We start from the raw sequence: 56792 nt of genomic DNA, 5'->3' as shown, positions 1-56792 counted from the left end.
CTACTTCCACCGCTACCGCGCGGTACACGCGCAGGTTGAGGCGAAAGGGTTCTGGGCGCTGCAGTACGACATGCCCACCAACTTCTCGCATGAGATCAACGCGCTGTACGACGCCTTCCACGAATCCGTAGCGGCTGTGGCCGTCGCCGACAAGCTTAGCGGACATGGCCAGCCGCCAATGCCCGTCGTGCCGGGTCTGGATCGATTCAACCACTTCGCGCAGCGTGTGCGCCCATTTTATGTAGTCGCTCGCAAGATCTGGCACGTGAGTGGCCTGTCATGGCTTAATGCTAGGTTGCGCCACCGGAAGTGACCTCATTACTACACGGACTACGGGTATGGACATGAATTCGTTCGTCAGGGTTGGAAACTCCGGCTTGAAGCTGTCGAGCCTCACCTTCGGCAGTGCATTGACAATTGGCACCGAAAAGACCGATGTCGGGTTCGCCCGGGAAATGGTCGATGCGGCTTGGGATCTGGGGATGCGCTCTTTCGACACGTCCAACAACTATGGAATGGGCAAGGCCGAATCCCTGCTGGGGCAGGCATTGGAAAGATACCCCAGGGAAGAATTTGTCTTGGCGACCAAAGGCTCCTGGCCGATCGGCCCTCATGTCTACCACAAGGGGCTGAGCCGAAAGCACATCCGCTGGGCCTTCGAGCAATCGATCGCCCGGCTCGGCGTCGAGTATGTGGATATTTACTACGCTCATCGCTACGATCCTGAAGTTCCAATGGAGGAGGTGGTCAGGACGTATGACCGCCTGATCGATTCCGGGCGGATCTTGTACTGGGCCACTTCCGAATGGCCCATTGAGGCGCTGCTGGAATGCCATGAAGTGTGTGATCGCCTCGGCATGGAGAAGCCGATCCTGGAACAGTTCATTTTCTCGTATGCGATCAACAGAATTGATGCCAACGGCGTCAGGGCTTTCTGTGAGACAAATGGGGTGGGAATGCTTGGTTTTTCGCCACTGGCGCAAGGCCTGTTGACCGGTAAGTACCGCGATGGCGTCCCCTCCGGATCCCGTATCTCGAAAAGCGAGCAGATTGGCTACGACAAGACGGAGAAGATCTACGAGCAGAACAAGGCCCGGATCGATCACTTCGTCAGTGCGTGCCAAGAGTTCGATGTGAAAGGAAGTCATGCGGCGCTGCAGTGGGTGCTCAGGGGAGGCGTCCTTCCCGTGCTGGGGGCAAGCAGTCCCGCTCAACTGGAGGAAAACGTGCGCGCCTTGGAAACTGCCATTCCGGACGAGTTCTGGGTGCGCGTGGATTCTCCATCTGAGGAATGTAGATGAAGCTCGCAGCGTCCAATATCGGATGGGGATCAGAAGATGACCAAGCTGTTTTCGAGAAGCTGAGGGCCGAGGGCTTCTCCGGGCTGGAGATTGCGCCAACCCGGCTCGTTCCGGTGAATCCGTACGAGCCGTACAGCCGGCGCCTGGCGGCATCGATGGTCGCGGAATTCCGCAGCGCATGGGGCTTGGAGACATGCTCCATGCAGTCGGTCTGGTATGGGTTGAGCGAGCGGATCTTCGGGTCGGAAGATGAGCGCGATTTCCTGCTGCGATACACCCATTCGGCAATTGATTTTGCTGTGGAGGTCGGCGTGCCTCATATCGTTTTCGGATGTCCTAAAAACCGGGTCATCGAAAATGCGGGGCAGTATCCGATAGGGATTCGATTCTTCTCGGACTGTGCGGCCTACGCCGAGCGGAAGGGCGTGGTGATCGGGATGGAGGCTAATCCGACGCTTTACGGCACCAACTACCTCAACACCACACCCGAGGCGTTGGCACTGGTGCGGCTCATCGACTCCCCGTCCTTGAGGCTGAACCTGGACGTGGGCACGATCATCGCCAACCAGGAGCCCATCGCCTCGGTGGCTGCGGCCATTCCCTATGCCAGCCATGTGCAGATCAGCGAGCCGGCCCTGGTGAAGATCGTCAACCGCTCTGAACACGCCGAGCTGGCCCGACTGCTGAAGTCGGAAGGCTACGAAGGGTGGGTTTCGCTCGAAATGAAGAATCTTGGCCTGGCGGACCTGTTCGACTCGCTGGAAGTCGTGGCGCAAGCGTTCGGAAAGAACTGACTTCCAACCTCATATTCAATAGTTTTTTCTTGGGTGCCAGCACATGATTGCTCCAGTAAAAACCGTCTTCCGGCTCAAGGACGCCTTGCAGCGGATCGCCGTCTCGAACATCTATCTCTACGTGTTCTCGCGCTGGGTGGTCGGCCGCCTGCCGTTCATGCTGCCGCACGACGCGGACTTCCATGGCCTGAGCAAGCTGGCGAATGATCGCGACCTGATGCTGGACGTGGGCGCCAACGACGGGCTCTCCGCTCGGTCGATGCATCACCTTCGGCCGCAGAAGTCGATTTTCTCGATCGAGCCCAATCCCGCGCACGAGGCGTCGCTTGCCGCGCTTCGCGCGAAGGGCTGGCCCTTCGACTTCCGCATGGTCGGCGCTGGCCGCGGTGCGGCGTCCTTCACGCTCTTCACCCCGGTGTACCGGGGTTTCGCGCTCACGAACTATGCGTCGATGAACCCCGAGGCGGTGCGTGCCAACCTCGAGAAGCACATGAATATCGACGGCCTTTCCCGGCATGTCCAGCTGGTCGAGAACGTGGTGCAGGTGATTCCGCTCGACGAGCTGAACCTCCAGGTAGACGTCGTGAAGATCGACGTGGAAGGACTCGAGGACTCCGTGGTGGCCGGGCTGGCCAACACCATCGACAGGTGCCGACCGGCTTTCATGGTCGAGCACAATCCCCTCAGCTATCCGAATCTTGCCGAGTTCTTCGCCGGCCGGAACTACCGGGTTTGCCGTTACCTGAAGCAATCCGATTCCTTCGTGGATTTCGACGGCGGTCCGATCCTCAACGTCTTCTTCATTCCCGTTGAGCGCCTGCCCGGGGTCGGGAGATGAGAATCGCCCGATTCAACGTCGACGGTCCGCGCATGCTCGATGCGCTGGCGGACTGGCTTGTGCGCGCCGCAGGCGCGGCGGCAGGCGCCATCGACAGAAACCGAGCGTTCTTCCTCGCGGCCGCGGTGACCTTGCTCTTCTACTATCCGGCGCTGAGGCATGGCTCGCTTGACGCCGGCGGCATCCTCTATGGCGGGGATGTGCTCGGCCTCTACTGGCCCTCCATGATGAAGACGCATTCCCTGCTCGCGGGAATGCACTTCAGTGCGCTGGATTTTTCGCAGTACAACGGCAGCTCCGACTATTTCCTTGCGCCGAACTTCTTCGTGCTGCACCCGCTCTTCGTCCTCTATTGCCTGCTGTCCTCACCGGAAGGCACGGCAATGCAGGACTACGGCCGGATCCTGGTCTGGCTTGTTGCCCTTCATTCGTTCATTGCCTGCTATTTCTCGTTGAGGCTGCTGACGCGCTTCTTCGGCTTCGCGATTGCGGCCTTCGCGGCCACCGCCTTCACGTTCAGCGTGAACATGATCGGCGCGACCACGCAGCCGCAGTTCATCTTCTGCATATCGGTGTTGCCGTGGGCGGCCTACATGGCGTTGTCCTTCGCGGCCGGGCCGACGGTCGGACGGCTGTTCGCCGCGGCTCTGCCGGTGATCTTCGGCTTTCTCGGCGGCTATGTCCCCATCGGCGTCACGAGCATCGGGCTGTCGGTCGTCGTGGTCGCCGCAACGCTTCTGGTGCTGGCCGACGATGACGTCACGCTGCGGATGCGCGTTCGGCGCGTCGTGCTGGCGATGTTGCCCTACGGGGTGGCATCGGTAATCGTGATGCCTTACCTGCTCGCCATCTACCGGCACCTGAAGGCGACGATCAGCGCCGATACCCCGTCGCTGTTCTATAGCGCTCACCAGCTTGCCCAGGCGCCCCAGGGCCTGCTCCGGCTGCTTTCCACGCGGCTGGAGGTGCCGGGGCCGTTCTACGAGTTCTCGTCGCAGGCGGGCCTGATCGCGGTCGTCATCTTCTGCCTGTTTGTCTTCGGACGCGATCCGATCAAGGCGGTCACACCAAGGGAGTGGCGGGCGATCGTGGGCTGCCTGGCGATCTGGATGCTCGTCACGCTGTCGACTTTCGGCGAGTTCAGTGTCGTCAGCGACCTCGTCTACTACTTCGTGCCCCAGGTCGGGGGCATGCATATCTATCAGCGGTTCCTGCTGCCGGTGCACCTCCTGTTCGCGGTAGTCATCGCCATCATGCTGCGGGCCGTGGTCGAGACCCGGCCGGTGCTCGCCACCAAGCTCGCGCTGCTGGTCGTGGGGCTGCTCGTGCTGGTCGGGGCCTTCCTGGTGGCACGAAGCCCTGGCGTGTCGGGCAGTCTCGGCTTGAACAACTACGTGCTGTTTGAACTGGTCCTTGCGTTCGCCTTCATCGTGGCATTGCTGGTGCCGGTGAGGGGCATTGCGTACAGCGCGGCCATCGCCCTGTCCCTTCTGCCCGCACTCGACGTGATGTACGACTTCTCGCACGGGCGGAATACCTACGAGGCCCGGTCCAGGACGGACGTGATGTCGCTTGATGCGGGCGAGAAGCATCGCTTTGCCGAGTATCTCAAGCAGCGGTTCTCCGACAAGGCCGTGCTCAAGTATGTCGACCTCACCCTGCTGTGGAGCAAGGTGGGGCGGGAGCCATTTCCCAAGTCGTTCCCTTACCTCGTCCTCAACGAGCTGAAGCTCTCCTCCTACCATGGCTTCGATTTCCGCATGGGTCCGCGTGCGGATTACCTGCAGAAGATGCCGATGGCGGTCAGGGATGAAACCTGGGTGCTGAATCCTGACTGGGACTTGGTCACGCGTTCGAGCGCGGACTTCTTCGTGGCCTATGAGTCCGACCTGTCCGCCGTGGGCGCCCTGGCGGAATTCGCCGCGGGCGTGGCGCCCGACGACATCTACCACCTGCCGAACGGCATCGTCGCGGTGCCTTTGCGGGCCACGGCATCGGCAAATCCACCGGCCGACTCCACCGTGGTGGACAATGGCTTCTTCAGGATCGGGCCAACGCGTCCTGAGCCGGTGAATATCGCCAGGGGCAAGGCGGCGACGCAGAGCGGGACCATCGATGGCCGCGAGGCGCGCCTCGCCGTCGATGGCAATACGAACGGGGATCTCGAGGCCGGATCGATTTCCCACACCAACCAGGATCTCAACGCGTGGCTTGATATCGACCTTGGCAGTGCGCAGGCGATCGACCGCATCGGCATCTGGAACGTGAAGAGGTACGAGTTCAGGCTGCACGACTACTGGGTCTTCGTCTCCAGGACGCCTTTCGGGCCCGCCGACACCGCGGACACCCTGAAGGCCCGGCCGGGGACCTGGGCGCGGCAGCTGCCCGGGCGCACGCAGCATGACGTCGTCCGGGTCGGCGGTGTGCAGGGTCGCTATGTACGTGTGCAGCTTGGCGGCGCGAGCGCGCCGGAGGAAGCCTATCTTCACCTGGCCGAGGTCGAGGTATTCGGTGGCCCGGCACCGGCACCGGCTGCGGGAGCGGTCACCGACGTCTCGCCGAAGCTGCTGGATTTCGAAACCAACTTCGCCAATTACACCCGGGTGGCATGGCAGTCGGACGCGCCGACGACCGTGCAGTACCTGTTCTCCGATAATCCCAACCTGCGCTACACGCTCAATGGCAAGCGGATCAAGCCGAGGCCGCGCGAGGGACTGATCACCATCGACGCGGCGGCGGGCCGCAACGTGCTGGAGCTGCGCTACAGGAACTGGCCATTGCTGGCTTTCTGGGTCATGTTCGCCCTGTACGGCGTGCTTGCCGCGCTGGCGTGGCTGGTCCCTGCCGTCAGGTCGCTGCGAAGGGTCGATAGAAATTGAATTACTCCATGTTGAACAGGACCGTACAGCGATACCGGCAGGTGTTGACCTTTGGATTGGTCGGCGTCGTCTCCAGCCTTACCTATCTGCTGGTGATCGCCCTGTGTGCTTCCTGGCTTGGCTGGCGCAATACCCCTTCGGTGATCGTGGGCTATGCGGTTGGGACCATCGTTTCCTACGTCGGCTCAGGGGTCTTTGCGTTCCGCAGGAAAATGAGTGGCGCGAGCCTGGTGAAATTCCTGATCGTGGTCGGGCTGTCGTTTGGCATGAATGTGCTGGTCTCCGAGGTGCTGTCCCCGATGGGCGTGGATGCGGTCATGGTCGGGGTGGTCAATGTCGTCCTGGTCGGGGTGTTCAATTTCCTCTGCCATAAGTTCTGGACCTTCCGGGAATAAGATGAACAGGGCTATCGTCATTGGCGGCGGCTTCTTCGGCGCGTGCATCGCCGAGCACCTGGCGCGGAAGGGTGCCAAGGTGCACCTATTCGAGAAGGAAGATACCCTGATGACCCGGGCCTCGTTCAACAACCAGGCGCGCGTCCATAACGGATACCACTATCCGCGCAGTGTGTTGACCGCACTGCGTTCGCGCCTGTCGTTCCCGCGGTTCGTGAGCGAATTTCGCGACTGCGTGGATGCCTCCTTCGAAATGCAGTACCTGATCGGCAAGCCGCTGGGAAAGGTCACCGGTCGGCAGTTCCAGAAGTTCTGCGACCGCGTGGGCGCGCGCTGCGTGCCCGCGTCGCATGCCATGCAGAAGCTCGTCAACCCGGGCCTGATCGAGGCCTGCTTCTCCGTCACCGAATACGCGTTCGACGCGGTCGCGTTGAGGGAAAAGATGATGGGCAGGCTGGCGGACGCCGGCGTGCAACTGCATTTCGGCACTTCGGCGCGACGCATCCGGCGCGAGGGCCCGGGCCTGGTCGTGGAGGTTGGCAGGGAGGGGGGCGATGACTGGATCGAGATGCCTGCCAGCGTCGTCTTCAACTGCGCCTACTCCCGGATCAACTACCTCAACGCCAACTCCGGCCTTGAGCTCATACCGCTCAAGCACGAAGTGACCGAGATGTGCCTTGTCGAGGTTCCCCATGAGCTTCGGGACGTGGGTATCACGGTGATGTGCGGCCCGTTCTTCTCGGTCATGCCCTTCCCGTCGGCCGGGCTGCACTCCTTCAGCCATGTCCGCTATACGCCGCGACTGGAGTGGTCCGACGAGCAGGGCGGCCAGTACGCCGACAGCCAGCGCGTGCTGGATGAGCACGGCCGCGCGTCGGCTTGGCGCCACATGCGCAAGGATGCCGCCAGATACATTCCGCTGCTGGACGGGTGCGTCTACATGCGTTCCCTGTGGGAGACCAAGACGGTCCTGCCGCGCAGCGAGTCGGACGACTCCAGGCCGATCCTGTTGAAAGCCAACCATTCGCTGGAGGGCTTTCACTGCGTCATGGGCGGGAAGATCGACAATGTTTATGACGCGATTGACGCGATCGAAACCAAGGGACTGGCGGAGTTCGGGGGGAGGGGCTGAGTGAAAAGCGATTCTTTTGTTTCGGTGGTGTACGTCGTGGAGGCGGGATCCCCGCTGCGCTACGAGGAAATCTCCGCCATGCAGGGCGAGCTGAATGCCCGCTACTCGGATTACGAGATCGTGGTGATCGGGCAGGGCGCGATCATGCATTCCAGCGCCAGCAGGGACATCTCCGAGATGCTCAAGCACCTGCCCAGCGTGCGCTACATCCAGCTGGTGGGCACGGTCAGCCTGGACGTGGCCTGGGCGGCAGGCCTGGAGAATGCCATCGGCGACTTCGTCGTGCTGTTCAACCACGAGATGGATCCCATCTCGGTGGTCCCGGACGTCGTGGAGCTCTGCAGGTCCGGGTATGACGTCGTCGTCGGCACGGCCGAGCGGCGCAAAACGCCCGCCTATGCGGCCTTCAGGTATTTCGCCGACCGCCTCCTGCGCGCGATCGACTACCAGTTGCCGAAGAACGCGACCAGCCTGCGATGCCTGAGCCGGCGCGCCGTTAACGCGGTCACGAGCACTGGCCGGTTCCACCACCAGTTCTACCTGCGGATCCAGAAGACCGGCTATCCCTCGGTTGCGTACAGGTACCAGAGCACGTCGCCACTGGCGGGGGAGAAATCCCTGGTGCAGGGCATCTACCGGCTCGTGCGGCTGATGGTGTTCAATTCGCTCAGTCCGCTGCGCTGGATGTCCGTGCTCGGCTTCCTGGGTGCGCTCGCCGCGTTCGTGCTGGCCACGTACAGCGTGCTGATCCACCTGGTAAGCAACAACATCGTCCCGGGCTGGACGACGGTCGTGCTCTCGATGTCCGTGCTCTTCATGTTCCAGTTCATCATGATGGCGTTCTTCGGCGAATACCTGGGCAGGCTCCTCAACGACAGGAGCGACCGGGGCGATTACTCCATCGCGTTCGAGAAGAACAGCGTGGTCATGGTCGATCAGGATCGGGTCAACGTGCTGTAGGGTTCCGCGTTCGCGCGGACGGGAATGGCTAGACGGGAATTACGAGATGAAGAAGCTGATTTCGATCATTGGTCCGATGTACAACGAGGAGGCGCTGGTTTCGACCTTCTGCGAGGAAACGCTGAAGGCGCTGGCGCCGATCGCGGATCGCTACGACATCGAGCTGCTTCTGGTGGAAGACGGGTCCCGGGACGGGACCCATGAGCAGATGAAGGCGGTTCGCGCCCGGTTCCCGGATACGATCAGCGTGCTGCGTCTGACGAGGAACTTCGGCCTGGAGGCCGCGATCCAGGAAGGCCTTCGCGCGGCGGCCGGCGATGCCGTCGTGGTGATGGACGCCGACCTGCAGGATCCGCCGGCGGTCATTCTGGAGATGATCCGGGCCTGGGAGAACGGTGCCGACATCGTCGTGGGTTCACGCTCCGGGCGCCCGAGCGACAGCTTCTTCAAGCGTGCGACGGCGAACGCCTTCTACACCGTCATGGACTCGCTTTCCGGCAAGCTCAAGCTGGAGGAAAGTGCCGCGAACTTCCGCCTGCTGGACCGGAAGGCGGTGACGAAGCTGCTGGAACTGCCCGAGGTCAACGGCGTTTTCCGGGTGCTGGTCCCCTATCTGGGGATGAACACCAGCGTGGTCGCCTACGAGCGGGACCGGCGCTTTGCCGGGGAAACCAAATACAAACTGATGTCGATGATCCGCTATGCGCTCGACAGCCTGACGGGGATCTCGATCGAGCCGCTGAGGAAGATCGGCCTGGCAGGCGCTGTTTCCGCGCTTTGTACCGTGGCGTGTATCGGCGCGGTATTCTTCGCGCCCCCGGGCTGGACGGCCCCTCTGGTGGTATGCGCCGTGCTGTCGTTGCAGTTTGCGTTGCTGTTTTTCGTCCTCGCCATCATGGGCGAGTATCTTGGCCAGGTGCATATCGAGTCCAAGCGGCGTCCGATCGCCCTGCCGTATGAGTTCCAGTCCAGTGGCTCGGCGGCGCGACGGAAATCGGCCGGGCAGTCGTGACCACGCGCTCCACGAAGGGCCCGCGCCGGCGCTTCGCGCCCGCACGGGCGGGCGCGTCCCCTCGGGGGGGGGCGGCCCTTCTGGGCGGGCATCCCGCGCCTGGCGCGGTATCGTGCCGGCAGCGCCCGTGTTCCGGCCGCGAGGCGTCATGTCGTGAGTAGTGCCGGTCGCGACCCACCGCGCAGGACCAGGCGGCTGTTACTGGTGTCCTTCTACCCGCCCGAGCATGGCACCGGCGGCGGATTGCGCCTGCTGGACATGTATCGCCTGCTCGCCGAGCGGGTCGAGGGCGTGTCGCTCACGTTGGTGACCTGCAGTCATGGCGAGGCACTCGATCCGGAGCTGGGCGCGATCTTCGAATGTATCGTCCTGCTGCCGGTCGAGCACTTCAACGAGGCTGGCATCGTCGCCACTGGCGTGCTGGAAGACGGGTTTGACGCGGTCGATCTCCAGTTCCTGCAGGCTGCCGACCTGGCGAGCTTCTTCCGCCGCAACGGCGTGCCGCGGGTCGTCGTGTCGCCGATGGAGTCGCATGTCCGCGCCACCGCGCTGGCGCTGCGGCACCAGAGCGTGCCTTTCGTGCCGAGCAGGCATTGGCTGTTGTGGGAGCTGCGGGTCGCGCTGCGTGAACTGCTTGGCGTTTGGCGCGCCGACCGCGTGATGTGCGTGTCCGAGGCGGATGCGCGGGTCCTGCGCATGTTCAGGTTCTGGGGCGGCGTGGAGGCGGTGGAAACCGGAATTTCCGTCGCCGAGTTCGCCCAGTCCCTGCGCGCCTTGCCGGAGCGGCCGTTGCGGGGGGCGCCTACCGTGGTGTTCCTGGCCTATTTTGGCTCGCAGACCAACTTGGACGCGCTGGACTGGTACCTGCGGGAGGTCCATCCGCAGGTGAAGGCCGCCCATCCCGGCTACCGGCTGCGCGTGGCTGGACGGGGCCTTGCGCGTCTACCGGACCACGCCGACGAGAACGTGTACCTGGTGGGCGAGGTGGACTCACTGGAGGAGGAACTGGCGCACGCCTGGGTTGGCATCGCGCCGGCACTGGGGGGCGCCGGATTGCGTGGTAAAATCAATCAGTACGCGATTGCGGGAGTTCCCTGCGTCGCGTCGACGCTTGCCGGGAAGGGGTTTGCCTACGAGCCCGGACGCAGTATCCGCCTGGCGGCCAACGCCCCCCAGTTCGCGCGCGCCTGCATCGAGCTACTCGCAGATCCCGCACTGAACCGGGAAATGGGACGATTGGCGCGGGAAGTCTGTCTGCAGGAATACTCCTGGGACAGCCGGTTGCCTGCGTTGAGAAGGATTTTTTCCCTGTGATTCTGACAATCCATCGACTGAGGTTTAGGAAGTAATGAGTAAGGTTGCCTTGATTACGGGTGTGACGGGCCAGGATGGTTCGTATCTCGCCGAGTTCCTGCTGGGTAAGGGCTATATCGTCCACGGTATCAAGCGGCGCAGCTCGCTGTTCAATACCGATCGCATCGATCACCTGTACCAGGATCCGCACGTCAAGGACCGCCGCTTCATCCTGCACCATGGCGACATGACGGATTCGAGCAGCATGATCCGCATCATCCAGCAGACCCAGCCGGATGAGATCTACAACCTGGCCGCGCAGAGCCACGTGGCCGTGTCGTTCCAGGAGCCGGAATACACCGCCAACTCCGACGCGCTGGGCCCGCTGCGCGTGCTCGAGGCGATCCGGATCCTGGGCCTGGAGAAGAAGACGCGTTTCTACCAGGCCTCGACCTCGGAGCTGTACGGCCTGGTCCAGGAGATCCCGCAGAAGGAAACCACGCCCTTCTACCCGCGTTCGCCCTATGCGGTGGCCAAGCTCTACGCCTACTGGATCACGGTGAACTACCGCGAGTCCTATGGCATGTACGCCTGCAACGGCATCCTGTTCAACCACGAATCGCCGGTGCGCGGCGAAACCTTCGTCACCCGCAAGATCACCCGCGCTCTGGCGCGGATCAAGCTGGGCCTGCAGAGCTGCCTGTATTTGGGCAACATGGATGCGCTGCGTGACTGGGGCCATGCCAAGGACTATGTCGAGATGCAGTGGCTGATGCTGCAGCAGGAGCAGCCGGAAGACTTCGTGATCGCCACCGGCGTGCAGTTCAGCGTACGCGATTTCGTGAATGCCGCTGCCGCCGAACTCGGCATGAACATCCGCTGGGAAGGCAACGGGGTCGACGAAAAGGGCTACGACGACAAGGGCAATTGCGTGGTTGCGGTCGACCCATTGTATTTCCGTCCCGCCGAAGTGGAGACGCTCTTGGGCGACGCAAGCAAGGCCAAGCAGAAGCTGGGCTGGGAGCCCAAGATCACGTTCAAGGAACTCGTGGCCGAGATGGTGCGCGAGGATCTCAAGTCCGCCGAACGCGACGAGTTGGTGAAGCGTCACGGCTATAGCGCCTTCGACTTCCACGAGTAATCGATCGAACAAGTCGCAAGGTAGTAAGGAAGGGGTCCGTCAAGCGGGCCCTTTCCATTTGGGAGAGGCAGGGGGCGTATGAAGATTCTGGTTTGCGGCGGTGCCCGTTACATCGGGTCGCATATGGTGCGTCGCTGCTGACCAGCCGTAGGGAGTGGTCGCGTATGACAACCTGTCCACAGGCCACTGAGAAGCCTTGCCCGACGTAGCGCTGGTCGCAGGCGATCTGTGCGACGGCGAGGCGCTTGCCCGCACTATCGCGACGCACCGGATCGGCGCCGTGTTGCGTTTTGGCCGTGTTGCATTTTGCGTTCCTCTCGCTAGTCGGCGAGTTGGTCGCGCTGCCGCTGGACTACTGCGCCCAGTTCGCATTGCCTCGGTCACGACAGGCGTGCCCGCCTGGCTTGGTCTTGCGATAGACCGTACCGCCAAATGTGCCATACGACTTGCTGGTATCCACCGGGATGGTGCCAGCGGCTTCGTAGAGGCCTGTCGCTTCTACTGCGGCGGTGAGTATTCGCGGGTCCGGCCAGTCAACACGTGTAGTAGTCATGACTACGTCGGGAGAGCAGCGAATCAACTCGGCTTTAAGGCGTTCTCCATCCAGTCCCAGTTGAATGAGTTCAGCACTGAGGTTGCTCAATTCGCCGGATGGAGGAAGTGTGCCTGAAAGCGGATATAGCGAAAACATGAAGCCGCTGACACTCACGGTTCCCGCGGGCGGGGTGGTGGCCTGGATCAGGCGTGCAGCCATCAGGTAGTTCGATTGGTTAACGATCTCGGCTGGCCATCCGCTGCGCGCTACGCGGTATGCTTCCCTGGTGGCATAGGGCAGCGTCTTCAAGGCGTCTTTGATCTGTGGGGCAATCATCAAGGCCGTCGCAGCGGCGAAGAGAGATGCTGCGGCGTGTGCTTGGCGAGGTGGCCGGCCTTGGATCAACACGCGCCATCCCTGGGCGCACAATCCCGCCAAGCCAAGGAGGCAGACAGCAAAGTGGTAAGGAAAGCCGATTTTCGTCGTAGGTTCTATCAACGCAGTAAGCGTAATGCCTAGCCACAACGTGGCCTTAGGGAGTTCGCATGCATTGCGTCGCATCCATTGGCGCAACACTATTATCAGAAGGCTGGCCGTTGCAAGAATCAATGGCAGCCGCGCAGTGGCAAAAAAGCCGCTCAGGGCGTTGTTGAAGTACTCTTGACGCTGGTTCTCAAGTGCGCGATATAAAAGTCCAGCGCTTTTATAGCCGGCTGCCACTCCTTCGAAATCGCCTCGCCAAAGTGCGATAAGTGCAAGCAACGAGAGTCCCGCGGCTGCGCCACCGGCACAGAAATGCAATGTGCTCCTGAAGCCGCGGCTGATCCAGATGGCGGCGACGGCAAAAACAACGAATGGAGCCAGTGTCTCTCTGAGCAAAACGCCGAGTGCGACTAGTGCGCCGATGCTTGCGTAGCGTCGCGCCGAAAGCGGCCCGTCTTTCCCTGACAGCAATAGTGCCGCGAGTAGTGGAACATAGGCAGCGAAAAAACTGTTCTTGAAGCCGTATTGTACGAACACGGCGGCATTCATCGTCAGAAGGAAGAGCGACGAGATGGCTGCAGCGGCCAAGACGCTGCGTGATTCCTTGAGCAACACGAAAAATAAAAGTCCACCCGCCACGGATGCCACGACGAGATCCGCGATGCGCAGCAGAACGCTGTGATTGCCAGGAAGTTCGAATATCCAAGATAGCAGCATGGGGTACAGCATCAGCGGGCCGTCATCTGGCAGTCGCCCATGACTGGACACCGATGCCGCGATCTTCATCGCGAAATAGGCCATGTAGCCTTCATCGGTGGAAGGGGGGGCGGATATGTTCGCGACACGCGGTAGCACGGTTGTCGCTAACACAACGAGCAGCATGGTGACAAACTTGATCCAAAGCACGCTGCGCACGTCCGCTCTCATCTGTACAGCCCCATGCATGCCACCCCAGCGAATACCATGGCGGCGCCGACCCAAAAGCGGGGTAGCAGTCGTTCCTTGAACAATATTGTTGCCAGCAAGGGCACCGCTAGGTAGGCAAGTGCGGCAAAAGGCACAAGCAGTGATAGCGGAAGTGTCTGTAGCGCCTGTACAACCAGCAATACAGAAGCAAGCTGCAACGCGACGGCGGATAGAAGGAGGACGGCCTGGCGTGGTCTGGGCGCGGACAGGGTTGCGGCTTTGATTGACAGCTGTGAGCTCACGCTGCAGCCAACCGACGCCACGCAGAGCACCGTCTCATAGGCATTCATCGGTTCTCGCGCTTCCGTTGGTAATGAATAGACCGACGACGATCAGCGCTATGCCCAGCCAGAATCCAAGACTCAGCGTTTCATGGAACAGTACGATTCCTGCCAATGGAGTCAGTAGATAAATCAAAGCGGTCCAGGGGTATGCACTGGCCAGCGGCATACGTCGTAGCGTCAGGAACCAAGCCGCAAAGCCGGCAGTAGAAGCGACAAGTCCCAGCCAAAGCCATGGATTGAAAACTATGGTGTGGATCCATCCCAAGTGAGCCGCCGCATAAAGGCCGGCCTGTTTAAGCATGATCTGAGAGGCCGCCATGCAGCCGATCATCAATGCCAGATAAGGCCAGGGGCGGGACGTCGTCATGGTCTAGCGACGATGACGCTCTGTCCGCATGCGATGTCGCGCATCAACGGCGTATGTTCCACCAATGGCTCGACTAGTCGAAGCGCGCGTGCGGCAGCATCGGGACAAAAGAATGGCACCAGGTTGATGAGAGAAGAAGACGAGATGCGAAAGCCTGCCGATTGCAGCCAGCGGCGGATCAGTGAAGGTGCGAAGGAGCGCTCCTCGTGTTCGACATGATAGGTGGAGTAGCGCTCCAGCAACTTCAGCACGGGGTTGAGGCCATTCGGTTCCACGATCAGAATCGAGCCCTTGAATCCTGCCATGCCGGCAATGGCGCGGGCGGGGTCCGGCAGATGGTGAAGCACGCCTCGCAACACGATGCAGTCGAATCGATCCTCTCTAAGATAGGGCGACATCTCATAGATATTGCCGACCTCGAACTGCACTGCCGATTCCAGTGCGTATGCCGAAGCCTTGGCACGTGCGGCATCGATAGCTGCGCTGGCAGGATCTACGCCCAGTACGTGCGATGCACCCAATGAAGGGAACTCAAGGGTGTAGGAGCCATCGCCACAGCCAAGGTCGAGAACGCGCTTGCCGGAAAAGTGAAACGCAGTGGCGACCGCCCGGCTGATACGCGCGTTTGCCAAATTGGCCGACAAGCGATCCGTGGTGTAGCGGTAGGATCCTGTGGTACGAACGTCTTCGTCGAACTGTGCTACGTTCTTCTTGATCTGGTTTGAGTTGCTTTGCTTCATTGGGGATCTCTCGCTGGCTTAACGCCAATGGCCATGATGTTGCCTACCCGCAAGGGCAGCAATGAGCCGGATATTCCGATCAGATCGAGCACCCGCAACAACGCCGCCTTGACGCCGGCAGGCAAGGGGGTCAGGCGCAACCAGTACCGCAATGGGTAGGCGTTGCGTATCGCTTTGACCGTCACGTCTTGAAAGCCGTTGGACGACAGTAAGGCGCGGGCCGCGCGATGGCTAAAAAGCTGCAGGTGTTCCACGTCGATGATGGGGGACCGCAGTCCAAGCGCTCGATTCAATGGCGCGCGCCAGTTGTGCACCACCACGGCGAGCATGCCGCCGGGTTCCAGAAGCGTGTACGCGGAACGGACCAACTCGCCCGGATTGGCTACGTGTTCGAGCGTCATGAATGAACAAATCAGCGACACGCGCTGCCCCTTCAGCATTTTCGGATCGAACATGCCTTCGATCAGTAGCGCCTTTACCGCTTCGGGTGCGGCGTTGATCGCCGCACGCGAGGGTTCCACCCCGACGACGGATTTGAAGCCGAAACGTTGCAGATATGGCAGCAATGGACCACTTCCTGCGCCAACGTCCACGGCTCCCGATAGATCCGAAAGTTGCTTGATATGTGGGGCCAATGCTTGCGCATAGCTAGCTGCCGCAGCAGCGGCTTCCGGCGTGGAATCGTAAGCCGCCTCCGAGTAAGCCTGCGACAGAAAGATATCTTCAGGTGGGCGCGGCGCGAACACCAGATCACAAGCAGCGCAGCGCACCAGTCGCAGGCACATGAACTCCGGCGTCTTGCGCGAGGCATAGGTGAAGTCGCTGACCTTATTTGGATCGATACGCTCGTCCGCGAAATGTTCGACCTCGCGACCAGCGCAGCCGGGACACGCGCGGTCGGAGGCAGGGTGCAGTCGTGCCTGCCGCTTCATGGCGCGGTTCCCGTGGGTGGTAGTCGAATCTCGCCATGGATGATTAAGTTGCGGCGGATGAAGGCAGGGCGTGCCTTCGCTTCCTCAAAAATCTTGCCGATGTATTCGCCTAGAAGCCCGATGCCGAAAATAGTCATCGATCCGAAAAACATCACCAGCAATGAAATGAAGGTGATCCCTTTCGGTACGGATTCGGGATGGAGAAGTCTCAATGCAATACTAAGCGTCGCCAACAGTATGGTCAGTAAGCATGCACCGCCGCCAAGGGCGGTAAGCAGATGCAGGGGCATGCGGGAGAAAGAAAAGATGCCCTTCTTCGCCCAGCCGATGTTGCGTATCCAGTTGTTGGTGCTCGTGCCAAACATGCGTTCCGGACGCAAGTAGTCGACGCCAACCTGGCGAAAGCCGACAAACGCACGAAGCCCGCGCAGGAAGGCGTCGCGCTCATTGCATTGAAGCATCCAGTAAACAACTGTGCGATCCAATAGCGAAAAATCGCCGGCATCCTTGGGCACTGGGACTTCGCTCATGGCAGAGAACAATCGGTAGAAGGTGCGATAGCAGGTTTCGAGCAGGAAGGGCATCTCCCGTTTCACGCGGCGGCCGTAGACAACCTCGGCGCCATTTCGCCATTCGCGAACGAAATCGGCGATCAACTCGGGCGGGTCCTGGAGGTCGCCGTCCAACAGGACGCAGGCCTCTTTGCTGGCGTATTCCATGCCGCTACGGAAGGCGGCCTGCGAACCGAAATTGCGCGAGTGGGTGATGCCGATCACGTGCGGGTCCGACGCGCTGAGTGCGCGGATTGTTTCGGCAGAATCGTCGGGCGAACAGTCGTTGACGAAGATGATTTCGTAGTCGATGCCAAGCTGTTGAAACACCTCGGTCAATCGTTGGTGCATTACCGGAATCGCTTGCTCATCCTTATAGCAGGCGATGATGGCTGATACAGAGTTGCGTTTCGCTTGTTCGGGAGATTTCTTAGTCAGGTCGCTGAAGTTTGCAAGCGTCAGTTGCGATTTCCACCATTCTGAGGTGAGGCGAAGGCCGTCGGTTAGGTCTGTCGTGGCTTTCCATCCGAGCAGCCGCGCCGCCTTGTCGGGATTGGCGAACCAGTCGCTCACGTCCCACGCGCGCCCTGCGGAAGCGCTGAACTGCGGCGTTTCATCGATCCCGAACAACGATCGTGCCATCTCTGCAAGGGCATCCAGGCGTGTGGGAACGCCTGAGCCGATATTGAACGATTCGCCGGCAATCTGCGGCCTCATTCGCGCGGCAGCAGAGACGAACGCCAATACGACGTCGTCTATGTGCACAAAATCACGAGAGACATCCGCATGTGCAAACATCGGCAAATGTCCGCGCAGTCCGCGCTCGCACAGTGCCGGGATCAGGCGCGAGCTGTCCTCATAGGGGCCATAGACAGAATACAGTCGCAGGTTCACGATCGGGAACTGCCTGATCTTGCCGTAATACGCGATCGCCTGACTCGCTGCGGCTTTGCTCACGGCGTAATGGCTGTTAGGCATCAGCGGAGCATCTTCATCCGGTCCCGAGGCATTGATCCCGTATTCGGATGAGGAGCCCGCGCGCACGTAGGCGGCCAGTCGTGATTCCTTCAGCTGCTCTAGTATTCCGATGAAGCTGAGGTAGTTCGTTGCATGGATGCGTTGGAAATCGTCTTCGAAGGAATACGCTCCGAAGGAGGAGCAGTCGAACACTGTCCGTGGGGCAATACGGTGGAGCAGCGTCTTGACCGAAATCGCGTCGGTAAGATTGAGAAACGCCAAATTGGCAGCGGCAATGCCATGCAGGCGCCAGGAGTCGCCGGAGAACGTGGTACCTATGACGTCGCTACGTTGTGCCAAACAGGCACGAAGCAGATTTGCGCCGATAAAGCCGCTGGCACCGATTACCAGGATCGGTCCTTCCAAAGCCTTGATCATGTGCTCCATGTTCATGCCTGAAACGCCAGGATCATGGCGCGAATGCCGTGAGCATCAATGCCGCTTTCGCGACGGTGGAAATTTTGTGAGCCGAACAGGCCGGAGGGATAACGTAGCGCTGGGCGGTGGACAAAGTGCCGCACCGCACGGCCCTGTTGCAGGGCGGCCATAGCGGCATGCATGCCGAGTCCTCCTTCTCTGACATGTTCTTCCACCACGAACAGCGGGCCTTCCGACAGCTGCTGCCACAGAGCTTCAGGGATGCATCCGAAATCGAACTCGGTTACTGCCCATACCGCCGGGCGACTCTCGGCAGAAACGTTGATCAGCGCCGACCACGCGACGCCGGCCAAGGGCCCCAGCGCAAGTAGCGCACCGCGGTTGCCGCTTAGCAGTTGTCGCCAGGGTGCATAGGCTGGCACCTGGGCGCCTTGTGGACGCATGTCGTAGCCCAGGCGAAGATAGGTGGGGCCATTCAGATCGGCCAGGAGATGCGGTAGGTCATCGTCGAATGCGGGGACCTTGACGCGCATGCCCAGTGCGTTCATCGCAGCGCAATCTTCCAAGGCATGGTGGGTTGGACCCATGTGTCCATACGCGAAGCCACCGCCGTTTCCAACCAGGCAGACCGGTAGTCCGGGCAGACACACATCGTTGCGAACTTGTTCGAAGGGCCGCGCATAGCAAAACGGCGCAATGCTGTAGGCAAACACGATATTTCCCTCGCGCGCCAGCCCCGCGGCAACGCCGATCATGTTCTGCTCCGCCACACCGGCATTGATGAAGCGCTGACCGAAAGCGTCTCGCACCTCTTCCAAGGCCATGAAGCCCAGATCTCCTGTCAGAAAGAAATGCCGTTGTGTATTGCATCCGGCGACGACGGCAGCGGCAAACGCCTTTCTCATGGAGTCTCGTTGGCCAGTTGAGCCTTGGCCTGATCGTACTGGTTCTGGGTCAAGGGCAAATAGTGCGATTCAAGCAGGCCGGCATAATGCGCACCTCGCCCCTTGACGGTATCCATCACCAGCACGGTCGGGGCGCCGCTCAGGCGTGTCATCAATGCGCTCTGCAGCGCTTGTGTGTCGTGCCCGTCGACGCGCACCACATGGGCCCCGAAGGCAAGGAGGCGAGGACTCAGATCGGAGCAGGAAATCACTTCCTGGGTGGTGCCGAATCCCTGGAGGCCATTCTGGTCCACCATGATCGTCAGGTTATCCAGGCGCTGATGTACCGCAAAGGTCAGCGCCTCCCAGCAACTTCCTTCCTGCCATTCGCCATCCGAGCACAGGCAGTACACCCTTCTTTGCGAATCCTGCATGCGCGCCGCCAGCGCCAGGCCAGCGGCCAACGATGGTCCATGGCCCAGCGATCCGGTGGAAAACAACAGCCCGGGAATGCCGGTGCCGCTGGGGTGGCCGGGCAGACGACTGGCATCCTGACCAAAGGTCAGAAGGTCGTCGTCAGTCAGCAGGCCGAGGCTCCAGAGGGTGACATAAAGCGCTCCGGCAGCATGCCCTTTCGAAAGGATGAAACGGTCTTGCGCTTGCAAGACACGGTGATGCAGCACCAGAAGCGCATCCAGGCAAGAAAGGTTTCCCCCAACATGGCCGGATCGTGTTTCGAAGTGCATGCGCAACAGGCGCGCGCGGGCATCGGCGATTAGCGTATCGAGGCTGTCCACTGCCGATGGCTCTCTGTTCATCGCGGCTAGTATAGGTGCGCATGTGACAGGGCGTCACCAAGGGTGACGCGCATATAGGGCCGCGAGGCGCCCACTGTATCGGGCGCCAAGGCAGTAGACCTCTACAGAGCGGCTTCCAGCTCCGGCAACAGCGTGAACAAGTCACCCACCAACCCGATATCCGCGATCTCGAAGATCGGCGATTCCGGATCCTTGTTGATCGCCACGATGGTGCCGGCGTCCTTGATCCCGGTCAGGTGCTGGATCGCGCCGGAGATGCCGATGGCCACGTACAGGTCCGGGGCGATGATCTTGCCGGTCTGGCCGACCTGCAGTTCGTTGGGCACGTAACCGGCATCCACCGCCGCGCGCGAGGCGCCCACCGCGGCGCCGAGCTTGTCGGCCAGGCTGTAGATGTGCTTGAAGTTGTCCGCCGAACCCACGCCGCGGCCGCCGGAGACCACGCGCTTGGCGCTCTGCAGGTCGGGGCGGTCGGACGTGCCTGCGGCCAGGCCGACGAAGCGGGTATGGGTGGGCAGCGTGGCGGTGACGCTGGCCGCTTCGATCGCCGCGTTGCCGCCCTGGGCCGCTTCCGGCCAGGAGGCGCTGCGCACGGTGGCGACCACGGTCTGGTCGGCCGGCGCCTGGACGCTGATGATCGCGTTGCCGGCGTAGATCGGGCGCTTGAAGGCGTAGTCGCCATCGACCGCCATCAGGTCGGAGATCTGGTTGACGCCGAGCAGTGCGGCGACCACCGGCATCAGGTCCTTGCCGAAGGTGGTGGACGGGCCGAACACATGGCTGTAGCCCTGCGCCAGCTGCGCGATCTGTGGCCCCAGCACCTGCGCGATGGCGTGTTCGTTGGCCGGGTCGGCGACGGTGAGCACGCGGCCGACGCCGGCGATCTGCGCGGCTTGGGCGGCGACGGTGGCCGGGTCGGCGGCCAGCACCACGATGTCGATGGACTCCGGCGACAGCGCCTGCGCGGCGCTGACGGTCTTGGCGGTGGCCGCGTTGAGCTGGCCGTTCAGGTGTTCGGCGACGACGAGGATCTTGGCCATTACAACAACCCCTTCTGCTTGAGTGCGGCCACCAGTTCGGCGGCGTCCTTGACCATCACGCCGCGGCTGCGCTTGGGCGGCGGGGCGTAGTGGGTGGTGGTCAGGCTGTCGTTGGATTCCACGCCCAGGTCGGCGAAGGCCAGGGTCTGCAGCGGCTTGCTCTTGGCCTTCATGATGTCCGGCAGCTTGATGAAGCGCGGTTCGTTCAGGCGCAGGTCGGTGGTCACCACCGCCGGCAGGTCCACTTCCAGCGTTTCCAGGCCGGCGTCGACCTCGCGGGTCACCGTGGCCTTGCCGCCGGCGACGGCCAGCTTGCCGGCGAACGTGGCCTGCGGGCGGCCCCACAGCGTGGCCAGCATCTGCCCGGTCTGGTTGGCGTCGTCGTCGATCGCCTGCTTGCCCAGGATCACCAGGTCCGGCTGTTCCTGCTCGACCAGCTTGAGCAGGGCGCGGGCGGCGGTCAGCGGCGCGATCGGCTGCTCGCTGACCACGTGGATGGCGCGGTTGGCGCCCATCGCCAGGCCGTTGCGCAGGTGCGCCTGGGCGTCGGCGGGGGCGATGGTGGCGACCACCACCTCGGTGGCGATGCCCTGGTCGCGCAGGCGCAGCGCCTCTTCCAGGGCGATTTCGTCGAACGGGTTGGGCGACAGTTTGACGCCCTCGGTGACCACGCCGGAGCCATCCGGCTTGACCTGGATGCGGACGTTGTAGTCCACCACGCGCTTGTAGGCGACGAGGATTTTCATCGGTTTGGCAGATCCTTCAGGTATTGCGGGAAGGCCCGGCCGCGGCGGCTGGCACGGGGCAGAACGCTGATTCTAACGGGGCCGGGGCGTCCATGCGAGAGCGTATGGTGCTTTGCGCGCATTGGCGGAGCACGTCGGGTGTCGGTCGAGTTGGGTTTGGTTAGGGCAGCAGGGGCGTAAACGAATATCCTTACCTGCTGCGCGAAGCCAGATCCCGCGGGTCTTGGCGCGTTCCTCATGGAGAGCTTGTTGTGCCAACCTGGCTAGTCACCGGCGGCGCCGGTTTCATCGGCGGCAATTTCGTACTCGACGCGGTGCGCCGCGGTATTCGCGTGGTCAACCTGGACGTGTTGACCTACGCCGGCAACCTGCGCACCTTGGCTTCTTTGCGGGACAACCCCGACCACGTGTTCGTGCACGGCGACATCGGCGACCGTGAGCTCGTCAGCCAGCTGCTGGGCGAGCATCGCCCCGACGCGGTGATCAACTTCGCCGCCGAGAGCCATGTCGACCGCTCGATCGATGGCCCTGGCGCCTTCATCCAGACTAACGTCGTGGGCACGCTGGGGCTGCTGGAAGCGGTGCGCGACTACTGGAAAGCGCTCGCCGACGAGCAGGGCGCCGCGTTCCGCTTCCTGCATGTGTCCACCGACGAGGTGTACGGCACGCTCGGCGAGACCGGCAAGTTTTCCGAAACCACGCCGTATGCGCCGAACTCGCCTTACGCGGCGTCGAAAGCTGCGTCCGATCACCTGGTCCGCGCCTTCCACCACACCTACGGCCTGCCGGTGCTGACCACCAACTGCTCGAACAACTACGGGCCGTATCATTTCCCGGAGAAGCTCATTCCGCTGGTCATCGCCAAGGCGCTGGCTGGCGAGCCGCTGCCGGTCTATGGCGACGGCAGGCAGGTTCGCGACTGGCTGTTCGTGCTCGATCACTGCGAGGCCATCCGTATCGTGCTGGCCAAGGGCCGCGTGGGCGAGACCTACAACGTCGGCGGCAATTCAGAGCGCGAGAACATCGAGGTGGTGAAGACCATCTGCCGGTTGCTGGACGAACGCCGTCCGCGTGCCGACGGCCAATCGCGGTCCAGCCAGATCACCTTCGTCGCCGACCGTCCCGGCCATGACCGACGCTATGCGATCGATGCGTCCAAGCTCAAGAACGAACTGGGCTGGGAGCCCAGGTACACATTCGAACAGGGGATCGCGATCACGGTCGACTGGTATCTGGATAACCAGGAGTGGGTGTGGCAGGTACTGGACGGCAGCTATCGCCTGGAACGCATCGGCACGCCGGCATAACGCGAGTCCCTCGCAAGAACTCGCACATCATGTGTGGAGTTCAAAGGAAGCATCCCATGACGCAACGCAAAGGCATCATCCTGGCCGGCGGATCCGGCACCCGGCTCTATCCGATCACCAAAGGCGTCAGCAAGCAGTTGCTGCCGGTGTACGACAAGCCGATGATCTACTACCCGCTAAGCGTGCTGATGCTGGCGGGCATCCGCGAAGTGCTGATCATCAATACGCCGCACGAGCAGGCGCTGTTCCAGTCGCTGCTCGGCGATGGTTCGCAGTGGGGGATGCAGATCGAATACGCTGTGCAGCCGAGCCCGGACGGACTCGCGCAGGCATATCTGATCGGCCGCGATTTCGTCGGCGGCAAGCCCAGCTGCCTTGTGCTTGGCGACAATATCTTCTACGGGCACGGACTGACCGAGACGCTGCGCCGGGCCGATGCGCGAATCGAAGGCGCGACGGTGTTCGGTTACTGGGTCAACGACCCTGAACGTTATGGCGTGGCCGAGTTCGACACGTCGGGAAAGGTCGTAGGCATCGAGGAAAAGCCCGCCAAGCCGCGCTCGAACTATGCGGTCACCGGTCTGTACTTCTACGACGGGCACGCGGCCGACTATGCGGCCGAGCTTGCACCCTCGCCGCGTGGCGAACTGGAAATCACCGACTTGAACAAGGTGTATCTGCGCGCGCAGCAGCTTCACCTCGAGCCGCTCGGTCGTGGGCACGCCTGGTTGGATACCGGAACGCATCAATCGCTCCTGGAAGCGTCCAATTTCATCGAAACCATCCAGACCCGACAAGGATTACAGGTCTGCTGTCCTGAGGAAGTGGCATTTGGCCAGGGGTGGATCGATGCCGAACAACTGCAGCGTCTGGCCGCCCCGCTGACCAAGAATGCCTATGGACAGTATCTGCGCGCACTGGCGTTGAGAGGGTCTGTACCGTGAAAGTCATTGAGACATCCTTGCCAGGGTGCCTGGTAATCGAGCCGGCGGTGTTCGGCGACGAGCGCGGTTTCTTTTTCGAGACCTGGAACGCCGAGCGTTTCGGCCAGCACGGGTTGCCGACGAAATTCGTGCAGAGCAACGTGTCTTCCTCGTCCAAGGGCGTGCTGCGCGGACTGCACTACCAATGGCCCAATCCGCAAGGCAAGCTGGTCAGCGTGCTGGAAGGCGAGGTGTACGACGTGGCGGTCGATATCCGCCAGGGTTCGCCCCACTTCGGGCGCTGGACGGCGGCTGTGCTCAGCGCGGAAAACAAGAAGCAGTTCTGGATCCCGGAGGGCTTCGCGCACGGCTTCGCGGTGCTGTCGGAACGGGCCATCTTCAGCTACCTGTGCACGGCCGGCTACGACAAGGCCGCCGACGCCTCGGTGCGCTGGGACGACGCGAGGATCGGCATCGATTGGCCGATAGGCAGCCCGGTGCTGTCGGACAAGGATGCCAAGGCGCCATTCCTGGAGGAGATCGCCGCTGCACGCCTGCCGGTCTATCAGCCATGAAGTTGCTGGTCTTCGGCGCGAACGGCCAGGTGGGTCAGGAGTTGCTGCGCGCGCTGCGGCCGCTAGGGACGGTGCTGGCGACGACGCGTAGCGGCAAACTTCCCGATGGCAGCTCGTGCGAGCAGGCCGACTTCGATGTCCCGCAGACGCTGAACGCGCTGCTGGATCGTCTGCAACCGCAAGTAGTGATCAATGCCGCCGCGTATACGGCGGTGGACAAGGCGGAGACGGATCGGGAGGCCGCCTTCCGCGCCAATGCCGAGGCGCCCGGAGTCATTGCCGCATGGTGTGCGGCGCACGCGGTGCCGATGGTGCACTACTCCACCGACTACGTGTTCCCGGGACAGGATGCCCGCCCGTACCGCGAGGACGACGCCACCGCTCCGCTTGGCGTGTATGGCGAAAGCAAATTGGCCGGCGAGCAGGCGGTCCGCGCCGCAGGCGGATCGCACCTGATCTTCCGCACCGCGTGGGTGTACGCGTCGCACGGCAACAATTTCCTGCGCACGATGCTGAGGGTCGGCGCCGAGCGCGATGAGCTGAAGGTGGTCGCCGACCAGATCGGAACGCCGACGACCGCGGCGCTTATCGCGGATGCCACCGCGATGGCGTTGCAACGGCATTCCGGCGAACGCTCGGGGACCTGGCACCTGACCGCGGGCGGCGAGACGAGTTGGCACGGCTTTGCCGAAGCGATCTTCGACCAGGCCGTGAAAGCGGGTTTGTTGCCTCACGCGCCTCGGGTGCTGGCCATCACTACGGCCGAGTACCCGACGCCGGCCAGGCGCCCGGCTTACTCGCGGCTGGACACTACCCGCTTGCAAGACGACTTCGGCATCCCGCTCGCAGACTGGCGCGATGGCCTGCGCCACGTGATCGGCGAGCTTGCAGCACGTCGCTAGAGAGAAGCTGTCGGGGCGTTGACAGCCGAGATGCAGAACTAAAAAGCCGAGAGCAATGCTCTCGGCTTCTCTTTGTTCGGCAGCTCAACGACAGCGCTACGCCCGACCGTAGGTATCCTCGAAGCGCACGATATCGTCCTCGCCGAGGTAGCTGCCCGACTGCACCTCGATCAGCTCAAGCGGCAGCTTGCCCGGATTGCGCAAGCGGTGGGTCACGCCGAGCGGGATGTAGGTGCTCTGGTTCTCGGTGAGCAGCAGCACTTCTTCGCCGCGGGTGACTTCGGCCGTGCCGCTGACCACGATCCAGTGTTCGGCGCGGTGGTGGTGCATCTGCAGGCTCAGCGTGGCGCCAGGCTTGACCGTGATGCGCTTGACCTGGAAGCGCTGGCCGTTGTCGATCGAGTCGTAGGCGCCCCAGGGGCGGTAGACCTTGCGGTGCCAGGTGGCTTCCGACCGGCCGCTGGACTTGATCGTGGCCACGATATCCTTGACTTCCTGGATGCGGTCGCGGCGTCCAACCAGCACCGCGTCGTCGGTTTCCACCACGACCACGTCTTCCAGGCCGACCATCGCGATCAGGCGGGAGCCGTAGGCGTAGGTATTGCGGCAGTCGATTTCGATCACATCGCCATGATGGGCATTGCCCCGCGCATCCTGCGGCGAGACCTCCAGCAGCGCGGACCAGGAGCCGACGTCGCTCCAGCCGGCGTCCAACGGCACCACCACTGCATCGGCGGTCTTCTCCATTACCGCGTAGTCGATGGAATCCGACGGACTGGCCGCAAATGCGTCCTTGTCCAGACGGATGAAGTCGGCATCGCGCTTGGCCGCGGTCCAGGCCTGCGTGCAGGCTTCGGCGATCGCCGGCTGAAACTTGCGCAGTTCGGCGAGATAGCGCGAGGCGCGGAACAGGAACATGCCGCTGTTCCAGAAGTACTCGCCGGAGGACAGATAGCCCTGCGCCGTCGCCAGGTCGGGTTTCTCGACGAAACGCTCGACCGGACGGACCTGATCGCCACCAACGGCCTTGATGTAACCGTAGCCGGTCTCCGGGGTGGTCGGCCGGATTCCGAACGTGACCAGCTTGCCTTGCTCCGCGGCCGCGGCGGCGACTTTGACCGCCGCCTGGAAGGCGTTCTCATCGAGGATCACGTGGTCGGAGGGAAGCACCAGCAACAACGGATCGGCGCCGTCGCGCGTGGCTTCCAGGGCGGCTACCGCGATGGCCGGGGCGGTGTTGCGGCCCTTCGGTTCAAGCAGGATGGAGGCGGGCTTGACTCCGAGCTGCTGCAGTTGCTCGGCCGCGATGAAGCGATGTTCTTCGTTGGCGACCACGATGGGCGCCTGTCCGGCGACGGGAGCGGCCCGCAGCCAGGTGGCCTGCAACATGCTGTGCTCGCCGACCAATGGCAGGAACTGCTTGGGATAGGTCTCGCGCGACAGCGGCCATAGGCGCGTGCCGGAGCCGCCGGACAGGATGATGGGAAGGACTTCGCTCATGGGCGGGGGGACTCCACAAATGCGTTGAAAGGAAGGTGGGAGGACGTGGGGCGGATCATGCTTTCAATAGGTCGGAGATTTCAGCGGTGCGCTGTTCCAGCAACGCGGCATCGCCGCGCGTTTCCACGTTCAGGCGCAGCAACGGCTCGGTGTTGGAGCTGCGCAGGTTGAAGCGCCACCGTTCGAACTCGGCGCTCACGCCGTCGGTGTAGTCCAGCGTCGGCGACTGCGCCGCGTAGCGCTCCATCACCCGGGCCACGGCGGCCTTGGCGTCGGCGACCTTGAAGTTGATCTCGCCGCTGCACGGGAACTTCTGCATGCGCGCCTCGACCAGGTCGGCGAGCGAGCGGCCCGACTGCGATACCAGCTCGGCGATCAGCAGCCACGGGATCATGCCCGAGTCGGCGTAGGCGAACTCGCGGAAGTAGTGGTGCGCGCTCATCTCGCCGCCGTACACGGCGTTCTCGCTGCGCATCTTTTCCTTGATGAAGGCGTGGCCGCTCTTGCACAGTACCGGTACGCCGCCGGCGTCCTCGACCATCTCGATCGTGTTCCAGGTCAGGCGCGGGTCGTGCACGACCTTGCCGCCGGGCTGCTTGGCCAGGATGGCTTGCGCCAGCAGGCCGACCAGGTAGTAACCTTCGATGAAGCGGCCGGTATGGTCGAAGAAGAAGCAGCGGTCGAAGTCGCCGTCCCAGGCGATGCCGAAATCGGCGCCGTGCTGCTTGACCGCGCTGGCGGTGGCCTCGCGGTTCTCGGGCAGCAGCGGGTTGGGGATGCCATTGGGGAAATGGCCGTCCGGCTCGTGGAAGACGCGGACGAATTCGAACGGCAGGTGCGGCGCCAGCAGGTCGACGATGGCGCCGGCGCCACCGTTGCCGGCATTGACCACCAGCTTCAGCGGCTTGAGCGTGGACACGTCCACGTAGCTCAGCAGGTGCGCGATATACGCGGACTTGTCCGGACGGCTGTGCTCGGCCGCGGTCGGGGTGCCGGCGGGCGCGGTGTCGGCGGCCACGGTGTCGCGGATCGCGAACAGGCCGGTGTCGGAGCTGATCGGGCGCGCGTTCTCGCGCACCAGCTTCATGCCGTTGTAGTCCATCGGGTTGTGGCTGGCGGTGACCATGACTCCGCCGGCCGCGCCCAGGTGGTCGGTCTGGAAGTAGACCTCCTCGGTGCCGCACAGGCCGATGTCGATGACTTCGCGGCCGCTGGCGCGCAGGCCGGCCGACAGCGCGTCCTGCAGCCCCTGGCTGGCCAGGCGCACGTCGTGTCCCACCACCACCGGTCCATTCTCCAGTTGCGCTGCAAGGGCCACGCCGATGCGGCGTGCCAGGTCCTCATTCAGTTCGTCGGGAACGCGGCCGCGGATGTCGTAGGCCTTGAACGCGGGAAGCGGCATAGGGGAGGGTCCTTGGTTGGGGGAACCCCGAGTGTAACGTTCCAGTGCTGAATTCGTCGTGCTGCACAGCCGCTTGGGGACAGCGCCCAGTCAGCCGCTAAAATGGGCGCTCCACTTCCAAAGCGGGTGCGGGCAATGGGCGATACACCTTCCCGGGCGACCGGTCGGCGCGGCAAGCTGTTCCCGGACGCGGCGACGGCCCTGGCCGACGTGGTGGCCGACGGGCAGACCCTGGCGGTCGGCGGTTTCGGCCTGTGCGGCATCCCCGAGGCGCTGATCGCGGCGTTGCGCGACTCCGGCGCCAGGCAGCTGACCGTGATCTCCAACAATGCCGGGGTCGACGGCTTCGGCCTCGGCCTGCTGCTGGCGACCCGGCAGATCCGCAAGATGATCTCGTCCTACGTGGGCGAGAACAAGGAGTTCGAACGGCAGTACCTGTCCGGCGAGCTGGAGCTGGAGTTCAATCCGCAGGGCACCCTGGCCGAGCGTCTGCGCGCCGGCGGCGCGGGCATCCCGGCGTTCTACACCGCCACCGGCTACGGCACGGTCGTCGCCGACGGCAAGGAGACGCGCCAGTTCGGCGACAAGCACTACGTGCTGGAAACCGCGCTGCAGGCCGATGTGGCGCTGGTCAAGGCGTGGAAGGCCGATGGCGCCGGCAACCTGGTGTTCCGCAAGACCGCGCGCAACTTCAACCCGGCCTGCGCGATGGCCGGCAAGGTCTGCGTCGCCGAAGTCGAGCAGATCGTCGAGACCGGCGCGATCGACCCGGACCAGGTGCACCTGCCCGGCATCTACGTCGATCGGATCGTGCACAACCCGCATCCGGAAAAACGCATCGAACAGCGCACCCTGCGCCAGAAGGACGCCTGACATGGCCTGGACCCGCGACGAAATGGCGCAGCGCGCCGCACTCGAACTCAGCGATGGCGCCTATGTGAACCTGGGCATAGGCCTGCCGACCCTGGTCGCCAATCACATCCCCGACGGCGTGGACGTATGGCTGCAATCGGAGAACGGCCTGCTCGGCATCGGTCCGTTCCCGACCGAGGACGAGCTGGACCCGGACCTGATCAACGCCGGCAAGCAGACCGTCACCGCACGCGCCGGCGCGAGCTATTTCGGCAGCCACGACTCGTTCGCGATGATCCGCGGCGGCCATGTCGACCTGGCGATCCTCGGCGCGATGCAGGTCAGCGCGCGCGGCGACCTGGCCAACTGGATGGTGCCGGGCAAGATGGTCAAGGGCATGGGCGGGGCGATGGACCTGGTCGCCGGGGTCAAGCGCGTGGTGGTGCTGATGGAGCACGTGGCCAAGGACGGCAGCCACAAGATCCTGCCCGACTGCGACCTGCCGCTGACCGGGGTCGGCGTGGTCGACCGCATCATCACCGACCTGGCGGTGTTCGACGTGACCGCGGATGGACTGGTGCTGGTCGAGGCGGCCGAAGGTGTGGACCCGGCCGAATTGCAGGCCAAGACAGGCGTGTCCTTCCGCGTCTAGGCGGGTATACGTCGTTCAGGGCGTGACGATCAACTTTTGCGTGCGTATCTGTAATCGCCGGAAGCGGTTTCCGGCGCTCCAACGACGGATGCTGCGCTGCATAGCGCATAGCCTTTGTGGAGTACAGACAGGCTGAACAAGCGTTCGATGGCGTGAGCCAAAGTGCCGTCCACTTGTCCGGCCTCCTCCTCGAATTCGCTTGGCCGAAGATGGCAATCCAGGATGGGGCGCATCGCGTCCAGGCGGATCCAGAACATGCTGCCGCAAGCGAATAGGGTTTTCTCGACGTCCGGTTGTGTGATTCCCATGCGTGTCGTCAGTGAGCGCACGAGTTGTTCGTTGGCACCCCAATAGTAAGACAGGGGTTGGATATGACCTTCCGGTGCTACCAGGCCGAGCTCAGGTCGTTCATTGAAGGCGTCAATGATTGCTTTGGCACGCTCGCGCGTGAGCAAGCTATTTACCATCGCTCGCCGCCAGTGATCGCCGTCATGGCGGTGAGTGGAGCGTTTGGTATGCAGCTTCAACACCAAAGACGCGCCTGCATTGATCAGCCGGTCGGCAATATGGAGAAACGGCAGGATGTCGCGGCCATGATTGTTGTGGACGACGACTTCGGCCTTGATCGCGTGGAGCGCAATGATTCGGTTTACGGCATCGAGGTTGTTGTGAGGGGTCGTTACGATGAGATGGTGATCGAAGGCGGCATCACGCAGTTGGGCAAGCAGTTCGTCCAGCACATCGACATACCACGCATGAATGACCACATGGGGAATGGGGGCGGCCGTTTGATTTCGTCGAAGCGCACGCCGGGTCGCTTCCAGCCATGCGTGGCCCAGCCGTGCATCTGGTTCCAGGACAGCTCCCTCTGCCCATTCGTTCCAGGCGTTGATAAAAATCAAACGATGCGCGTCAGGCGCGGTGGCAAGCCTGGTGTGGACGGTTTGACCGAGCCAGTCTTCGTACCCTCTTGGCGAGGCATGTTGATAGATGCGCCCCTTGCCGGATCGGCGGGGTTCGTTGTCCCAACCTGGATTGACGCCAGGATAAAGCGTGTAGTCCGCCAAAGGCCTCGAGGCCAGATCGGCGGCCATTACACGCCAGTCCACCACATCCCCGGAAAAATCGGGATTGATGAGCCGCTGCGATGCGGCTATCGACGGCGGATTGCTCATGTTCGGGGGGAACTCCACCGCAGCATCGAAACCGATGTCGCGTGGGTCTGGGCGTTCGAATCCCTGCACGTAAGCTAGGTGAATTTCACCGATGCCGTTTGCACGACACCACACGCGCCATCGCTGTGCCGTCGCCTTTGGGTCCGGCATCAGAGCAGGGCGATAGACCAGAAGGATGGGCTTTCCTTCCACACGCAGATAGCGCGTATCGCGCAGATAGCCTCCGATATGCGCGATGAATTCCAGATCGTCTTCGGGACTATGTTGCTGACTGATCAGGACATCCGCGTTGCGGCCATCCCATCGGCGAGCCCAATTCTCGTTCGCCCAGCAAAGGCAGTAAGGCAGGGTGATCGTGGCGTCGTCTCGCCATTTGCGTACAGGCTCTTCCAACAGCGTTTTGCCGGCGAACCAGTAGAAGTAGAAACAAAAGGCGCCGATTCCATATTCGGAGGCTAGCTCCGCTTGTCGGCGCATCACCTCTCCGTCACGTAGATTGTAAAAACCCAGGTCCGCTGGAATCCGCGGCTGCATATGGCCATAAAACTGCGGTAGTGCGCGACTCACGTTCCGCCATTCGGTGAATCCTTTGCCCCACCAGGCATCGTTTTCCGGGATTGTATGAAATTGCGGAAGATAAAACGCAATCAAGGTGGCGGGTAGCGGCGATGGCATGTCGTCGCGGCAATGCGGAACATGCCCAATCGCGGCTTCGTCGCTGCGAAAGAGTGGACGTAGGGTGATGCTGCCTGCTTCGGAAAAATGGCCCTTTGGCGGCGTCGGTATCCATGCTGCATGGTTGTCCAGGAACCAACTCCGCCATCTGTCTCGTGTTCCTTCAGAAATCGGAGCGACGCGAAAAGCGGTCCGCAATAGCCGATAGACGGCAGAGCGAAAACGTTCGAGAAGGGAAGGGCTCATCAGATGCAAATCACAGGTTCTGGTAGTTCGGTCCGGAGCCGCCTTCCGGGGTGACCCAGTCGATGATCTCGTAGGGGTCCTTGATGTCGCAGGTCTTGCAGTGCACGCAGTTGGCGGCGTTGATCTGCAGGCGCTTGCCGGCGTCGTCGTCGACGATCTCGTAGACCGCGGCCGGGCAGAAGCGGGTGCAGGGGTTGCCGTATTCCTCGGCGCAGCGGGTCACGCAGATCTGCGGGTCCAGCACGCGCAGGTGCACGGGCTGGTCCTCGTCGTGTTCGGTGGCGGCGAAATACACGCCTTGCAGGCGGTCGCGCGGGGCCAGTTCGCGCTGCACGTAGTCGCGCCGGGGCTGTTCGTGCTCGCCGAGCCGGTCCATCGACGACCAGTCTGCGGTGACCTTCAACGTCCAGGGGGAGGCGCCCTTGACCAGCGTCTCCCACGCGCCATTGAGCAGGCCGAACCACAATCCCTTCTTGAAGCCGGGCTTGATGTTGCGCACCTGGCGCAACTCGGCCATCACCTCCGAGCCGCGCAGCCGCGCGTCGAAGCCGGCCGGGTCCAGCGCGGCGCCGGCGGCCAGGTGCTCGGCGGCGAGCATGCCGCTGCGGATCGCCTGGTGGGTGCCCTTGATCTTGGGCACGTTGAGCAGGCCAGCGGTATCGCCGATCAGCAGCGCGCCGGGCATCTCCACCTTCGGCAGCGACTGCCAGCCGCCGCTGGCGATCGCGCGCGCGCCGGCCGACAGGATGCTGCCGCCGTCCAGCAGCGGCTTGATCAGCGGGTGGTTCTTCCACTGCTGGAAGGCCTCCCACGGCCGGTACTCGGGGTCTTGATAGTCCAGGCCGCTGACGTAGCCGAGCGCGATCTGGTTGTTCTCCAGGTGGTACAGGAAGCTGCCGGCGTAGGTCTTGCTGTCGGCCGGCCAGCCCACGGTATGCACGATCTTGCCGGGGACCGCGCGCCCTTCGGGGACCTGCCACAGTTCCTTGATGCCGATCGAGAAGGCCTGCGGGTCGTGGCCCTTGTCGAGCGAGAAGCGCTTGATCAGCCGCTTGGTCAGGTGGCCGCGCGCGCCTTCGGCCAGCACCGTGACCTTGGCGCGGATGTCGATGCCGGCGGTGTAGCCGGGCTTGTGCGTGCCGTCCTTGGCCACGCCCATGTCGCCGATGCGCACGCCTGCGACGCGGCCGTCGGCGTCGTGCAGGGTCTCGGCGGCGGCGAAGCCGGGGTAGATTTCCACGCCCAGCGCCTCGGCCTGCGGCGCCAGCCACGCGCACAGCGCGCCCAGGCTGACGATGAAGTTGCCGTGGTTGCGCATGCCCGGCGGCACGAGCGGCGATTTGCGGCCGCCGTCCTTGCTCAGGTACCAGAATTCGTCCTCGCCGGCGGGCACGCAGACCGGCGGCGGGTGGTCGCGCCAGCCGGGCAGCAGCGCGTCCAGCGGCGCCGGCTCGATCACCGCGCCGGACAGGATCTGCGCGCCCACGGTGCTGGCCTTCTCGATCACGCACACCGAGATGTCGGGGTTGAGCTGCTTGAGCCGGATCGCGAACGCCAGCCCGGACGGACCCGCGCCGACGGTGACCACGTCGTACTCCATCACGTCGCGTTCCACCGGTTCTGGCGTGCCGCTGTCCCCGTCCACTCCCGTCATGTCGTCCGCTCCCGTTGGCTCATTGTGGCTGCCCGCATTTTCAGGGTTTGTCGCCCGCGGGGCAAACTCCGGACGCTAGCGTATGGTGAACCCGGGCATGCTAGCGTGAGGGCGATGAAGCTCGATCTGCCCGGCGCCGACGTGGAGTGGATCCCGGACTGGCTGGCGCCGGCCGCGGCCGCGGCGCTGTTCGCGCAGCTGCAGGCCATGGTGGCGTGGGAGGTGCACCGCATCCGCCTGTTCGGGCGCGAGGTGGACTCGCCGCGACTGAGCTGCTGGATCGGCGATGCCGATGCCAGCTATCGCTATTCCGGCACGCGCTTTGCGCCGCATCCGTGGCCATCGGCGCTGCTTCCGCTGCGCGAACGGCTGGTCGCGCACACCGGGGTGGCGTTCAATAGCGTGCTGGCCAATCGCTATCGCGACGGACGCGATGCGATGGGCTGGCACAGCGACGACGAAAAGGAACTCGGCGCGCAGCCGCTGATCGCGTCGCTGAGCCTGGGCGCGACCCGCCGCTTCGCGCTGCGCCATCGCCATGAGCCGGCGTTGCGCCAGGCGCTGGACCTCACCGCGGGCGGCTTGCTGCTGATGCGCGGCGACACCCAGCGCCTGTACCGCCACGCGCTGCCGCGCACCGCCAGGCCGGTGGGCGAGCGCATCAACCTGACCTTCCGCCGGATCGCTGCGGACTAGCGTAGTGGCGGGCTCCGCTTCCTGAAGGCTTCTAGGGACGGAGAAGGTTGGTGGCGAAGCCTGGTGACTCCAGTCCGCGGCGCTTGATTGGAGGTGGTGCCCGCTGGCGTCATTGCCTGCCGGACCCTCACCCCAACCCCTCTCCCGGAGGGAGAGGGGCTGAAGCGGGTGCATCGCCGCTCCCTTCTCCCAGCGGAGAAGGTGCCCCGAAGGGGCCGAGGCCATCTCGATCAGCGCCGCGGCGTCGACAGGATCGTGGCCGGCGGCACCGGCATGGCCGCCGCGTCGGCCTGGCCCTGCTGCAGGGTCCAGCCGACGACATCGGTGGTGATCCGGGTCAGCGCCTGCTCGAACGCGCCGGCCACCTGCGCCGGCGCGGTGCTCGCCGACGGCTGCGCGGCGAGGAAGGTGCGCGAGGCGACCACGCGCTGGTCGCTGGTGTGCAGCAGCTTGGCGTTGAGTTCGATCGTCGCCGATGGCACTTCGCGGCCGGCGTAGTCGGACTCGAAGCGGCGCAGGTCCAGCACCAGCTTGTAGTCGGCGCGGATGCCGCTGCCCAGGCGGGCCACGCCGGGAATGCGCTCGGAGTCCTCGAACGCGCGCACCAGCGCGTCCTCGACCATGTCGGTGGCCGGTTGCGCCCAGCCGACGCCGCGGTACACCTCCAGCTCGCCCGGGGTCGGGCGCACGTTGATGCGCGGGCTGTCGACCACGCGCGCGGCGCTGGGCTTGGCGACCGCCAGCTGCCAGTCCACGCGCGGCCACGCCGGATCGGCGCTGACCCGCACGTTCGGGGCGTAGATCGTCGCCGGCTCCTTGCTGCCGCCGGTCAGCGCGGAGCAGCCGGCGAGCAGGCACAGGGCCGGGGCGAGCAGCAGGGGAGCGCGCGTCGGCTTCATTTGGGTTCGAACTCCTTCGGGGCGTCGCGTCCGAGCAGGTAGCGCGCGGGGTTGTTGTCGAGGCGGTCGCTGACCCGGCGCAGGTCGCGGATCAGCCCGCGCAGCTCGGTCAGGGTGGGGCCGAGCTGGCCCAGGCCGTCGTTGGCGAAGCTGTTGATCGCCGAGCGGTTCTCGCCGAGGATCGTATCGGCGTTGCCGGCGGCCGAATCCAGCTTGCTCAGCGTGGTTTCCAGCTTCTCCAGGATCGGCGGCAGCTGCTGCACCAGGTTCTGGTCCAGGCGCTGGATGGTGCCGTTGGTGGTCTTCAGCGTCGCATCCAGATTGCGCGCGGCGTCGCGCGCGCTGACGATCAGCGACTGCATGCCCTGGTCGCGGTCGGCCAGCGAGCCGCTGATCGATTCCAGGTTCTGCAGCGTGGCCGAGATGCTGGCCACGTTGCGGTCGCTGAGCACCTCGTCCATGCGCTCGACGATGCGGTTGGCGGTGTCGGTGATGTTCTGCAGCGCCGACGGCGTGGTCTGGATGATCGGCGCGTCGCTCTTGTCGATCGAGGTCAGCGTGGGCGCTTCGGGGGTGCCGCCGGACAGCTGGATGATCGACGGTCCGGTCAGGCTGGTGATGCCCAGCTTGGCGCGGGTGTCGCTCTTGATCGGGGTGGTGGAATTGACCCGGACCCGTGCGACCACCTGGCGCGGATCGTTCGGCGCCAGGGTCAGCTCGGTGATCGAGCCCACCGAGATGCCGTTGTACTGCACCGGGCTGCCGACCGACAGCCCGGTGACCGCCTCGCGGAACACCACCCGGTACTCCTGCCAGGTGCGGTCGGACGAGTACTTGGCCGCCCACAGGCCGAACAGCAGCAGCGCCAGCGCCACCACGATGGTGAAGGCGCCGATCAGGACGTAGTTGGCTTTGGTTTCCATGATTAGGACCTGTCAACGCTAGGGAGGCCGGCGCGCAAGGCCGCGCCGGGGCACGCACGGGACCGCGTCATCGCTGGGTTGCTTGTCGGCATAAGCTCTCTCGTTGTTCCTTGCCCGCGCGCCGGGGCGCGGCGGTTCGTTCCCATGGCGTCGGTCGGCCCTAGACGTTCTCGGTCCAGGCGGTTTTGGCGTCGCGGGCCGCGCGCGCGCGCGGGCCGTGGAAGTATTCCTGGATCCACGGATGGTCGACCTGCTCGATCTCGGCTAGCGGCGCGGTGGCGATGACCTTGCGGTCGGCCAGCACCGCCACGCGGTCGCAGATAGCGTACAGGGTGTCCAGGTCGTGGGTGATGAGGAACACGGTCAGGCCCAGCGCTTCCTGCAGGGTGCGGATCAGGCGGTCGAACGCGGCCGCGCCGATCGGGTCCAGGCCGGCGGTGGGTTCGTCCAGGAACAGCAGCGGCGGATCCAGCGCCAGCGCCCGCGCCAGCCCGGCGCGCTTGCGCATGCCGCCGGACAGCTGCGACGGCAACTTGTTCAGCGCGTCGGCCGGCAACCCGGCCAGCTTGACCTTCAGCAGCGCCAGTTCGTAGTGCCAGCTGTCGGGCAGCTCGCCGAAGTGCTCCTTCAGCGGCACCTGCACGTTCTCGCCCACGGTCAGCGACGAGAACAGCGCCCCGTCCTGGAACAGCACGCCGGTGTTGCGCTCCACGTGCAGGCGGTCTTCGCGGCGGCGCGAATCGGTGTCCACGCCGAGCACGCGGATGCGCCCGGCGTCGGGTTCGCGCAGGCCCAGGATGCTGCGCATCAGCACCGACTTGCCGGTGCCCGAACCGCCGACCACGCCGAGGATCTCGCCGCGGCGCACGTCCAGGTCCAGGTCCTCGTGCACGGTCTGCGCGCCGAAGCGGTTGAGCAGGCCGCGCACCGAGACCGCCAGTTCTTCATCGGGAACCGGGACCGGGGAATCGGGAATCGTCAAGGCATGCACTCCCGGCCAGGTGCCGCGACGCACCTGGCTCCATCCATTCCCGATTCCCGGCTCCCGATCCCCGGCCTCATCTCACCACCCCACGTTCATGAACCACAGCGCGGCGATCGCGTCGATGATGATCACCAGCGAGATCGTCTGCACCACGCTGGAGGTGGTGCGTTCGCCCACCGACTGCGCGGTGCCTTCCACGCGCAGGCCTTCCAGGCAGCCGATCAGGCCGATCACCACGGCGAACACCGGCGCCTTGGACAGCCCGACCAGCATGTGCCGCAGCTGGATGGTGTCGTGCATGCGCGCCAGGTACATCTGCGGCGGGATGCCCAGGTCGAACGCGCCGACGGTGACGCCGCCGGCCAAGCCGGCGATCATCGCCACGAAGGTCAACAGCGGCAGCATCACCATCAGCGCCACCAGCCGCGGAATCACCAGCAGGTCCATCGGGTCCAGGCCCAGGGTCTGGATCGCGTCGACCTCCTCGCGCGCCTTCATCGCGCCGATCTGCGCGGTGAAGGCGCTGGCGGTGCGCCCGGCCAGCACGATCGCGGTCAGCAGCACCGCGAACTCGCGCAGGAAGGCGATGCTGACCAGTTCCACCACGTAGATCTCGGCGCCGAAGTCGCGCAGGATGGTCGAGCCCAGGAACGCGATCACCGCGCCGACCAGGTACGACAGCAGCGCCACCAGCGGCACCGCGTCCAGCCCGACCTGCTCCATGTGGTGCACGGTGGAGGTGAGGCGGAAACGGCGCGGTTCGTGCACCAGGCGCAGCACCTTGACCAGGGTCTCGCCGAGGAAGCCGATCAGCGACACGATCTCCTTGCCGTTGCGGTGCACCGCGTAGCCCAGGCGTTCGAGCGCGGCGGCGAAGCCGTAGTCGCGCTTGCGCTTGGGCCGGTCGTCGGCGACCTCCTCGATGGTGCACACCAGCGCCTGGTGGTCGGCGCGGAAGTTCAGCGCGTCGTGGGCCAGGCCGCTGCGGGTGGCGTGGCGCATCAGCTGCAGCACGCCGGCCGAATCCAGCTGGCTGATGCCGCTGGCGTCGATGCCGGTGGTGCCCTGCGGCAGCTCGCGCAGCAGTTGCGAGACCGCCAGCGCGGTGGACAGCGTCCAACTGCCGGACAGCCGCACCCGCGAGGGGTCCTGGTCGTCCTGGCTGAATTTTGGCGGTTGGGTTTCGATCATGGGTCGTCCGACGCGCGAGCATACCTGTTTCGCCGGCAGCGCAACGTGGTGCGGCGCCGGGCCGCCGAAGGCCGCCGCGGCGGCGCGCAGAGGGTGGCCGCGCGCGGCGTTCGCGCCATACTAGCGGACATGCCCCTCGCCCCCTCCGTCAGCCCGTCGGCCAACGCCACCTATGCGCAGCGGATCGCCTTCGTCTCCGAGATCGCCGGCCGCCTGCACACCTACGGCACCACCGCCCAGCGCCTGGAAGCGGCGGTGGTGGCGCTGTCGCAGCAGCTGGATCTGGACTGCGAACCCTGGTCCAACCCGACCGGGCTGATCCTCAGCTTCAGCGACCCGACCAAGGCGATCGGTTCCAGCGACATCACCCGCGTGGTGCGGCTGGCGCCGGGCGAGAACGACCTGCACAAGCTCAGCGTCGCCGACCGGATCGCCGACGACGTCGCCAGCGGGCGCATGAGCGTGGCGCAGGGCCATACCGCGCTGCGCCAGCTGGACCAGCCGCCGAGCCGCGGCTGGAAGGCGATGCAGGTGCTCGGCTTCGGCCTGGCCGCCGCCGGCGTGGCCGGGCTGTGGCGGCTGCCGTGGCTGGACACGGCCACCGCCACGGTGATCGGCCTGCTGATCGGGTTGCTGACCCAGGCCACCGACAAGCGTGCGGCGACCAAGGAGGCCAACGAGGCGCTGGCGGCGCTGCTGGCCGGTTTCGTCGCCACGCTGGTGGCCACCTATGTGGCGCCGCTGAATCTCAACACGGTGATCATCGCCTCGCTGGTGGTGCTGCTGCCGGGCATGGCGCTGACCAATGCGGTCAACGAGCTGTCCAGCCAGCACTGGGTGTCGGGCACCGCGCGCTTCGCCGGCGCGGTGACCACGGTGCTCAAGCTCACCGTCGGCGCGGTCATCGCGGTCACGCTGGCGCGCCTGCTCGGACTGGAGCCGATGGTGCGCGCGTCGCGGCCGCAGGCCGGCTGGGTGGAATGGGCGTCGCTGCTGGTGGCCGCGTTCGCCTTCGCGCTGCTGTTCAAGGCCAGCCGACGCGACTATCCGTGGGTGATGGCCGCCTCGGTGGCCGGCTACGTGATCGCGCGCTATGCCGGCGAGGCCTGGGGCAGCCCGGTCGGCATCTTCCTGTCGGCGATGACGCTGACCGCGGCCGGCAACGTGTTCGGCCGGGTGGTGCAACGCCCCGGCGCGCTGATCCGTCTGCCCGGCATCATCATGCTGGTGCCCGGCAGCGCCAGCCTTCGTGGGCTGCTGACCCTGGTGCAGCAGCAGGACGTGCTCGGCGGGCAATCGGCGCTGCTGGGCGTGACCAATATCGTGATGGCGCTGGTCGCCGGGTTGCTGTTCGGCAACCTGCTGGCGCCGGCGCGCAAGAATCTGTGAGTCCGGCGCTGGTCGCTGGCGCCGCGTAAACCGGGTTCAAAAAAACGCCGGCTCGCGCCGGCGTTTTCTCGGATAATCGGATCGCCCGATCAGTTTTTCGGCGCGGCGGATTTGCTGGCCTTCTTGGCGGTTTTCTTGCCTGCCTTCTTGGCGGTTTTCTTGGCCGGCGCTGCGGACTTGGCGGCCGAGGCGATCAGGAAATCTTCGACCTTCTTGCCCTTGGAGACCTGCTCGGCCAGCCAGCGCGGCTGCTTGCCGCGGCCGGTCCAGGTTTCCGCGGAATTGGCGGGGTTGCGGTATTTCGGCGCGACCTTGCCCAGCTTGCGGCCCGGCTTCGGGCCCGGCTTGCCGGCAGCCTTGCGGCCGCGCTTGGCTGGGGCGGCACCGCCGAATATTTCCTCGATGCTGTAACCCTCGGCCTTGGCCATGCGGGCCAGCTGCGTGCGGACCTTCGCGATCGGGGTGCGCTTGGCGACGAGGGTCTGCTGTTTCTTCGCGGTCTTGATAAGAGCGCCCAACTGCTTGGCCGACAGGCCGCTGAGATCGATGGTCATCGTTACTCCGGAAAATGGATGTTGGGTAAGGCCATTCCCTGGCTAGGCCGGAAGCATAATGAGGGTTTATCGGCTTGACAAATAGCGGGGGATATTCAATTCGGTCAAAGGCGGCCGAATCACCGCCGATATCGGCGCTGCGGCGCCGTGGCGGACACCGCCATCGATGGCGCAGTTCCAACGATTTCAATGGCTTGAACGGCAGCGCTGGCGAAATACGCCCGCCTGCCGCCTGCGATCGCGGCTATAGAGAACGGCCGGGAATATATTCCCGGCCGCTGTCGATTAACCCTGCAGCCGCGCCAGCAGCGCCGCGCGATCGAGGTTTTCCGCATCGCTGGCGGTACGCGCGCGGTATTCGAACGTCCCGGCCGCCAGGCCGCGTTCGGACACCACCACGCGGTGCGGAATGCCGATCAGTTCGATATCGGCGAACATCGCGCCTGGACGCAGCCCGCGATCGTCCAGCACCGCATCGATGCCAGCGGCCTGCAGCTCGGACAGCAACGCCTCGGCGGCGGCGATCACGCTGTCCTCGCGCTTGGGGTTGATCACGCAGATCGCCACCGTCCATGGCGCCATCGGTTGCGGCCAGACGATGCCGGCGTCGTCGTGGTTCTGCTCGATCGCCGCGGCGACGATGCGCGATACGCCGATGCCGTAGCAGCCCATCGCCAGGGTGACCGCCTTGCCGTTCTCGTCCAGCACGGTGGCGTTCATGGCCTGCGCATACTGGCGGCCGAGCTGGAATACATGGCCGACCTCGATGCCGCGCGCGATGCGCAACTCGCCGCCGTCGCTGGCGCGATCGCCGTCCACCACGTTGCGCAGGTCGGCGACCGCATCCGGTTCGGGCAGGTCGCGGCCCCAGTTGACGCCGGCGAGATGGAAGCCGTTCTCGTTGGCGCCGATCACGAAATCGGCCAGCGCCGCCACGTCGCGGTCGGCGACCACGCGGATCGGCTTGCGCGGCGACAGCGGGCCGAGAAACCCCGGCTCGGCGCCGAGGTGATCGGCGATCTCCGCTTCGCCGGCCATGCGGTAGCCGGCCAGGCCGGCGACCTTGCCGAGCTTGATCTCGTTGACGCCGTGATCGCCGCGCACCAGCGCCAGCACGAATTCGCCGGCCGCGCTCATCACCGCGACCGACTTCACCGTGCGCTGCAGGGCGATGCCCAGCAGCGCGGCGACGTCCTCGCAGGTCTTCTGCGTCGGCGTCGCCACCTTGCGCAGGGTTTCGGCGGGCGCCGCGCGCGGCGCCGGTTCGGCGGCGACCGCCGCTTCCAGGTTGGCCGCATAGTCCGAACCGGTGGAGAACACGATCGCGTCCTCGCCCGATTCGGCCAGCACCTGGAATTCCTGCGACGCATCGCCGCCGATCGCGCCGGAGTCGGCCTGCACCGCGCGGAACTTCAGCCCCAGGCGGGTGAAGATGCGGCTGTAGGCCGCATGCATGTTGCGGTATTCGCGCGCCAGATCCTCGTCGGTCAGGTGGAACGAGTACGCGTCCTTCATCAGGAACTCGCGCGCGCGCATGACCCCGAAGCGCGGCCGGATCTCGTCGCGGAACTTGGTCTGGATCTGGTAGAAGTTGACCGGCAGCTGCTTGTAGCTGCTCAGCTCCTGGCGCGCGAAGTCGGCAGCGGCTTCCTCGGCGGTGGGGCTGTAGCAGTATTCCTGCTCCTTGCGGTCCTTGATCCGCAGCATCAGTCCGCCGAACTTCTCCCAGCGCCCGGTGGCTTCCCACAGTTCGCGCGGCTGGATCGTCGGGAACAGCACTTCCACCGCGCCGGCGCGGTTCATTTCCTCGCGCACCACGGCCTCCACCTTGCGCAGCACGCGCAGGCCCAGCGGCGACCAGGTGTACAGGCCGGAGGCGAGCTTGCGGATCATGCCGGCGCGCAGCATCAGCCGGTGGCTGACCAGTTCGGCTTCGGCCGGGGTTTCCTTGGTGGTATGCAGGTGGAACTGGGACAGGCGCATTAGCGGGCTTCGCGAAACGGCGGAATCGCCTATTTTGCCAGTCATTGCCCGCGTTGCGGGCGCCGGCGCCACGCCCGGCGGCGCGCGGGGCCGGCGCTCAGGTGCCGGGATTGGCCGGCGTGCAATAGGCCTTGATCGCCGCCTCGGCCAGGGTCTTCTGCGATTCGCGCTGCGCTGCGCTCAGTTCCCCGTCCGGCTTGCCGTCGCCGTCGTTGTCGGACATCACCGGCGCCGGCTTGTTCAGCAGGTCCAGGTTCTTGCGCGCGGTGGTGCAGTTGGCGTTCTCCGCCGGCGCGCCTGCAGCCTCGGCCTGGATCGCGGTGCCGCCGCGCGCGTCGATGCGCCGCGCCTCGTATTTCTGCCCGGCCGGCGGGCTTTCCGAGTAATGGGTGACCCCCTGGGCGTCCTTCCATTGGTAGATGGTGGCGGCGCTGGCGGCGGAACTGGCGAACAGGCACAGGCAGCAAAGCCGGGTCAGGGCACGCATCACGGTCTCCGGGGGAGGGCGGGGTAGGCGCCGATTGCAGCACCCGCCGGCGGGCCTGGCAAGTCGATTAAACTGCCGGGCATGGAACCTTCCCGCCCACCGCCCCGTTCGCGCAGCATCTACCTGCTGCCGAACCTGTTCACCACCGCCGGCCTGTTCTCCGGGTTCTACGCGATCATCGCCGCGGCCAATGGCCAGTTCGTCAATGCCAGCATCGCGGTGTTCGTCGCCGCGGTGATGGACGGGCTGGACGGGCGGGTGGCGCGGCTGACCGGCACCAGCAGCGAGTTCGGCGTGCAGTACGACTCGCTGGCGGACCTGGTCAGCTTCGGCATGGCGCCGGCGCTGGTGATGTACCACTGGTCGCTGTCGGCGCTGAAGTTCGACGGCAGCGTGATGGGGCGTGTGGGCTGGGCCGCCGCGTTCCTGTACGCCGCGTGCGCCGCGCTGCGTCTGGCGCGCTTCAATACCCAGGTCGGCACCGTCGACAAGCGCTGGTTCGTCGGCCTGGCCAGCCCGGCGGCGGCCGGGCTGATGATGGCCTTCGTATGGGCGTTCGCCGACGGCACCCTGGGCTGGGACGGCGAGCAGCTGCGCTACGTGGCGCTGGGCGTGACCATCGCCGCGGCGCTGCTGATGGTCAGCCGGATCCGCTTCTGGAGCTTCAAGGGCGGCGACAAGGGGCCGCGCGCGGACCGCGTGCCGTTTCTGGTACTGGCGTTGGCGCCGGTGGTGATCGCGGTGCTGGTCATCGACCTGGCGCGCGCGCTGCTGGGCATCGGCGTGATCTATGCGTTGTCCGGGCCCGGCTACTGGCTGTGGCGCCGCGGCCGCAAGCTGCCCGACGCGGCGTGAGCGGGGAGGCGACGATGGCCGCGCCCGATGCCCTGTGGTCCGCCGAGCAGCACGGCTGGCTGCAGGCGATGGGCTATACGCTCTACGTGCCCGGCGGCGCCGACGCCGAGGCCGCCGCGCCGGAACACGAAGCTGAACCCATTGCGGCGGTGCCGGCACCGCGTACGGCCGGCGCCGCGCCAGCGGCTGCCGTCGAACGGCGCAGCGCCTCGCCGGTGGCCACGCCGCAGCGCAACGCGCCGCCGGCCCCCCCGCGCGAGCCGCCGCCGCGCGAAACCGCCGCCGCGCCGGTCCGGCGCGCCGGGCTGCGCCTGCCCGACCGGTTGCAGATCGCGTTGCTGCGTGCCTCCGGCTGCAATCCCAGCGATCCGGCCACGCAAACCTTGATGGCCACCTGGCCGCTGGCCGAACTGCGCGGCAATCCGGCCGCCAAGCGCGCGTTGTGGCCGCAGCTGCGCACGCTGCGCAAGAAGGCGCCGCGATGAGCGCGCTGAGCCATGCCTCGTCGCCGGCGACGCTGCGCGCGATGCGCGAAGCCGACATCGATGCGGTGATGGAGATCGAACGGCGCGCCTATCCGTTCCCGTGGACCCGCGGCATCTTCCGCGACTGCCTGCAGGCCGGCTATCCGGGCTGGGTGCTGCAGGAGCAGGGCGAGATCGTCGGCTACGGCGTGATCAGCGTGGCCGCCGGCGAGGCGCACATCCTCAACGTGTGCATCGCCCCGGAACGGCAGTCGCGCGGCTACGGCCGGCTGCTGCTGCGCGCCTTGATCAAGTACGGCGCCGACCTCGGCGCGCGCCGCGTGTTCCTCGAGGTGCGCCCGTCCAATCCCAACGCCATCGCGCTGTACCACAGCGAAGGCTTCAACGAGATCGGTCGGCGCCCGCGCTACTACCCCGCCGCGCAAGGCCGCGAGGACGCGCTGGTGATGGCCATCGAGCTGTTCTTCGACGGCATGTCCTGACCTGGCGCGCTCCGGCGCGCGCGGGTGAATCCACTTTCTTTCATGCGCCTCATGTCGCGGCCGCCGCGATGCCGCGCGCGCGTGGCTAATGGAGTGCCAGAGCCGGCCGATGCGGCGGCGCAAGCCGCGCGCGGTCGCGCCCGCATGGGCGCCGCTTCGAATGTCGCCGTATGGCGTGCAGACACGATTGTTGTCCCGCATCAGCGACGGCCTGGAAGGCGCTTGCGCAGCGTGGTTTTGTGGGATGACTACCGCAGATCGCGGCGCCGGCTACGGGCTGCTCCAGCATTTCCTTCCCATGGGCGCGCCGATCCATAGAGTGGCGCCCCCTCCGGTGCAGGCCCTGTTTCAGCGCAATCGCTGCAGCTGTCCGGCGGGACAAGGCTGCGCCCGCCATGGCGATGGCGGACGCGACGGCAGTTCCCCATGTCCATGAGGTTTCCAGTATGAAGATGCAATCCCACACGATGCCCCGCACCGCACCGTTGTCGCGCGCGCTGGTCCTGTCGCTGTGCCTTGCCGGCGCCGGCGGCAGCGCCTGGGCCGACCCCAGCCTGGAAGTGGCCACCACCGGCTGGGCGACCCAGAACGGCGGGACCAAGGGCGGCTCCAAGGCCGCAGCGGCCAACATCTACACCGTCAGCAATGCCGCCCAGCTCAAGAGCGCGCTGAAGGCCAGCGTCGGCAGCAACGGCCGCATCATCAAGATCAACGGCGTGATCGACATCAGCGAAGGCAATGCCTACACCTCCACCGCGGACATGAAGAGCCGCGCGCGGCTGGACATCCCGACCAAGACCACGCTGATCGGCATCGGCAGCAACGCCGAGATCCGCGAGGGCTACCTGTACGTGAAGGCCAACGACGTGATCATCCGCAACCTGACCATCGAGAACCCGTGGGATCCGGAGCCGGTGTGGGATCCGGACGACGGCAGCGCCGGCAACTGGAACGCCGAATACGACGGCCTGACCGTCGAGGGCGCCAGCAACGTGTGGGTCGACCACGTCACCTTCACCGACGGGCGCCGCACCGACGACCAGAACGGCACCGCCAACGGCCGTCCCAAGCAGCACCACGACGGCGCGATGGACATCAAGAAGGGCGCCAACTACGTCACCGTGTCGTACTCGGCGTTCAAGTCGCACGAGAAGAACAACCTGATCGGCTCCAGCGACAGCGCCTCGAGTACCGACAGCGGCAAGCTGAAGGTGACCATCCACAACACGTTGTTCGAGAACATCTCCGCGCGCGCGCCGCGGGTGCGCTTCGGCCAGGTGCACCTGTACAACAACTACCACGTCGGCAGCACCAGCCACCCGGTGTACAAGTTCTCGCACGCGCACGGCGTGGGCAAGGAGTCGAAGATCTTCTCCGAGAACAACGCGTTCCAGATCAGCGGAGTGAGCGGTTGCGACAAGATCGCCGCCGACTACGGCGGCAGCGTGTACCGCGACTTCGGCTCGCTGCTCAACGGCCAGGCGTTGACCTGCGCGTGGAACAACAGCATCGGCTGGACGCCGCCGTACACCTATTCGCTGCTGCCGGCGAACCAGGTTGCGAACGACGTCCAGGCCAAGGCCGGTGCCGGCAAGCTCTGAGGGAGGCGGCGCCGCTGCCCGGCACGCCGGGCAGCGGTACGCGTGCCGCTTCGATGCAGACGGTGCCACTGTAGGAGCGGCTTCAGCCGCGACCCGGGCTTTGCTGGTAACGCCTGTCGCGGCTGAAGCCGCTCCTGCAGGTTGCAGGCAGGTTGCGGGGAAGAACGCGCGGGTAACCGCATATCGCGCTGCCAGCGCACTTGCCGGCAGCGCGAGCCGCGAACCTACAGCTTGGCGCGTTGCTGGCGCAGGCCGTCCAGTTGCGCGCTCCAGTCGGCCAGGCGCTGCCGCTCCTGCTCGATCACCGCAGGCGGCACCTTGTCGGTGAATTTCTCCAGCTTGGCCGCGCTCTTGTCCTTCTCGGCGCCGACCCGGGCGATTTCCTTGTCCAGGCGGCTGCGCTCGGCGTCCAGGTCGACCAGGCCTTCCAGCGGCACCAGCAGCCGCAGGTCGCCGACGATCGCCGCCGCCGCCGGCGGCGCGTCCTGCGTCGCGTCCAGCCACCGGATTGCGTCCAGCCGCAGCAGGAACTTCAGTTGCGAGGCGAAACGCTCCGCGCGCGCGCGGTCCTGCGCCTGGCCGCCCTGCAGCAGCAGCGGCACCAGCCTGGACGGCGGCACATTGAGCTCGCTGCGCACCCGGCGCAGCGCCGAGACCATCGCCTTGAGCCATTCGATATCGGCCTCGGCGCCGGCGTACGCGGCCACGTCCAGATCGCCGGCGCGCGGATACGGCTGCAGCGAGATGGTCGGCGCGGCGATGCCCAGGCGCGGGGCGACCTGCTGCCACAGTTCCTCGGTGACGAACGGGGTCAGCGGGTGCAGCAGGCGCAGCAGCGTCTCCAGCACCTGCAGCAGGGTGTGGCGGGTGCTGTCGGCGGCCACGGCGTCGTCGCCGTTCAACGCCGGCTTGGCCAGTTCCAGGAACCAGTCGCAGAACTCGTTCCAGGCGAACTCGTACAGCGACTGCGCCAGCAGATCGAAGCGGTAGGCGGCGAAGTGCGCCTGCGCCTCGGCGGCGACCTTGTCCAGCCGCACCAGGATCCACTTCTCCGCATCGGTCACTGGCACGAGCCGTGCCGAGTCCCGAGTCCCGAGTCCCGAGTCCCGCGTGTTCATCAGCACGAACCGGCTGGCATTCCACAGCTTGTTGCAGAAGTTCTTGTAGCCCTCGGCGCGGCCCAGGTCGAACTTGATGTCGCGGCCGTGGCCGGCCAGCGCGGCGATGGTGAAGCGCAGCGCGTCGGCGCCGTGGGCGATGATGCCTTCGGGGAATTCCTTGCGCGTGGCCTTCTCGATCTTCGGCGCGTCCTTGGGCTTCATCAGCCCGGTGGTGCGCTTGGCGACCAGGTCCTCGATGCCGATGCCGTCGATGATGTCCAGCGGATCGAGCACGTTGCCCTTGGACTTGGACATCTTCTGCCCGTCCTTGTCGCGGATCAGGCCGGTGATGTAGACGTCGCGGAACGGCACCTGCCCGGTGAAGCTGTCGGTGGCCATGATCATCCGCGCCACCCAGAAGAAGATGATGTCGAAGCCGGTGACCAGCACGCTGGACGGCAGGTAGCGCTCGAAGCCGCGCGCGGCCATCGCCTGCGGATCCGGCCAGCCCATCGTCGAGAACGGCCACAGCTGCGAGGAGAACCAGGTCTCCAGCACGTCGCTGTCCTGGTGCAGGGCGACGTCGGCGCCCAGGCCATTGTTCGCGCGCGCCTGCGCCTCGTCGCGGCCGACGTAGCAATTGCCGGCGTCGTCGAACCACGCCGGAATGCGATGGCCCCACCACAATTGGCGGCTGATGCACCAGTCCTGGATGTTCTCCATCCAGTGCCGGTAGGTGTTGATCCAGTTCGGCGGCACGAACTGGATCGCACCGCTCTCGACGAGCTCCAGGCCGCGCTTGGCCAGCGCGTCCATCTTCACGAACCACTGGTCGGTGAGGTAGGGCTCGATCACCTGGCCGGTGCGGTCGCCGCGCGGCACCTGCAGCTTGTGCGGCCGGGTCTCGACCAGGATGCCCAGATCCTCCAGGTCTTCGAGCACCGCCTTGCGCGCGTCGTAGCGGTCCAGCCCGCGGTACTTCTCCGGCGCGTTGTCGTTGACCGCCGCGGTCGGGGTGAACAGGTTGATCATCGGCAGGTCATGGCGCACGCCGACCTGGTAGTCGTTGAAGTCGTGCGCCGGGGTGACCTTGACCACGCCGGTGCCGAAATCGCGGTCGACGTAGTCGTCGGCGATCACCGGGATCTGCCGGCCGGTCAGCGGCAGCGTCACCGTCCTGCCGACCAGGTGCGCGTAGCGCGCATCGTCCGGGTGCACCATCACCGCGGTGTCGCCGAGCATGGTCTCCGGGCGCGTGGTGGCCACCACCAGGTAGTCGCGGGTCTCGCGCACGGTCTCGTTGCCGTCGGCGTCGTGCTCGACGTGCTCGTAGCTGGCGCCTTCCTCGAGCTTGTAGGCGATCGACCACAGGAAGCCGTCTTCCTCGACGTTCTCCACTTCCAGGTCGGAGATCGCGGTCTTCAGCACCGGGTCCCAGTTGACCAGGCGCTGGCCGCGGTAGATCAGCCCCTGCTCGTGCCAGCGCACGAACGCCTCGACCACCGCCGCCGACGGCTGCGGGTCCATGGTGAAGGTGCTGCGCGACCAGTCGCTGGACGTGCCCAGGCGGCGCATCTGCCGCTCGATGGTGTCGCCCGAGTGCGCCTTCCATTCCCACACCTTGGCGATGAAGCCGTCGCGGCCGAGCGAGTCGCGGGTTTCGCCGTTGCCGGCCAGCGTCAGGTTGCGCGACACCACCATCTCGGTGGCGATGCCGGCATGGTCGCTGCCGACCTGCCACAGCGTGTCGAAGCCGCGCATGCGGTGGTAGCGCACCAGCGCGTCCATCAGCGTCTGCTGGAAGGCATGGCCCATGTGCAGGGTGCCGGTCACGTTCGGCGGCGGCAGCAGCACGCAATACGGCTCGCCGCGCCCGGACGGCTTGAAGTAGCCGGCCTGCTCCCACGCCGCATACAGGCGCGATTCGAAGGATTTGGGGTCGTAGCTGGGGGCGAGGGTGGTCATGGGGAAGCCGGGATTCGTTGTTCGGGAGTGGGGATGCGTCGCGGGGATGGTGCCGGTGGAAGAAAAGTGGGAACCCATCCCGGATCCCCACTCCCCAATCCCGGCTTCATCACATGTCGTACTTGTTGAGCTCGAAGCCCAGCGCCTTGTACTGCTTCCAGCGCTCGCGCAGCGGTTCGCGCGCGGCCGGGTCGGCCGGCACCACTTCCAGCACGCGGTCGCACGCGCCCAGGTAGGGATCGTCGCGCAGGTTGATCACCAGCGCGCGCGACGGCGCCTCGATCCCGGGCGGGGCGATCAGCACCTGCGCCTCTTCCTCGTCGACATCGGCGCCGGCGATCTGGTGCGGGATGTAGGCGTCGTCGTCGAACGCCCACAGCAACTCGTCCAGTTCCTCGGCCTGCGCCTGGTCGCGCGCCAGTACCAGCGTCCACAGGTTGGCGTCGTTGGCCTTGCGCGCCAGTTCGCAGACCAGGCGCAGCGGCTCGGTGAGGAACCGCGGCTTGGCGATCAGGTAGAAGTCGGCGCGCATCAGAGGGCGGGACTCGGGACCCGGGACTCGGGTCCGGGGAGGCCGGGACTCGGGACGCGGGACTCGGGACTCGGGAAGCGGGTTCGCGAGCACGGGCAGATCTTTCTGGAACCCAGGAAGATCCTGCCGGTGCTGAGGCAGGTTCGGGAGAGCGACATGGCAGCGCCTTACCGAGTCCCGAGTCCCGAGTCCCGAGTCCCGGCCCTATCCAGCAACCACTGCGAAAGCAGCCCCACCGGCCGGCCGGTGGCCATGCCGCGTTTGCCTTCGTCGCTGGCCACGCCGGCGATGTCCAGGTGCGCCCAGCGCTGGCCTTCGGTGAAGCGCGACAGGAAGCAGCCGGCGGTGATGGCGCCGGCCCAGCGTCCGCCGATGTTGTAGACGTCGGCGAAGCTGGAATCGAGCAGGCCCTGGTACTCGTCCCACAGCGGCAGGCGCCAGGCGCGGTCGAACACGTGCTCGCCGGCGGCCAGCAGTTCCTCGGCCAGGTCGTCGTGCTTGCTCATCAGGCCGGCGGTCTGGTGGCCGAGCGCGACCATGCACGCGCCGGTCAGGGTGGCCACGTCGATCAGCGCCTCGGGGTTGAAGCGCTCGGCGTAGGTCAGTGCGTCGCACAGGATCAGGCGGCCTTCGGCGTCGGTGTTGCCGACCTCGATGGTCTTGCCGGACATGCTGGTGATCACGTCGGACGGGCGGTAGGCGTTGCCGTCGATCGCGTTCTCCACCGCCGGCACCACCACCACCAGGTTCAACGGCAGGCGCGCGGTCACCGCGGCGACGAAGGTGCCGATCACGTTGGCGCCGCCGCACATGTCGTACTTCATCTCCTCGATGCCGCCCTGGGTCTTCAGGTTGACGCCGCCGGTGTCGAAGGTGATGCCCTTGCCGACCAGCACATAGGGCTTGGCGTCGCCGCCGCCGTTCCACTTCAGCACCACCATGTGTGGGCGGTTGGCCGAACCGCGCGCCACCGCCAGCAGCGAACCCATGCCCAGCGCCTGCATCTGCGTCTCGTCGAGGATCTCCGCCTCGGCGCCGTCGTGGCCGGCGGCGAACTCGGCCGCGGTCTGCGCCAGGTACGCCGGGGTGCACAGGTTCGGCGGCAGGTTGCCCAGCTCGCGCGCGAACTTGACCCCGGCGGCGATCGCCTGGCCCTGCGCCAGCGCCTGGGCGTCGTCGCCGGACACCGCCAGCGCGGCCAGGCCGCCGTCTTCGGCCTTCTTCTTGCCCAGCGTGGCGGTGTAGTGGTAGCAGGCATGGTCGCTGGCGATCACCGCCTGGCGGATGTTCCAGGCGCGGTCGCGGCCCTTCACCTCCAGCTCGGACAGGGTGAACAGCGCCTTGGCCGCCGGCCCGCTCTTCAGCGCGCGCGCCGCGTCGCCGACCGCCTTCAGGTACTGCGGCACCCCGAACTTGGCCGCCTCGCCCAGCCCGACCACCAGCACCCGCGGTGCCGCCACGCCGGGCAGGTCGTGCAGCAGGGCCGTGGCGCCGGTCTTGCCGCCGATGTCGCCGCGCGCGGCCAGGGCCGCCAGGCGTCCGTCGCTGGCCGCGTCCAGGGCCTGCGCGGCGGGCGTCAGGCGCTTGTCGGCGAACACGCCAACGACGATGCAATCGAACGCGGCGGTGGCCGGCGCGTCGTGGTTCAGGGTGAATTCCAGGGCCATTGATCAGATTCCGTTGGCAAATCCGTACAATCGCGGACTGTTTACCTCCAGCCGGTTAGGCTGGAACCGCCGCGAACGAATCCGAGAGTTTAAATCAACCCACCCCCATGCCGAAGCTCGATCGATACCTGCTGCGCGATTTCGTCCAGAGCTTCTCTGCCACCTTGATCGTGCTGTTGGTGGTCAGCGTCGGCGGCGTCCTGGTGGACGTGCTGGGCAACATCGCCGATGGCCGCATCCCGGCCAAGCTGCTGTTCTCGCAGCTGGGACTGCAGTTCGTGGTGTACCTGCCGCTGATCCTGCCGCTGGCGCTGATGCTCGGCCTGCTGCTGGCGCTGGGGCGGCTGTACCGCGATTCGGAGATGGCGGTGATCACCGCCATCGGCGTGGGCCCGCGGCGCCTGTTGCGGCCGATCCTGCTGCTGGTGCTGCCGGTGGTGACGCTAGTGGGGCTGTGTTCGCTGTGGCTGGGCCCGTGGGCCGACCGCACCTCCGAACGGCTGATCGAGGAGGCCAACCGCAGCCTGGTGCTGGCGGGCCTGGAGGCGGGGCGCTTCACGCCGCTGGCCAACGGCGGCATCGTCTACATCAGCTCGCTGTCCGGCGACGGCACCCAACTGGGCAAGGTGTTCATGCAGCGGCAGAAGGACGGCCGCCTGGACGTGGTCACCGCGCAGCGCGGGGCGATGTTCTTCGAAGGCAAGGCCGACCGCTACCTGCGCCTGGAGGACGGCTACCGGATCGAGGGGCCGCTGGCCGGCGAGAACCTGGACTACCGGCTGATGCGCTTTGCCAGCAACGACGTGGCCTTGCCCGACCGCAGCCAGACGCGCAAGGACGACGATCCGGAGCTGATGCCGACCGCGCAGCTGTTCGGCGACCCGCGCGCCGAAGCCAACGCGCAGTTGAACGCGCGCATCGCCCCGCCGCTGCTGGCGCTGGCGTTCGCGCTGCTGACCCTGCCGCTGTCGCGCAGCGCGCCGCGGCAGCAGCGCTACGGACGCATCATGCTGGCGTTCCTGGCCTATCTGCTCGGCACCAACCTGATGTTCATCGGCACCCAGTGGCTGACGGTGGACAAGATCCCGCGCGCGCTGGGCCTGTGGTGGCTGACCCTGCCGCTGCTGGGGCTGGCGATCTGGACCTATCTGCGCGACGGCCGGCTGTCGCGGCCGCGGAGGCGCGCATGAGGCTGCGCCCGTACCTGCACGACATCTACATCGGCCGCGCCGTGCTCGGCACGGTGCTGCTGACCTGGGCGGTGCTGCTCGGCCTGGACGTGATCATGGCCCTGTCCAACGAGTTCAAGGACATCGGCAAAGGCAGCTACAGCCTGGGCCACGCCGCGTCCTATGTCGCCTACACCGTGCCGCGGCGCGCCTACACGCTGTTCCCCACCGCCGCGGTGATCGGCGCGCTGATGGGCCTGGGCCAGCTGGCGGCCACCTCCGAACTGACCGCGCTGCGCGCGCTGGGTCTGTCGCGGCGCCGGCTGAGCGTGGCCGCGGCCGCGACCATGGCCTTGCTCACCGTCGGCATGGTGGTCAGCGGCGAGACGCTGGCGCCGTGGGCGCAGAACCAGGCCGATGCGATCAAGGCCAACGCCAAGTACAACAACAACATGAGCATGGCCCGCTACTCCGGGCTGTGGGCGCGCGAGGGCGACACCTTCCTCAACGCCCAGGCCGGCGAGGAGCACCTGGAGCAGGCCGGCGGCACCTGGCTGGAGCTGCGCGACGTGCGCCTGTACGCACTGGACGCTGGCGGCCGCCTGGCGACGCTGACCCACGCCGACGTCGCCGAGCACCGCAACGACGGCTGGACGCTGAAGCGGGTGTATCGCGATACCTTCGCCGAGCGCTCGGTGACGCGGGAGAAGTTCGACAGCCTGCCGTGGGCGTCCAGGCTCGATGCCGCGGCGCTGGCGTCGGGCCTGGCCAAGCCGCGCAACCTGTCCGCGCGCGACCTGCACACCAGCATCGAGTACCGGCGCCGCAACGGCCTGGACGCGCGCGACTACGAGGACCAGTACTGGAGCCGCTGGTTCTACCCGCTCAACGTGCTGGCGCTGTGCTTCGCCGCGATCCCGTTCGCGTTCGGCGCGCTGCGCAGCGGCGGCATGGGCAAGCGCCTGTTCCTGGGCATCCTGTTCGCGCTGGCGTTCTGGCTGCTGCAGCTGTTCTTCGGGCGCATGGCCGGCGCGCTGAAGTTCGACTACCGCATCGCCTACGCGTTGCCGCCGGCGGTGATGCTGTGCGTGTCGTGGATGCTGTTCCGCAAGCGAAGCAGCTGAGCCGATGCGGCGGATCAGCCTGACCGGACTGGCGCTGTGCCTGCCGTATGCGGCGGCGATCGCGCTGTGCCTGTGGGGCGCGCACGACGCGGGCGGCGACGACAAGGGGCGTTTCGTGCTGCTGCAGCTGCCCATCGCGCTGCAGTCGGCGGCGTTGCACGCGCTCGGCCTGACCCGGTGGCTGCACGGCATGTCCTGGACTGTGGCGTACCTGCTGCTGGTACCCCCGGTGTTCGCCGGCTGCTACCTGCTTGGCCATGCGCTGGAAGCCGGTGTCCGCCGCATTCGCGCTGGCGCTGCGCCGCAACCCAGCTGAGAGGACGAGGGCAGGAACGGCGATTCCGCCCGCGCGCCGCGCTGCGGTCAGGCCGATGGCGCGGAAGGCTGTCCACCGGATGACCCCGGCGAGGCCGTCTCGCTTCGCAGCGACGCGAAAGACGGCCGCTTCTCCTGCGCCACGGCGTTCGCCGCGTTCATGGACGCGGTTTGGAAAGCCGGGTCAGGCGCGTGCCGCTGGCGCGGTCGTGCCACGCCAGCTGCTGTCGGTCGAACAATGCCCACCAGAACCCCAGCCCGCCCAGCAGCAGCGACAGCGTGCCGACCAGGTAGCGCCGCCACAACGCGGACCACGACGGCGGCGTGCCGTCGGTGGCGTGCAGGCGCAGCCGCCACGGACGCATGCCGAGGGTCTGCCCGCCGCGACGCCAGCTCAGCGTGGCGTACAGTCCGGCGACCGCCCAGCAGCACAGCCACAGCAGCCATTGCAGGCCACTGAACGGGGCGATGTTGTCGCGCGGCGGATGCCCGCTCAGCGCATAGCCGAGCGTGAACAGTGCCGAGATCGCGAACCACAGCGCAAGCACCGGCCACAGGTCGTAGAACAGCGCGAGCAGGCGCCACAGCAACAGGGCGCGCGGACGCGGGTCGACAGCGGGCGAATCGGTCATCGCCACAGCTTAGCGGCAGCGCCGCTGGCGCGACAAACCGCCGCCATCGGGCAGCATCGGTGGCCTTGCGCCGCGATAAGCACCCGCTAGCCTTCCCGGTCCCCGGTCCCCGGTCCCCGGTCCCGAGTCCCGAGTCCCGCGTAAGCTGTAGCCATGCCCGACCTCGCCACCCCCGCCGAACGCCGCCAGCAGGCGCAGCGGCTCGCGCCATTGCGCGATGCCGATGCCGCCGCGATCCAGCAGTTCCTGGACGTGGCCTGGGCCGAGCAGGGGCTGGCGCGGCAGAGCCTGGACAGCTACCGGCGCGACCTGGAAGGCTTCGCGCGCTGGCGCGACGGCGCCGGCGGCGGGCTGGCCGGCGCCGACCGCCAGGCGCTGTTCGACTACCTGGCCTGGCGCACCCGGCTGGGCTACTCGCAACGCAGCAACGCGCGCTGGCTGTCGTCGCTGCGCGCGTTCTTCGCCCTGCGCCTGCGCCGCGGCGAGCGCAGCGACGATCCCACCGCGCTGCTGGACCCGCCCAAGCTGCCGCGTTCGCTGCCCAAGGCGCTGGCCGAAAGCCAGATCGACGCGTTGCTGGCCGCGCCCGACGATGCGCAGCCGACCGGCCTGCGCGATCGCGCCATGCTCGAGCTGATGTACGCCGCCGGCCTGCGGGTCAGCGAACTGGTCGGGCTGCCGGCCAATGCGGTGAACCTGCGCCAGGGCGTGCTGCGCGTCACCGGCAAGGGCAGCAAGGAGCGCCTGGTGCCGCTGGGCGAGGAGTCGCAGCACTGGCTGCAGCGCTACCTGGACAGCGCGCGGCCGGTGCTGGCGGCCGGGCAGGCGGTGCCGGCCAGCGACGGGGTAGTGCCGATGTTCATCGACGCCGCGCGCCGCCCGTTGAGCCGGCAGCAGTTCTGGGTGCTGGTGAAGCGCTATGCCGCGCTGGCCGGGATCGATCCGGCGCGGATCAGCCCGCATGGCCTGCGCCACAGCTTCGCCACGCACCTGCTCAACCGCGGCGCCGACCTGCGCGCGCTGCAGATGCTGCTCGGCCACAGTTCGCTGTCCACCACCCAGATCTACACGCTGGTGGCGCGCGAACACCTGCAGAAGCTGCACAGCAAGCACCATCCGCGCGGCTGAGCGCCGCGGCGCCCGCTGCAGCCGCCGGCGCATGTGGCCATGTTGCCGCTCGCATGAACACTGCCGGTGCCGCAGGCGCGCCGCCGATCGCGTTCGTCGCACCCAGCAAGATGCACCGCCGCTGCCTGCCGAATCGCTGCCATGGGAAGCCTTGGCGCAGGCCTGGCGGGCGGACGGCGCGCGCTACCGGCACGATCTGCTGGCGCGGCCCGATGGCGGCCTGCTGTTCGGGCGCCGGCACCCCGGTGTGGCGGCGGCATCGCGATAGCGAACGCCGGCAAGCGCAGACCGTGTGGTCGGGCGCGGACGGCGCGCAGCCATGGACGCTGCGCGCCCGCGCTGCACGACCCGCCCGGCGCCAGTCCGAGCATGCCGGCGATCGAACGCGTGCCGCCCGTGTACACGAAGCGCCGCGGGTGGTATGCGACAATCCCGCCGGTTCGTCAGCCCTCTGGATAGCCATGCTCCTCCGAATTGCCTTTAGCGCGCTGTTGGGCGCGGTCAGCCTTTCCGCCTGCGCGCAGCCGGCGCCGCCGCCGTCCAAGAGCGCCGCCGCGCCGGCCGCCAAGCCCGCCGCCGCTGCCGCCGGTCCTGCCGACCAGCGCGTGCGCAATGCGCTGTTGCAGCTGGATCCGGACTTCAAGCCCGACTACATGGGCGCCGCGCCGTTCCCGGGCTTCCGCGAGGTGGTGGTCGGCGGCCAGGTGCTGTACGTCTCCGACGACGGCCGCTACCTGTTCCAGGCGCAGCCGTTCGATATCCAGGAGAAGCAGTTCGCCTCCAGCGAGGGCCTGCTGTCGTACCGCCGCAAGCTGCTGGAGAGCGCGCCGCGCGCCGAGCGCATCGTGTTCGCGCCGGCCAACCCGAAGTACACCGTCAGCGTGTTCACCGATATCGAATGCGGTTACTGCCGCAAGCTGCACAGCGAGATCGCCGAGCTCAACAAGCAGGGCATCGCGGTGGAATACCTGGCGTTCCCGCGCATGGGCCTGGGCAGCCAGGACTACAAGGACATGGTCGCGGTGTGGTGCGCGGCCGACAAGAAGAAGGCGCTGACCGAGGCCAAGACCAGCGGCAAGGTCCCCGGCGCGGCGAACTGCAAGAACCCGGTGACGCTGCAGTACAACCTGGGCCAGCGCCTGGGCGTCAACGGCACCCCGGCGATCTTCGCCCCGGACGGCACCCAGCTCGGCGGCTACCTGCCGCCGGCGCAGCTGCGCCAGGCGCTGGACAAGCGCGCGGCCGGATGCCCTTCCACCACCGCGGCGTTGTCGCTGTACG

Annotated in this window: 53 protein-coding genes (1 of these 53 running past the window's edge); 28 read left to right on the top strand and 25 right to left on the bottom strand. The window is 65.7% G+C overall.

The genetic code is table 11. From position 1 onward, the window contains the following. From JR065_RS08490 to gmd, 11 genes are all read left to right on the top strand, one after another. On the top strand, positions 1-313 hold the 3' end of the coding sequence (locus JR065_RS08490) for a glycosyltransferase (protein ID WP_206233623.1). 1736 nt of this gene lie to the left of the window's left edge; the window shows 313 of its 2049 coding nt (coding positions 1737-2049); the start codon falls outside the window, past its left edge; it ends in the stop codon at positions 311-313. Positions 314-344: 31 nt separating this feature from the next. Beyond that, positions 345-1301 (top strand): aldo/keto reductase, encoded by a 957-nt coding sequence (locus tag JR065_RS08485; protein ID WP_206233622.1) that lies wholly within the window; start codon positions 345-347, stop codon positions 1299-1301. Further along, a complete protein-coding gene (locus tag JR065_RS08480; protein WP_206233621.1) occupies positions 1298-2095 on the top strand; it encodes a sugar phosphate isomerase/epimerase family protein in 798 nt (265 codons plus the stop codon). Before JR065_RS08485 ends, JR065_RS08480 begins: the two co-directional genes overlap by 4 nt. Before the next feature lie 43 nt (positions 2096-2138). Beyond that, the gene (locus JR065_RS08475) at positions 2139-2933 is read left to right on the top strand and encodes an FkbM family methyltransferase (protein WP_206233620.1); all 795 of its coding nucleotides are present in this window, start codon (positions 2139-2141) and stop codon (positions 2931-2933) included. Positions 2934-2965: 32 nt separating this feature from the next. After that, the gene (locus JR065_RS08470; RefSeq protein ID WP_206233618.1) at positions 2966-5812 is read left to right on the top strand and encodes a discoidin domain-containing protein; all 2847 of its coding nucleotides are present in this window, start codon (positions 2966-2968) and stop codon (positions 5810-5812) included. A gap of 8 nt (positions 5813-5820) precedes the next feature. After that, a complete protein-coding gene (locus JR065_RS08465) occupies positions 5821-6207 on the top strand; it encodes a GtrA family protein (protein WP_206233617.1) in 387 nt (128 codons plus the stop codon). Between the two features lies 1 nt (position 6208). Then, positions 6209-7339, top strand: a complete 1131-nt coding sequence (locus tag JR065_RS08460; RefSeq protein ID WP_206233616.1) for an FAD-dependent oxidoreductase — start codon at positions 6209-6211, stop codon at positions 7337-7339. Then, positions 7340-8299 carry a hypothetical protein gene (locus JR065_RS08455; RefSeq protein ID WP_206233615.1) on the top strand — a complete coding sequence of 320 codons (960 nt, stop codon included), beginning with the start codon at positions 7340-7342 and terminating at the stop codon, positions 8297-8299. It begins immediately after the preceding gene. Between the two features lie 46 nt (positions 8300-8345). After that, positions 8346-9311, top strand: a complete 966-nt coding sequence (locus tag JR065_RS08450) for a glycosyltransferase family 2 protein (protein ID WP_206233614.1) — start codon at positions 8346-8348, stop codon at positions 9309-9311. 204 nt (positions 9312-9515) lie between these two features. Beyond that, positions 9516-10625: a glycosyltransferase gene (locus tag JR065_RS21805; protein ID WP_206233613.1), complete on the top strand. Its 1110-nt coding sequence runs from the start codon at positions 9516-9518 to the stop codon at positions 10623-10625. A 34-nt stretch (positions 10626-10659) separates the two neighbouring features. Further along, a complete protein-coding gene (gmd, locus tag JR065_RS08440; RefSeq protein ID WP_206233612.1) occupies positions 10660-11745 on the top strand; it encodes a GDP-mannose 4,6-dehydratase in 1086 nt (361 codons plus the stop codon). Between the two features lie 352 nt (positions 11746-12097). On the opposite strand, the gene JR065_RS08435 is transcribed toward gmd, so the two are convergent. The 10 genes from JR065_RS08435 to JR065_RS08390 form a co-directional block, all read right to left on the bottom strand. Continuing rightward, entirely contained in the window at positions 12098-13678 is a 1581-nt protein-coding gene (locus JR065_RS08435; protein WP_206233611.1) for a hypothetical protein, read from the bottom strand. Positions 13679-13686: 8 nt separating this feature from the next. Continuing rightward, the gene (locus tag JR065_RS21870; protein WP_206233610.1) at positions 13687-14019 is read right to left on the bottom strand and encodes an EamA family transporter; all 333 of its coding nucleotides are present in this window, start codon (positions 14017-14019) and stop codon (positions 13687-13689) included. Beyond that, positions 14006-14380: a DMT family transporter gene (locus JR065_RS08425; RefSeq protein ID WP_206233609.1), complete on the bottom strand. Its 375-nt coding sequence runs from the start codon at positions 14378-14380 to the stop codon at positions 14006-14008. The genes JR065_RS21870 and JR065_RS08425 overlap by 14 nt, the downstream gene beginning before the upstream one ends. After that, entirely contained in the window at positions 14377-15120 is a 744-nt protein-coding gene (locus JR065_RS08420) for a class I SAM-dependent methyltransferase (RefSeq protein WP_206233608.1), read from the bottom strand. Before JR065_RS08420 ends, JR065_RS08425 begins: the two co-directional genes overlap by 4 nt. After that, a complete protein-coding gene (locus JR065_RS08415; protein ID WP_206233606.1) occupies positions 15117-16052 on the bottom strand; it encodes a class I SAM-dependent methyltransferase in 936 nt (311 codons plus the stop codon). The genes JR065_RS08420 and JR065_RS08415 overlap by 4 nt, the downstream gene beginning before the upstream one ends. Then, positions 16049-18013, bottom strand: coding sequence for an NAD-dependent epimerase/dehydratase family protein (locus JR065_RS08410; RefSeq protein ID WP_206233605.1), 1965 nt, complete (start codon positions 18011-18013; stop codon positions 16049-16051). Before JR065_RS08410 ends, JR065_RS08415 begins: the two co-directional genes overlap by 4 nt. Further along, positions 18010-18903, bottom strand: coding sequence for a transketolase family protein (locus tag JR065_RS08405; RefSeq protein ID WP_206233604.1), 894 nt, complete (start codon positions 18901-18903; stop codon positions 18010-18012). The genes JR065_RS08410 and JR065_RS08405 overlap by 4 nt, the downstream gene beginning before the upstream one ends. Then, positions 18900-19679, bottom strand: coding sequence for a 1-deoxy-D-xylulose-5-phosphate synthase N-terminal domain-containing protein (locus JR065_RS08400; RefSeq protein WP_206233603.1), 780 nt, complete (start codon positions 19677-19679; stop codon positions 18900-18902). Before JR065_RS08400 ends, JR065_RS08405 begins: the two co-directional genes overlap by 4 nt. A gap of 122 nt (positions 19680-19801) precedes the next feature. Then, a complete protein-coding gene (locus JR065_RS08395) occupies positions 19802-20740 on the bottom strand; it encodes an electron transfer flavoprotein subunit alpha/FixB family protein (protein WP_206233601.1) in 939 nt (312 codons plus the stop codon). Continuing rightward, positions 20740-21486, bottom strand: coding sequence for an electron transfer flavoprotein subunit beta/FixA family protein (locus JR065_RS08390; protein ID WP_206233600.1), 747 nt, complete (start codon positions 21484-21486; stop codon positions 20740-20742). Before JR065_RS08390 ends, JR065_RS08395 begins: the two co-directional genes overlap by 1 nt. A gap of 251 nt (positions 21487-21737) precedes the next feature. Here JR065_RS08390 and rfbB point away from each other — a divergent pair, with 251 nt between their 5' ends. Genes rfbB through rfbD form a run of 4 tightly spaced genes read left to right on the top strand, consistent with a single transcriptional unit; the run spans position 21738 to position 25193 of the window. Further along, entirely contained in the window at positions 21738-22793 is a 1056-nt protein-coding gene (rfbB, locus tag JR065_RS08385) for a dTDP-glucose 4,6-dehydratase (RefSeq protein WP_206233599.1), read from the top strand. A gap of 56 nt (positions 22794-22849) precedes the next feature. After that, the gene (rfbA, locus tag JR065_RS08380) at positions 22850-23737 is read left to right on the top strand and encodes a glucose-1-phosphate thymidylyltransferase RfbA (RefSeq protein ID WP_206233598.1); all 888 of its coding nucleotides are present in this window, start codon (positions 22850-22852) and stop codon (positions 23735-23737) included. Beyond that, complete coding sequence (gene rfbC / locus JR065_RS08375; RefSeq protein WP_206233597.1) at positions 23734-24291, top strand: dTDP-4-dehydrorhamnose 3,5-epimerase; 558 nt, start codon at positions 23734-23736, stop codon at positions 24289-24291. The genes rfbA and rfbC overlap by 4 nt, the downstream gene beginning before the upstream one ends. Beyond that, a complete protein-coding gene (gene rfbD / locus JR065_RS08370) occupies positions 24288-25193 on the top strand; it encodes a dTDP-4-dehydrorhamnose reductase (RefSeq protein WP_206233596.1) in 906 nt (301 codons plus the stop codon). Before rfbC ends, rfbD begins: the two co-directional genes overlap by 4 nt. A gap of 96 nt (positions 25194-25289) precedes the next feature. Here rfbD and JR065_RS08365 read toward each other — a convergent pair whose 3' ends face one another. After that, on the bottom strand, positions 25290-26693 hold the full coding sequence (locus tag JR065_RS08365; protein WP_206233595.1) for a mannose-1-phosphate guanylyltransferase/mannose-6-phosphate isomerase: 1404 nt from the start codon (positions 26691-26693) through the stop codon (positions 25290-25292). Positions 26694-26748: 55 nt separating this feature from the next. After that, complete coding sequence (locus tag JR065_RS08360) at positions 26749-28095, bottom strand: phosphomannomutase (protein WP_206233594.1); 1347 nt, start codon at positions 28093-28095, stop codon at positions 26749-26751. 135 nt (positions 28096-28230) lie between these two features. On the opposite strand from JR065_RS08360, the gene JR065_RS08355 reads away from it, so the two are divergent. Together JR065_RS08355 and JR065_RS08350 are read left to right on the top strand one after the other, a co-directional pair. After that, complete coding sequence (locus JR065_RS08355) at positions 28231-28968, top strand: CoA transferase subunit A (RefSeq protein ID WP_206233592.1); 738 nt, start codon at positions 28231-28233, stop codon at positions 28966-28968. Between the two features lies 1 nt (position 28969). Then, positions 28970-29599, top strand: a complete 630-nt coding sequence (locus JR065_RS08350; protein WP_206233591.1) for a CoA transferase subunit B — start codon at positions 28970-28972, stop codon at positions 29597-29599. 29 nt (positions 29600-29628) lie between these two features. Here the strand turns inward: JR065_RS08350 and JR065_RS08345 are convergent, their stop codons facing one another. Both JR065_RS08345 and JR065_RS08340 read right to left on the bottom strand, forming a co-directional pair. After that, positions 29629-31698, bottom strand: a complete 2070-nt coding sequence (locus JR065_RS08345; protein WP_206233716.1) for a glycoside hydrolase family 99-like domain-containing protein — start codon at positions 31696-31698, stop codon at positions 29629-29631. Positions 31699-31705: 7 nt separating this feature from the next. After that, on the bottom strand, positions 31706-33349 hold the full coding sequence (locus JR065_RS08340; protein ID WP_206233590.1) for an electron transfer flavoprotein-ubiquinone oxidoreductase: 1644 nt from the start codon (positions 33347-33349) through the stop codon (positions 31706-31708). Positions 33350-33463: 114 nt separating this feature from the next. Between JR065_RS08340 and JR065_RS08335 the strand changes: the two genes are divergently transcribed. Beyond that, the gene (locus JR065_RS08335; protein ID WP_206233589.1) at positions 33464-34045 is read left to right on the top strand and encodes an alpha-ketoglutarate-dependent dioxygenase AlkB family protein; all 582 of its coding nucleotides are present in this window, start codon (positions 33464-33466) and stop codon (positions 34043-34045) included. A gap of 230 nt (positions 34046-34275) precedes the next feature. On the opposite strand, the gene JR065_RS08330 is transcribed toward JR065_RS08335, so the two are convergent. The 4 genes from JR065_RS08330 to JR065_RS08315 all read right to left on the bottom strand — a co-directional run bounded on the left by JR065_RS08330 (position 34276) and on the right by JR065_RS08315 (position 38043). Then, on the bottom strand, positions 34276-34944 hold the full coding sequence (locus JR065_RS08330; RefSeq protein WP_206233588.1) for an ABC-type transport auxiliary lipoprotein family protein: 669 nt from the start codon (positions 34942-34944) through the stop codon (positions 34276-34278). Further along, positions 34941-35867, bottom strand: a complete 927-nt coding sequence (locus tag JR065_RS08325; RefSeq protein ID WP_206233586.1) for an MlaD family protein — start codon at positions 35865-35867, stop codon at positions 34941-34943. The genes JR065_RS08330 and JR065_RS08325 overlap by 4 nt, the downstream gene beginning before the upstream one ends. Positions 35868-36027: 160 nt before the next feature. Then, a complete protein-coding gene (locus tag JR065_RS08320; protein WP_206233585.1) occupies positions 36028-36849 on the bottom strand; it encodes an ABC transporter ATP-binding protein in 822 nt (273 codons plus the stop codon). A gap of 81 nt (positions 36850-36930) precedes the next feature. Next, positions 36931-38043: an ABC transporter permease gene (locus JR065_RS08315; protein ID WP_206233584.1), complete on the bottom strand. Its 1113-nt coding sequence runs from the start codon at positions 38041-38043 to the stop codon at positions 36931-36933. Between the two features lie 129 nt (positions 38044-38172). Between JR065_RS08315 and JR065_RS08310 the strand changes: the two genes are divergently transcribed. Next, entirely contained in the window at positions 38173-39432 is a 1260-nt protein-coding gene (locus tag JR065_RS08310; protein WP_206233583.1) for a threonine/serine ThrE exporter family protein, read from the top strand. 89 nt (positions 39433-39521) lie between these two features. Here the strand turns inward: JR065_RS08310 and JR065_RS08305 are convergent, their stop codons facing one another. From JR065_RS08305 to JR065_RS08295, 3 genes are all read right to left on the bottom strand, one after another. Then, a complete protein-coding gene (locus JR065_RS08305) occupies positions 39522-39986 on the bottom strand; it encodes an H-NS family nucleoid-associated regulatory protein (protein WP_206233582.1) in 465 nt (154 codons plus the stop codon). A 285-nt stretch (positions 39987-40271) separates the two neighbouring features. Beyond that, positions 40272-41969: a proline--tRNA ligase gene (locus tag JR065_RS08300; protein ID WP_206233580.1), complete on the bottom strand. Its 1698-nt coding sequence runs from the start codon at positions 41967-41969 to the stop codon at positions 40272-40274. Between the two features lie 97 nt (positions 41970-42066). Then, positions 42067-42456, bottom strand: coding sequence for a DUF4124 domain-containing protein (locus tag JR065_RS08295; protein WP_206233579.1), 390 nt, complete (start codon positions 42454-42456; stop codon positions 42067-42069). 81 nt (positions 42457-42537) lie between these two features. On the opposite strand from JR065_RS08295, the gene pssA reads away from it, so the two are divergent. From pssA to JR065_RS08275, 4 genes are all read left to right on the top strand, one after another. Then, positions 42538-43311, top strand: a complete 774-nt coding sequence (pssA, locus tag JR065_RS08290) for a CDP-diacylglycerol--serine O-phosphatidyltransferase (RefSeq protein ID WP_206233578.1) — start codon at positions 42538-42540, stop codon at positions 43309-43311. A 14-nt stretch (positions 43312-43325) separates the two neighbouring features. Continuing rightward, a complete protein-coding gene (locus JR065_RS08285; RefSeq protein ID WP_206233577.1) occupies positions 43326-43796 on the top strand; it encodes an alanine acetyltransferase in 471 nt (156 codons plus the stop codon). Beyond that, a complete protein-coding gene (gene rimI / locus JR065_RS08280) occupies positions 43793-44278 on the top strand; it encodes a ribosomal protein S18-alanine N-acetyltransferase (RefSeq protein WP_206233575.1) in 486 nt (161 codons plus the stop codon). The genes JR065_RS08285 and rimI overlap by 4 nt, the downstream gene beginning before the upstream one ends. Before the next feature lie 467 nt (positions 44279-44745). Then, positions 44746-45879 (top strand): pectate lyase family protein, encoded by a 1134-nt coding sequence (locus JR065_RS08275; RefSeq protein ID WP_429001847.1) that lies wholly within the window; start codon positions 44746-44748, stop codon positions 45877-45879. 224 nt (positions 45880-46103) lie between these two features. Here the strand turns inward: JR065_RS08275 and JR065_RS08270 are convergent, their stop codons facing one another. The 3 genes from JR065_RS08270 to JR065_RS08260 form a co-directional block, all read right to left on the bottom strand. Next, entirely contained in the window at positions 46104-48944 is a 2841-nt protein-coding gene (locus tag JR065_RS08270) for a valine--tRNA ligase (RefSeq protein WP_206233573.1), read from the bottom strand. Positions 48945-49053: 109 nt separating this feature from the next. Beyond that, positions 49054-49479 (bottom strand): DNA polymerase III subunit chi, encoded by a 426-nt coding sequence (locus tag JR065_RS08265; protein WP_206233715.1) that lies wholly within the window; start codon positions 49477-49479, stop codon positions 49054-49056. 164 nt (positions 49480-49643) lie between these two features. After that, positions 49644-51143: a leucyl aminopeptidase gene (locus JR065_RS08260; RefSeq protein WP_206233572.1), complete on the bottom strand. Its 1500-nt coding sequence runs from the start codon at positions 51141-51143 to the stop codon at positions 49644-49646. A 107-nt stretch (positions 51144-51250) separates the two neighbouring features. On the opposite strand from JR065_RS08260, the gene lptF reads away from it, so the two are divergent. Genes lptF through JR065_RS08245 form a run of 3 tightly spaced genes read left to right on the top strand, consistent with a single transcriptional unit; the run spans position 51251 to position 53752 of the window. Beyond that, complete coding sequence (gene lptF / locus JR065_RS08255) at positions 51251-52333, top strand: LPS export ABC transporter permease LptF (protein WP_206233570.1); 1083 nt, start codon at positions 51251-51253, stop codon at positions 52331-52333. Next, the gene (gene lptG, locus JR065_RS08250) at positions 52330-53436 is read left to right on the top strand and encodes an LPS export ABC transporter permease LptG (protein WP_206233569.1); all 1107 of its coding nucleotides are present in this window, start codon (positions 52330-52332) and stop codon (positions 53434-53436) included. Before lptF ends, lptG begins: the two co-directional genes overlap by 4 nt. Positions 53437-53440: 4 nt before the next feature. Next, a complete protein-coding gene (locus tag JR065_RS08245; protein ID WP_206233568.1) occupies positions 53441-53752 on the top strand; it encodes a hypothetical protein in 312 nt (103 codons plus the stop codon). A 157-nt stretch (positions 53753-53909) separates the two neighbouring features. Here the strand turns inward: JR065_RS08245 and JR065_RS08240 are convergent, their stop codons facing one another. After that, positions 53910-54383 (bottom strand): RDD family protein, encoded by a 474-nt coding sequence (locus JR065_RS08240; protein WP_206233566.1) that lies wholly within the window; start codon positions 54381-54383, stop codon positions 53910-53912. Positions 54384-54536: 153 nt separating this feature from the next. On the opposite strand from JR065_RS08240, the gene xerD reads away from it, so the two are divergent. Then, a complete protein-coding gene (gene xerD / locus JR065_RS08235) occupies positions 54537-55511 on the top strand; it encodes a site-specific tyrosine recombinase XerD (protein WP_206233565.1) in 975 nt (324 codons plus the stop codon). A gap of 461 nt (positions 55512-55972) precedes the next feature. After that, positions 55973-56792: DsbC family protein (locus JR065_RS08230; protein ID WP_206233564.1), on the top strand; the 820-nt coding region annotated here is incomplete at its 3' end.

Source organism: Xanthomonas sp., from assembly GCF_017163755.1.
Classification (GTDB): Bacteria; Pseudomonadota; Gammaproteobacteria; order Xanthomonadales; family Xanthomonadaceae; genus Xanthomonas_A.
This window is presented reverse-complemented; position numbering and strand designations above follow the sequence as displayed.

Bases quoted from the DNA above. Each gene is read 5' to 3' on its own strand.
- JR065_RS08485 (WP_206233622.1), top strand. From the start codon at position 345: ATGAATTCGTTCGTCAGGGTTGGAAACTCCGGCTTGAAGCTGTCGAGC.
- JR065_RS08300 (WP_206233580.1), bottom strand. From the start codon at position 41,969: ATGCGCCTGTCCCAGTTCCACCTGCATACCACCAAGGAAACCCCGGCC.
- JR065_RS08325 (WP_206233586.1), bottom strand. From the start codon at position 35,867: ATGGAAACCAAAGCCAACTACGTCCTGATCGGCGCCTTCACCATCGTG.
- JR065_RS08465 (WP_206233617.1), top strand. From the start codon at position 5,821: ATGTTGAACAGGACCGTACAGCGATACCGGCAGGTGTTGACCTTTGGA.
- JR065_RS08420 (WP_206233608.1), bottom strand. From the start codon at position 15,120: ATGAAGCAAAGCAACTCAAACCAGATCAAGAAGAACGTAGCACAGTTC.
- rfbA (WP_206233598.1), top strand. From the start codon at position 22,850: ATGACGCAACGCAAAGGCATCATCCTGGCCGGCGGATCCGGCACCCGG.
- JR065_RS08470 (WP_206233618.1), top strand. From the start codon at position 2,966: ATGCTCGATGCGCTGGCGGACTGGCTTGTGCGCGCCGCAGGCGCGGCG.
- pssA (WP_206233578.1), top strand. From the start codon at position 42,538: ATGGAACCTTCCCGCCCACCGCCCCGTTCGCGCAGCATCTACCTGCTG.
- JR065_RS08360 (WP_206233594.1), bottom strand. From the start codon at position 28,095: ATGCCGCTTCCCGCGTTCAAGGCCTACGACATCCGCGGCCGCGTTCCC.
- JR065_RS08475 (WP_206233620.1), top strand. From the start codon at position 2,139: ATGATTGCTCCAGTAAAAACCGTCTTCCGGCTCAAGGACGCCTTGCAG.
- JR065_RS08355 (WP_206233592.1), top strand. From the start codon at position 28,231: ATGGGCGATACACCTTCCCGGGCGACCGGTCGGCGCGGCAAGCTGTTC.
- JR065_RS08480 (WP_206233621.1), top strand. From the start codon at position 1,298: ATGAAGCTCGCAGCGTCCAATATCGGATGGGGATCAGAAGATGACCAA.
- JR065_RS21870 (WP_206233610.1), bottom strand. From the start codon at position 14,019: ATGAATGCCTATGAGACGGTGCTCTGCGTGGCGTCGGTTGGCTGCAGC.
- rfbD (WP_206233596.1), top strand. From the start codon at position 24,288: ATGAAGTTGCTGGTCTTCGGCGCGAACGGCCAGGTGGGTCAGGAGTTG.
- JR065_RS08295 (WP_206233579.1), bottom strand. From the start codon at position 42,456: ATGCGTGCCCTGACCCGGCTTTGCTGCCTGTGCCTGTTCGCCAGTTCC.
- xerD (WP_206233565.1), top strand. From the start codon at position 54,537: ATGCCCGACCTCGCCACCCCCGCCGAACGCCGCCAGCAGGCGCAGCGG.
- JR065_RS08365 (WP_206233595.1), bottom strand. From the start codon at position 26,693: ATGAGCGAAGTCCTTCCCATCATCCTGTCCGGCGGCTCCGGCACGCGC.
- JR065_RS08350 (WP_206233591.1), top strand. From the start codon at position 28,970: ATGGCCTGGACCCGCGACGAAATGGCGCAGCGCGCCGCACTCGAACTC.
- JR065_RS08340 (WP_206233590.1), bottom strand. From the start codon at position 33,349: ATGACGGGAGTGGACGGGGACAGCGGCACGCCAGAACCGGTGGAACGC.
- JR065_RS08460 (WP_206233616.1), top strand. From the start codon at position 6,209: ATGAACAGGGCTATCGTCATTGGCGGCGGCTTCTTCGGCGCGTGCATC.
- JR065_RS08260 (WP_206233572.1), bottom strand. From the start codon at position 51,143: ATGGCCCTGGAATTCACCCTGAACCACGACGCGCCGGCCACCGCCGCG.
- JR065_RS08275 (WP_429001847.1), top strand. From the start codon at position 44,746: ATGCCCCGCACCGCACCGTTGTCGCGCGCGCTGGTCCTGTCGCTGTGC.
- lptF (WP_206233570.1), top strand. From the start codon at position 51,251: ATGCCGAAGCTCGATCGATACCTGCTGCGCGATTTCGTCCAGAGCTTC.
- JR065_RS08310 (WP_206233583.1), top strand. From the start codon at position 38,173: ATGCCCCTCGCCCCCTCCGTCAGCCCGTCGGCCAACGCCACCTATGCG.
- JR065_RS08330 (WP_206233588.1), bottom strand. From the start codon at position 34,944: ATGAAGCCGACGCGCGCTCCCCTGCTGCTCGCCCCGGCCCTGTGCCTG.
- JR065_RS08425 (WP_206233609.1), bottom strand. From the start codon at position 14,380: ATGACGACGTCCCGCCCCTGGCCTTATCTGGCATTGATGATCGGCTGC.
- JR065_RS08305 (WP_206233582.1), bottom strand. From the start codon at position 39,986: ATGACCATCGATCTCAGCGGCCTGTCGGCCAAGCAGTTGGGCGCTCTT.
- JR065_RS08415 (WP_206233606.1), bottom strand. From the start codon at position 16,052: ATGAAGCGGCAGGCACGACTGCACCCTGCCTCCGACCGCGCGTGTCCC.
- JR065_RS08450 (WP_206233614.1), top strand. From the start codon at position 8,346: ATGAAGAAGCTGATTTCGATCATTGGTCCGATGTACAACGAGGAGGCG.
- JR065_RS08270 (WP_206233573.1), bottom strand. From the start codon at position 48,944: ATGACCACCCTCGCCCCCAGCTACGACCCCAAATCCTTCGAATCGCGC.
- JR065_RS08245 (WP_206233568.1), top strand. From the start codon at position 53,441: ATGCGGCGGATCAGCCTGACCGGACTGGCGCTGTGCCTGCCGTATGCG.
- lptG (WP_206233569.1), top strand. From the start codon at position 52,330: ATGAGGCTGCGCCCGTACCTGCACGACATCTACATCGGCCGCGCCGTG.
- JR065_RS08410 (WP_206233605.1), bottom strand. From the start codon at position 18,013: ATGAACATGGAGCACATGATCAAGGCTTTGGAAGGACCGATCCTGGTA.
- gmd (WP_206233612.1), top strand. From the start codon at position 10,660: ATGAGTAAGGTTGCCTTGATTACGGGTGTGACGGGCCAGGATGGTTCG.
- JR065_RS08405 (WP_206233604.1), bottom strand. From the start codon at position 18,903: ATGAGAAAGGCGTTTGCCGCTGCCGTCGTCGCCGGATGCAATACACAA.
- JR065_RS08390 (WP_206233600.1), bottom strand. From the start codon at position 21,486: ATGAAAATCCTCGTCGCCTACAAGCGCGTGGTGGACTACAACGTCCGC.
- JR065_RS08240 (WP_206233566.1), bottom strand. From the start codon at position 54,383: ATGACCGATTCGCCCGCTGTCGACCCGCGTCCGCGCGCCCTGTTGCTG.
- rimI (WP_206233575.1), top strand. From the start codon at position 43,793: ATGAGCGCGCTGAGCCATGCCTCGTCGCCGGCGACGCTGCGCGCGATG.
- JR065_RS08395 (WP_206233601.1), bottom strand. From the start codon at position 20,740: ATGGCCAAGATCCTCGTCGTCGCCGAACACCTGAACGGCCAGCTCAAC.
- JR065_RS08315 (WP_206233584.1), bottom strand. From the start codon at position 38,043: ATGATCGAAACCCAACCGCCAAAATTCAGCCAGGACGACCAGGACCCC.
- JR065_RS08335 (WP_206233589.1), top strand. From the start codon at position 33,464: ATGAAGCTCGATCTGCCCGGCGCCGACGTGGAGTGGATCCCGGACTGG.
- JR065_RS08285 (WP_206233577.1), top strand. From the start codon at position 43,326: ATGGCCGCGCCCGATGCCCTGTGGTCCGCCGAGCAGCACGGCTGGCTG.